This window comes from Amycolatopsis orientalis DSM 43388, assembly GCF_000411975.1.
GTDB classification, from domain to species: Bacteria; Actinomycetota; Actinomycetes; order Mycobacteriales; family Pseudonocardiaceae; genus Amycolatopsis; species Amycolatopsis orientalis_D.
The window spans coordinates 1-41,646 of record NZ_ASXG01000060.1; the positions used below are offsets into that span (position 1 = coordinate 1).

At 71.1% G+C, this 41,646-nt stretch carries 37 protein-coding genes and 1 pseudogene; 20 read left to right on the forward strand and 18 right to left on the reverse strand.

The annotated features are described in order from the left end of the window. The 3 genes and pseudogenes from L942_RS10165 to L942_RS10175 form a co-directional block, all read left to right on the forward strand. Positions 1–1,122, forward strand: a pseudogene (locus tag L942_RS10165) (hypothetical protein); the annotation flags it as partial. 7 nt (positions 1,123–1,129) lie between these two features. Next, entirely contained in the window at positions 1,130–1,552 is a 423-nt protein-coding gene (locus tag L942_RS10170) for a type VII secretion target (RefSeq protein WP_051165856.1), read from the forward strand. A 124-nt stretch (positions 1,553–1,676) separates the two neighbouring features. Then, entirely contained in the window at positions 1,677–2,249 is a 573-nt protein-coding gene (locus tag L942_RS10175; RefSeq protein ID WP_037358012.1) for a YbaB/EbfC family nucleoid-associated protein, read from the forward strand. 563 nt (positions 2,250–2,812) lie between these two features. Here L942_RS10175 and L942_RS10180 read toward each other — a convergent pair. Next, entirely contained in the window at positions 2,813–3,154 is a 342-nt protein-coding gene (locus L942_RS10180; RefSeq protein WP_037358013.1) for an MmcQ/YjbR family DNA-binding protein, read from the reverse strand. 89 nt (positions 3,155–3,243) lie between these two features. Between L942_RS10180 and ligD the strand changes: the two genes are divergently transcribed. Beyond that, a complete protein-coding gene (gene ligD, locus L942_RS10185; protein WP_037358015.1) occupies positions 3,244–4,233 on the forward strand; it encodes a non-homologous end-joining DNA ligase in 990 nt (329 codons plus the stop codon). A gap of 33 nt (positions 4,234–4,266) precedes the next feature. Here the strand turns inward: ligD and L942_RS10190 are convergent, their stop codons facing one another. Then, positions 4,267–4,842 carry a TetR/AcrR family transcriptional regulator gene (locus tag L942_RS10190; protein ID WP_037358018.1) on the reverse strand — a complete coding sequence of 192 codons (576 nt, stop codon included), beginning with the start codon at positions 4,840–4,842 and terminating at the stop codon, positions 4,267–4,269. A gap of 144 nt (positions 4,843–4,986) precedes the next feature. On the opposite strand from L942_RS10190, the gene L942_RS10195 reads away from it, so the two are divergent. Together L942_RS10195 and L942_RS10200 are read left to right on the forward strand one after the other, a co-directional pair. Beyond that, on the forward strand, positions 4,987–5,886 hold the full coding sequence (locus L942_RS10195) for an alpha/beta hydrolase family protein (protein ID WP_037358021.1): 900 nt from the start codon (positions 4,987–4,989) through the stop codon (positions 5,884–5,886). Positions 5,887–5,900: 14 nt separating this feature from the next. Further along, entirely contained in the window at positions 5,901–6,770 is an 870-nt protein-coding gene (locus L942_RS10200; protein WP_037358024.1) for an LLM class flavin-dependent oxidoreductase, read from the forward strand. Here L942_RS10200 and L942_RS10205 read toward each other — a convergent pair. Further along, complete coding sequence (locus L942_RS10205) at positions 6,682–7,302, reverse strand: DinB family protein (RefSeq protein WP_235079024.1); 621 nt, start codon at positions 7,300–7,302, stop codon at positions 6,682–6,684. The two genes, L942_RS10200 and L942_RS10205, sit on opposite strands and share 89 nt — an antisense overlap. A 154-nt stretch (positions 7,303–7,456) precedes the next feature. On the opposite strand from L942_RS10205, the gene L942_RS10210 reads away from it, so the two are divergent. Further along, complete coding sequence (locus L942_RS10210; protein ID WP_037358027.1) at positions 7,457–8,755, forward strand: MFS transporter; 1,299 nt, start codon at positions 7,457–7,459, stop codon at positions 8,753–8,755. On the opposite strand, the gene L942_RS10215 is transcribed toward L942_RS10210, so the two are convergent. Continuing rightward, positions 8,742–9,953 (reverse strand): SGNH/GDSL hydrolase family protein, encoded by a 1,212-nt coding sequence (locus tag L942_RS10215; protein WP_037358030.1) that lies wholly within the window; start codon positions 9,951–9,953, stop codon positions 8,742–8,744. The genes L942_RS10210 and L942_RS10215 overlap by 14 nt on opposite strands. 139 nt (positions 9,954–10,092) lie before the next feature. Between L942_RS10215 and L942_RS10220 the strand changes: the two genes are divergently transcribed. Further along, entirely contained in the window at positions 10,093–11,643 is a 1,551-nt protein-coding gene (locus L942_RS10220; RefSeq protein WP_037358032.1) for a S53 family peptidase, read from the forward strand. 460 nt (positions 11,644–12,103) lie between these two features. Here L942_RS10220 and L942_RS10225 read toward each other — a convergent pair whose 3' ends face one another. The 3 genes from L942_RS10225 to L942_RS10235 all read right to left on the reverse strand — a co-directional run bounded on the left by L942_RS10225 (position 12,104) and on the right by L942_RS10235 (position 13,853). Beyond that, entirely contained in the window at positions 12,104–12,517 is a 414-nt protein-coding gene (locus L942_RS10225) for a VOC family protein (protein ID WP_037358034.1), read from the reverse strand. A 101-nt stretch (positions 12,518–12,618) separates the two neighbouring features. Beyond that, the gene (locus L942_RS10230; protein ID WP_037358037.1) at positions 12,619–13,404 is read right to left on the reverse strand and encodes a SigB/SigF/SigG family RNA polymerase sigma factor; all 786 of its coding nucleotides are present in this window, start codon (positions 13,402–13,404) and stop codon (positions 12,619–12,621) included. Next, positions 13,401–13,853 (reverse strand): ATP-binding protein, encoded by a 453-nt coding sequence (locus tag L942_RS10235; protein ID WP_051165857.1) that lies wholly within the window; start codon positions 13,851–13,853, stop codon positions 13,401–13,403. Before L942_RS10235 ends, L942_RS10230 begins: the two co-directional genes overlap by 4 nt. 209 nt (positions 13,854–14,062) lie before the next feature. On the opposite strand from L942_RS10235, the gene L942_RS10240 reads away from it, so the two are divergent. Then, a complete protein-coding gene (locus L942_RS10240) occupies positions 14,063–14,608 on the forward strand; it encodes a bifunctional nuclease family protein (RefSeq protein ID WP_037358040.1) in 546 nt (181 codons plus the stop codon). A 67-nt stretch (positions 14,609–14,675) separates the two neighbouring features. Here the strand turns inward: L942_RS10240 and L942_RS10245 are convergent, their stop codons facing one another. Continuing rightward, positions 14,676–15,092, reverse strand: a complete 417-nt coding sequence (locus L942_RS10245) for an STAS domain-containing protein (protein ID WP_063695750.1) — start codon at positions 15,090–15,092, stop codon at positions 14,676–14,678. 1,320 nt (positions 15,093–16,412) lie between these two features. Next, positions 16,413–17,240, reverse strand: a complete 828-nt coding sequence (locus L942_RS10250) for an LLM class flavin-dependent oxidoreductase (protein ID WP_037358043.1) — start codon at positions 17,238–17,240, stop codon at positions 16,413–16,415. Between the two features lie 123 nt (positions 17,241–17,363). On the opposite strand from L942_RS10250, the gene L942_RS10255 reads away from it, so the two are divergent. Then, positions 17,364–17,873 carry a PadR family transcriptional regulator gene (locus tag L942_RS10255; protein WP_106964852.1) on the forward strand — a complete coding sequence of 170 codons (510 nt, stop codon included), beginning with the start codon at positions 17,364–17,366 and terminating at the stop codon, positions 17,871–17,873. A gap of 18 nt (positions 17,874–17,891) precedes the next feature. Continuing rightward, positions 17,892–19,082 (forward strand): cytochrome P450, encoded by a 1,191-nt coding sequence (locus tag L942_RS10260; protein ID WP_037358046.1) that lies wholly within the window; start codon positions 17,892–17,894, stop codon positions 19,080–19,082. A 2-nt stretch (positions 19,083–19,084) separates the two neighbouring features. On the opposite strand, the gene L942_RS10265 is transcribed toward L942_RS10260, so the two are convergent. The 3 genes from L942_RS10265 to L942_RS10275 all read right to left on the reverse strand — a co-directional run bounded on the left by L942_RS10265 (position 19,085) and on the right by L942_RS10275 (position 23,474). Further along, the gene (locus tag L942_RS10265) at positions 19,085–21,487 is read right to left on the reverse strand and encodes a glycoside hydrolase family 2 protein (RefSeq protein WP_037358050.1); all 2,403 of its coding nucleotides are present in this window, start codon (positions 21,485–21,487) and stop codon (positions 19,085–19,087) included. Positions 21,488–21,596: 109 nt separating this feature from the next. Next, positions 21,597–22,442: an LLM class flavin-dependent oxidoreductase gene (locus tag L942_RS10270; protein WP_037358052.1), complete on the reverse strand. Its 846-nt coding sequence runs from the start codon at positions 22,440–22,442 to the stop codon at positions 21,597–21,599. 129 nt (positions 22,443–22,571) lie between these two features. Next, the gene (locus L942_RS10275) at positions 22,572–23,474 is read right to left on the reverse strand and encodes an NAD-dependent protein deacetylase (RefSeq protein WP_037358055.1); all 903 of its coding nucleotides are present in this window, start codon (positions 23,472–23,474) and stop codon (positions 22,572–22,574) included. Between the two features lie 74 nt (positions 23,475–23,548). Between L942_RS10275 and L942_RS10280 the strand changes: the two genes are divergently transcribed. After that, a complete protein-coding gene (locus L942_RS10280; RefSeq protein WP_037358058.1) occupies positions 23,549–23,737 on the forward strand; it encodes a hypothetical protein in 189 nt (62 codons plus the stop codon). 114 nt (positions 23,738–23,851) lie between these two features. Here the strand turns inward: L942_RS10280 and L942_RS10285 are convergent, their stop codons facing one another. After that, positions 23,852–25,228: a hypothetical protein gene (locus L942_RS10285; RefSeq protein ID WP_037358061.1), complete on the reverse strand. Its 1,377-nt coding sequence runs from the start codon at positions 25,226–25,228 to the stop codon at positions 23,852–23,854. Positions 25,229–25,301: 73 nt separating this feature from the next. On the opposite strand from L942_RS10285, the gene L942_RS10290 reads away from it, so the two are divergent. The 3 genes from L942_RS10290 (at position 25,302) to L942_RS10300 (ending at position 29,516) form a co-directional block, all read left to right on the forward strand. Beyond that, positions 25,302–26,060: a nucleotidyltransferase domain-containing protein gene (locus tag L942_RS10290; RefSeq protein WP_037358064.1), complete on the forward strand. Its 759-nt coding sequence runs from the start codon at positions 25,302–25,304 to the stop codon at positions 26,058–26,060. A 153-nt stretch (positions 26,061–26,213) separates the two neighbouring features. Next, the gene (locus L942_RS10295) at positions 26,214–27,455 is read left to right on the forward strand and encodes an ATP-grasp domain-containing protein (RefSeq protein ID WP_037358067.1); all 1,242 of its coding nucleotides are present in this window, start codon (positions 26,214–26,216) and stop codon (positions 27,453–27,455) included. Between the two features lie 39 nt (positions 27,456–27,494). Further along, positions 27,495–29,516, forward strand: a complete 2,022-nt coding sequence (locus tag L942_RS10300; protein WP_051165859.1) for a hypothetical protein — start codon at positions 27,495–27,497, stop codon at positions 29,514–29,516. A gap of 114 nt (positions 29,517–29,630) precedes the next feature. On the opposite strand, the gene pqqB is transcribed toward L942_RS10300, so the two are convergent. The 5 genes from pqqB to pqqA form a co-directional block, all read right to left on the reverse strand. Then, a complete protein-coding gene (pqqB, locus tag L942_RS10305; protein WP_037358070.1) occupies positions 29,631–30,500 on the reverse strand; it encodes a pyrroloquinoline quinone biosynthesis protein PqqB in 870 nt (289 codons plus the stop codon). Next, positions 30,497–31,570: a pyrroloquinoline quinone biosynthesis protein PqqE gene (pqqE, locus tag L942_RS10310; protein ID WP_037358072.1), complete on the reverse strand. Its 1,074-nt coding sequence runs from the start codon at positions 31,568–31,570 to the stop codon at positions 30,497–30,499. The genes pqqB and pqqE overlap by 4 nt, the downstream gene beginning before the upstream one ends. Beyond that, the gene (gene pqqD, locus L942_RS10315) at positions 31,561–31,833 is read right to left on the reverse strand and encodes a pyrroloquinoline quinone biosynthesis peptide chaperone PqqD (RefSeq protein WP_037358075.1); all 273 of its coding nucleotides are present in this window, start codon (positions 31,831–31,833) and stop codon (positions 31,561–31,563) included. The genes pqqE and pqqD overlap by 10 nt, the downstream gene beginning before the upstream one ends. 4 nt (positions 31,834–31,837) lie before the next feature. Then, on the reverse strand, positions 31,838–32,536 hold the full coding sequence (gene pqqC / locus L942_RS10320) for a pyrroloquinoline-quinone synthase PqqC (protein ID WP_037358078.1): 699 nt from the start codon (positions 32,534–32,536) through the stop codon (positions 31,838–31,840). An 81-nt stretch (positions 32,537–32,617) separates the two neighbouring features. Next, a complete protein-coding gene (pqqA, locus tag L942_RS10325) occupies positions 32,618–32,713 on the reverse strand; it encodes a pyrroloquinoline quinone precursor peptide PqqA (protein ID WP_037358081.1) in 96 nt (31 codons plus the stop codon). Positions 32,714–33,026: 313 nt separating this feature from the next. On the opposite strand from pqqA, the gene L942_RS10330 reads away from it, so the two are divergent. The 5 genes from L942_RS10330 to L942_RS10350 all read left to right on the forward strand — a co-directional run bounded on the left by L942_RS10330 (position 33,027) and on the right by L942_RS10350 (position 41,610). Next, complete coding sequence (locus L942_RS10330) at positions 33,027–35,804, forward strand: glycoside hydrolase family 2 protein (RefSeq protein WP_037358084.1); 2,778 nt, start codon at positions 33,027–33,029, stop codon at positions 35,802–35,804. 644 nt (positions 35,805–36,448) lie between these two features. Continuing rightward, positions 36,449–37,150, forward strand: coding sequence for an IclR family transcriptional regulator (locus tag L942_RS10335; RefSeq protein ID WP_235079026.1), 702 nt, complete (start codon positions 36,449–36,451; stop codon positions 37,148–37,150). Positions 37,151–37,244: 94 nt separating this feature from the next. Further along, positions 37,245–38,861 (forward strand): benzoylformate decarboxylase, encoded by a 1,617-nt coding sequence (gene mdlC, locus L942_RS10340; RefSeq protein WP_037358109.1) that lies wholly within the window; start codon positions 37,245–37,247, stop codon positions 38,859–38,861. Beyond that, a complete protein-coding gene (locus L942_RS10345; protein ID WP_037358087.1) occupies positions 38,858–40,318 on the forward strand; it encodes an aldehyde dehydrogenase family protein in 1,461 nt (486 codons plus the stop codon). Before mdlC ends, L942_RS10345 begins: the two co-directional genes overlap by 4 nt. Positions 40,319–40,362: 44 nt before the next feature. After that, entirely contained in the window at positions 40,363–41,610 is a 1,248-nt protein-coding gene (locus tag L942_RS10350; RefSeq protein ID WP_051165860.1) for an MFS transporter, read from the forward strand. The last annotated feature ends 36 nt before the right edge of the window (positions 41,611–41,646 follow it).

The following is a 41,646-nucleotide window of genomic DNA, read 5'->3' on the forward strand; positions in this document are numbered from 1 at the left end:
CCCGGCGGGCCGCGGGTGGGGCCGGACGGCCGCCCGCTCGGTCCCGACGGCAGGCCGATCGGCCCGCCCGGGACCACGGTCGGCCCGAACGGGCAGATCATCGGCCCGGACGGGCGTCCGCTCGGCCCCGACGGCCAGCCGATCGGCCCGGCGGGGACCACGGCCGGCCCGAACGGCCAGCCGATCGGGCCGGACGGCACCCCGTACGGTCCGGGCGGCAGCGGCGGTCCTGGCGGCGGCGGTCCGGGCAGCGGCACCGGCGGCCCCGGCGGGCAGCAGCCCGGTCACACGTTCGACCCGGCCTCGCTGAAGATCCCGCAGAGCGGCAGCGGCGGCGGTCCGGGCGGCGGCGGGTCGTTGCCGTCGATCCCGGGTTCGGACGACCCGGGTTCGACGAGGGCGCAGGGCTTCACCCCGCCGAGCATCCCGCCCATCCCGGGCGGAAACCCCGGCGGCTCGACCTTCACTCCGCCGAACATCCCGCCGATCCCCGGCGGAGGCAACCCCGGCGGCGGGAACCCGACGTTCACCCCGCCGGCCATCCCGCCGATTCCGACCGGCAAGGACGGGGATCCGTACAAGCCGACTCCGTACAAGCCGCAGCCGTTCAAACCCTCGATCCCCGAGGGCCCCGGCGGGATCAAGCCGTACGAGCCGAAGCCGTTCACCCCGGGCAAGATCGGCCCGGACGGCAAACCGCTGTTCCCGGGCGGAGGCACCGGGCCGAGCGGGGAGAAGCTCGGCGGCATCGGCAAGGTCGGCGGCGTCAACGGCGAGAGCATCAGCAGCAGGCTCGGCGGCGGTGCGGGCGGCCTGGGCGGCGGCAAGGGCGGCGCGGGCTCCGGCGGCGGAGGAGCGTTCAGCGGCGCGGGCGGCTCCGGTCCGGCCGAGGAAGGCGTCGCCGGGCGCGGCGGCTCGGGTGCGGGCGGCGCCGGCGCGAAGGGCGCGGCCGGTGCTCCCGGCATGGGGGCCATGGGCGGCGGCAAGGGCGGCAAAGGCCCGGAGGACAAGGAACACAAGGTGGCGAGCTTCGTCGAGTCGGACGATCCGTCGTTCTTCGCGCCGGACGAGGTCGTCGCCCCGCCGGTGATCGGCGACTGGAAGAACAAGGACTGGAAGTGAGGCGGCGATGAGCGGGAACGCGCAGGGGTTCCGCGTAGAGCCCGACGACCTCGTGGCGCACGCGAGCCACCTGGACGGCCTGGTGGACCGGCTGAACACCGCGGTGCAGGCGGCGGACTACGCGATGTCCGACGACGCGTACGGGCTGCTGTGCGCCTTCCTGCCGCCGATCATCAACCCGACCGGCGAGAAGGCGAAGGAAGCGATCAGCGGCGCGGTCGAGGGCGTCCAGGCGACCGCGGACAACGTGCGGACCGCCGCGAAGTCCTACCAGGAGGGCGACGAGGGCCAGTCGAAGCCGTTCCAGAAGGCGGCGACCGAAGGGCCGCTCAGCACCGAGCGCAGCGCGGAGCTGAAGGAGCGGTTCCGCGTCGGCGGCGGGCAGCCGTTGCCGGCCAAGGAACGCGGCGTGTCGCCGGACGCGACGTAGCGAGGCGCCGCGCTCGCGGCGCGGCGGCGGGCGGTACCGTCGGGGAATTGACAGTGCCGGTCCCGGCGTGGACAGGACCCGTCCGCAGCGGCGCGGGCGACGGGATTCGAGGAGAACGAAAAGCATGACCAGCGCGGGTGGGCTGGGCGACCTGATCAGGGACCCCGACGACGCAATCCGGCGAATGGACGAATGGGCGGCCGGGTTCGCCCGCAAGGCGGAGCGCTACGCGGCGGCCCAGCAGGAAACCGAGCGGCTGCGGCTGACCGCGACGAGCCCGGACGGGACAGTTCAGGTCACCGTCGGGGCCGACGGGGTCGTGTCGGACCTCGTGTTCAGCTCCCGCACGCGCACCATCCCTCCGGAGGAGCTCTCCCGGATGGTGCTCGAGACCATGCGGAAGGCGCAGTCGGGCATCACCGACCGCGTGGCCGAGGTGATGGGCCGCAGCCTCGGCGACGAGGACCCGGACACCCGCGCCGCCATGCTCGATTCGCTCCGCAGCCGCTTCCCGGACCCCGACCCGGACCCGGCCGAGCCGCAGGACAGCACGGAAGAACAGCCGGAGCCGCCGCAGACGCCGCCCCCGGCGGGCGGCGCGCCGCGCCCGCCCGCGCCCGGCGGTCCCGCTTCGCCGCCGCCGGGCCGCCGTCCAGGTGGCATCGACCCGGACGAGCAGGACAACAACCCCTGGTGACCCGATAGTGTGCCCCGGCCCCGCAGCCGGGGCGCACTGTCGTTCGTGGACAGTCCGATGTGGATGCCGGAGCCTGCTTGCGGTCGGCCAGGTAGCGCAGGTAGACCAGCGCCCTCCGACGAGAACTCTGCCCCACTTCGACGGATGGGCCGCACGAAGCGGGCACTTGCTGGGCTGAGACATCGGCGGGGCCGGGCTCGGCGGTGAAAAGCGGGTGGTACACCAAGATCGCCCCGGCGACCAGTCCCTGCACCGACACCGCAAACCCCTCCGCCAGAACACGAAGAAGATCGCCGCGACCCGGTGCGGTGTTGCCCGGGGTGTCGTCCGATGTGGACGCCGAGGTCGGCGGGCCTGCTTGCGGGCGGCGAGACCGGGTGGGGATAGCGGTGCCCTGCCGACCAGAACTCTGCCGCATTAGGACGAGGCGGGGCAGAGACAGAGGCGCGGCCGGGCCTAGCGGGGAGAAGCGGCAGTCGCCCCAAGGACCGCCTCGCCGACCAGCACCCCGAACGCGCCAGCGCCGACCGCCGCGAAGCAGTGCCTGCCTGGGCACCGGTCCGTCAGAGCTGCGGCAGCGGAACCTCGGCCGCCAGGTCCTCGGGGGCCGACAGCCGCCACGCCTCGTACACGAGTTCGGCCAGTTCGTCGGCCTCGATGCCGCTCAGCCGCACCACCACCCAGCCGAACCCGCCGGACGTGAACTGTTCCTCGAAAACGTCCGGCCGTTCCGCGACGAGCGCCTGCTGTTCCGCGATGGTCTGCTTGAGCCCGACCGTGTCGGTGCGCGGCCAGTGGTAGCCGAAGCGCTTGCCGCGCACGCTGAACGACGTGTAGTCGCGGCCGCTGCCGCGTTCGACGTCGCGCAGCTTGCGGATGATCCGTTCGAAATCCTTGCTCGGCACCGGTCCCGGCCCCCTCCGTCGTGGACCCGGCCATCTTACGGCGGCGGATCCGGCGGGTTCGGCTTACCGTGGTGCGCGGAGGTGCCCGAATGTCCGAAGTGGCCGGCGGCATGCCGCCCGCGATCGAGCCGATGCTGGCGTCGCCCGACGGCGGCAGGCTGCGCGACGACCCGGCGTACGCCTACGAATTCAAATGGGACGGTTACCGGGCGACCATGCGCGTCGCTCCGGACGGGCGCACGCTGCTGACCAGCCGCAACGACAACGACTTCACCGCCAGGTTCCCGCAGCTGGCCGGCGCGCTCGGCGATGCGCTGGGCGGCCGTCCGGCGGTGCTCGACGGCGAGATCGTCGCCCTCGACGAGCACGGCCGGCCCGACTTCGGGCTCCTGCAGAACCGCACCTGGAAAGCGGTCGCGTACTTCGCCTTCGACCTGCTCAGCCTGGATGGGCGAAGCCTGCTCGACGCGCCGTACGAGGAACGCCGCGGGCTGCTGGCGGAGATCGAGCCGCCGGACCGGCAGCTGGTCGCGATCACGCCCTGGTACCTGCACGGCGACCTCGCCGAGGACGGCATGACTCCGGCCGGGCTGCTGGACGTCGCGCGGAAAATGATGCTCGAAGGCCTGATGGTGAAGGCCCGCCGGTCGCGGTACCACCCGGGACGGCGCAGCCCGGACTGGCTCAAGCACCCGCTGGTGCAGACGACCGAGGTGGTCCTTGGCGGCTGGCGCCCGGGCCAGGGCCGCCGCGAGGGCACGATCGGCGCGCTGCTGCTGGGCGCGCACGACCCGGAGTCGGGGGAGCTGCGGTACCTGGGCGACGTCGGCACCGGCTTCACCGACGCGATGCTCAAGGACCTGCAGGCGCAGCTGGTTCCGTTGGAGCGCAAGACGAGCCCGTTCGCCGAGCAGGTCCCGCGGGACCGGGCACGCGGCGCGCACTGGCTGGAACCCGAGGTGGTCGGCGAGGTCGTGTACCGCCGCCTGACCCCGGGCGACGGGCGGCTGCGGCACACGGCTTGGCGCGGGTTGCGTCCGGAACGGCGTCCGGACGAGGTCACCGTGCCGGCCCGCTGAGCGTTCCCGCCGCCGCGTGCCACCTGCCTTCTCTCAGTCAGCCTGCCGCAACCCGGTGATCAACAGCCCGGCCAGGCGGCGCGCGTCGTAGCTGTCGTCGGCTTCCGCGCCGATGCACAGGTTGCCGACGCCGCGCATCAAGTGGATGGCCTCGAGGTCGGTGTGGATTTCCCCGGCCTCGGCCGCGGCGGCGAGCAGCTGAGAGCACACCGGAACGAGGCGTTCGAGGAAGTACGCGTGCAGCGCCTCGAAGCCGCTGTGGTCGGACTGCATGATCCCGGCCAGCCCGTGTTTCGTGACGAGGAAGTCGACGAACAGGTCGATCCACTGTGCGAGCGCGGCGTGCGGGGAGTCGTTGTCCGCCAGCAGTTTCGGGCCCGCGTCGGCGCACGCTTCGACCTGGTGCCGGTACACCGCGATGATCAGGTCCGCGCGGGTGGGGAAGTGCCGGTAGATCGTGCCCACGCCGACGCCCGCCCGCGTCGCGATGTCGCGCACCGGCGCATCTACGCCGGACGCGACGAACACCGCCGCCGCCGCGTCGAGCAGGGTTTTCTCGTTGCGCCGGGCGTCCGCCCGCTTCGTGCGAGCCCCCGCGTTCTCCGCCACGTGCCGCTCCTCCTCGTGCCGCCGCTAGACAAGCGGAACAGTGTTCCGTATAGTTACCGGAGCAATGTTCCGTTTGCTCATGATGCCAGACCGGGCCGCCGGCCACCACATCCTCGCGCCCGGACGGCGAAAGAAGGTATTCCCATGTCCGCAGTACAGCCCGCCCCGGTCGTCTCGGTGAAGCCGGTGCGGCTCGACGCGCCGGGCCGCGGCGAGGACCTGCTGGTCCGCGTGTCCGCCCCGGCGACCGGCCAGGACTTGCCGGTGATCGTGTTCTCGCACGGGTTCAGCTCGTCCCTCGACGGGTACCGTCCGCTCGCCGATTACTGGGCCGCGCACGGATTCGTGGTCGTGCAGCCGACGCATCTCGATTCGCGGACCCGCGCGTTGCCCGCGGAAGACCCGCGCACGCCGAACATCTGGCGGTTCCGGGTCGAAGATCTCCGGCACGCCATCGACCGTCTCGACACTCTCGAAGCGGCTCTGCCCGGCCTGAACGGGCGAGTCGACCACAGCCGGATCGCCGTCGCCGGGCACTCCTGGGGCGCGCAGTCGGCGAGCATGCTGCTGGGCGCGCGCGTCGTCGAGGCGGACGGGAGCCTCGGCGAGGACCTGACCGACGCGCGGGTGTCCGCCGGGGTGCTGTTCGCGCTCACCGGGCTCGGCGGCGCGGACCTGTCGCCGTTCGCGGCCGAGAATTTCCCGTTCATGAGCCCGAATTTCGACGGCCTGAAGGCGCCGGCGCTGTTCGTCGCGGGAGACCAGGACAATTCGATGCTTTCCGTGCGCGGCCCGGACTGGTTCACCGACGCGTACCGGCTCAGCCCGGGGGAGAAGAGCCTGCTGACGCTCTTCGGCGCGGAGCATTCGCTCGGCGGCATCACCGACTACGACGCCAAGGAGACCACCGACGAAAGCCCCGAACGCGTCGCCCTGCAACAGCGCCTGACCACGGCGTATCTCCGCAGCGCGCTCATTCCCGGCGACGACAGCTGGACCGGGACGTCCGACAGCCCGCTCGGCCGCGTCGACTCCCACGAGTGAAAGGACTTCCCGCGATGACCACGAAACCGCGGTTCGGCATCATGACCGCGCCGATGCAGACCGACTACGCCTCGCTGCGGCAGGTGTGGCGCGAGGCGGACGCGCTGCCGGCCATCGAGCACGCCTGGCTGTTCGACCACCTCCTGCCGATCGCGGGAGAACTGGACGGGCCGGTTTTCGAGGGCTGGACGCTGCTTTCCGCGCTGGCGGCGCACACCGAGCGCCTCCGGCTCGGCCTTTTGGTGACCAGCAACCGGTTCCGTCCGCCGGCGATGCTGGCGAAGATCGCCGCGACCGTCGACGTCGTCTCCGGGGGACGGCTCGACTTCGGCCTCGGCGTCGGTTCCCGGCCGAGCCACCCGCTGGCCCGCCGGGAGTACGAAGCACACGGCCTGCCGTACCTGGAAACCGCCGACGCGGTAGGCCGGTTCGCCGAAGCGTGCACAGTGATCCGGAAGCTGTGGACCGAGGACAAGCCGTTCGATTTCGCGGGCAGGCACCTTCAGCTCACCGGCGCGTTCGGCAACCCGAAACCGGTGCAGCGTCCGCATCCGCCGTTCATGATCGGCGGCCGCGCCCGAGCGACGCTGCGTGTGGTCGCCGAGCACGCCGACCTCTGGAACATCCCCGGCGGGGACATCGCGGACGCCGTCGAGCGCAGCGCGATGCTGGACGGGTACTGCGCGGAAATCGGCCGCGACCCGGCGGAGATCACGCGCTCGATCCATCTGCCGGTGTCCTACGACCAGCCCGGTCTCACCCGGACGGCGATCGGGCAGGCGCTGGAAGCCGGGTTCAGCCACGTCGTGCTCGGGCTGCCCGCGCCGTATCCGGCCGGGGCCGCGCGGTGGGTCGCCGACGAGCTGATCGCCAAGGCGGGCTAAGGGTTTCTCTCAGCGGGCGGCGCGCTGAAGACGGAGCTGGCCGATCTCCGCGACGTTCTTCATCAGCTCCGCGTTCGCCCATGCGAGCAGGTGCCCGACGGTGCGCCGGGGGGTCTCCTTCGGGCCGGAACGGGACGGCGGAGGCCAGGTCGGCGCCGGTGAGCCGGTCCAGCGCCGCGAGCCAGTCCGCACGCAGGCCGCGGAGCCATTCGACGGCCGGTTCGCCCGGGCCCGGCCAGCCGGCATCGGCTCGCTCCCGAGGCTCCCGGCCGCGGAGCTGGTCGAGGGCGACGCTCCACCACCAGCCGAGATGCCAGGTCAGCCAGCCGATCGTCGGCGCCGGAACCGGATCGGGCTCGCGGTCGGCCCAGTCCGGGGTCCACGTTCCGTCCTCGGCCCGCCGCATCGTCCAGCAGAGCGCGGCGGGCGACCAGCCGAAGTCGTCGGGCTCGAGCCGCTCCAGGTGGTACTCGAACAGCGACCAGGCGAGGTCGAACTGCCAGCGCAGCAAAGCGAGGGAGGAATCGGGCACCGGCCGACCTTCGCACCGGCGGAGACGCGGGGAAACCAAGTTTCCGCGGCGGCACTGCTTGCTGCCAGGCGAAGCCCCCGCCTTCCGGTGGTCGACCGGAGGGGATCCGCCGTGCCAAGATGACCCGCCTGGACGAGAAGGGGGGGGCTCGGCAGTGGTGCTTGAGCAGGAAGCGAACCCGGCGGGGCGGATCCGGCGGGTGGCTCTCGCCAGCGCGGTCGGGACGACGATCGAGTGGTACGACTACTTCGCCTACAGCACGGCGACCGCATTGGTCTTCAACAAGCTGTTCTTCCCGTCGCTGTCCCCGGCGTCCGGCACGCTCGCCGCGTTCGCGACGCTCGGCGTCGGGTTCGTCGCGCGGCCGCTGGGCGGGATCGTCTGGGGCCACTTCGGCGACCGGGTGGGGCGCAAGGCGATGCTGGTCGCTTCGCTGGTGCTGATGGGGCTCGCGACCGCGGGCGTCGGCGTGCTGCCGACCTACCCGCAGGCCGGCGTGCTCGCCCCGGTGCTGCTCGTCGTTCTCCGGGTGCTGCAAGGGATTTCGGCCGGGGGCGAATGGGGCGGTGCGGCGCTGATGGCGGTCGAGCACGCGCCGGAAGGCAAACGCGGCCGGTACGGGTCCTTCTCGCAGATCGGCGTCCCGGCCGGGCTGATTCTGGCGCAGCTGGTGTTCTTCCTGGTGAACAGCTCGCTGTCGGCGGAGGACTTCCGGTCGTGGGGCTGGCGGATCCCGTTCCTGGTCAGCCTCGTGCTGGTGGTGGTCGGGCTGGTGATCCGGCTGCGCGTGGAAGAGAGCCCGGTGTTCGCGAAGCTGCGCAGCACCGGCGCGCGCAGCCGGCTGCCGATCGCGGAGGTGCTGCGCGCGCGGCCGAAGCAGGTGCTCGCGGCCGCGGTCAGCTTCATCGCGAACACCGCGCTGGGCTACATCTTCTTCGCGTACCTGCTGTCGTATGGCACTTCGGTGCTCAAGCTGTCCAGCACGACGATGCTGGTCGTGGTGATCGTCGGCAGCGTGGTGTGGCTGGCGAGCATTGTCGCGTCGGCGATCTGGTCGGACTCGGCCGGGCGGAAGCCGGTCTATCTGGCGGGTTCCGTGCTGCTGGTCGTCTGGTCGATCCCGTTCTTCCTGCTCGTGGACACCGCGCGGCCGTGGCTGCTGATCGTCGCGGTGGTGGTGCTGAACATCGGCCTCGGCGCTACGTACGGGCCGCAGTCGGCGCTGTTCTCGGAATTGTTCGAATCCCGGTTCCGCTACAGCGGATCGTCGTTCGCCTACGCCGTGGGCGCGGTGCTGGGCGGCGGGTTCGCCCCGCTGATCGCGGCCGCGCTGCAGAGTTCGACCGGGACGTCGTTGTCGGTGTCGCTCTACATGGTGGGCGTCGGCGTGCTCAGTCTCCTTGCCGTGCTGGCGTTCCCGCACAAGCCGCTCGTGCCGGTCACAGCAGAGTGAGCGGCACCGCGTCGGCCATCCGCTGGTACCCGGCGTCGTTCGGGTGCAGGTGGTCGCCGGAGTCGTAAGCCGGCAGCATCGCGAGCGGGTCGGCGGGATCGCGGAGAGCCGCGTCGAAGTCGACGACGCCGTCGTAGCTGCCGCTGGTCCGGATGAAAGCGTTCACCGCCTGGCGGGTTTTCTCCAGCGTCGGGTCGTAGACCTTCCAGCCCTTGAACGGCGTGAGCGTGCCGCCGATGACCCGGATGCCCCGCGCCTTGGCCTGCGCGACGATCTGGCGCAGCGCGGAAACGATCATCGCCGGGTCGGTCTGGTGCGGGTTCTGCTGGACATCGTTGATGCCTTCGAGCACGATCAGCGTGCGGACGTCCCCGCTGGCCAGCACGTCGTCGGCGAGCCGGGCGAGCGCGTTGCGCCCCGCGGCGCCGCCGTCGAGCAGGAGCCGGTTTCCGCTGATTCCGGCGTTGAGCACGCCTAGGCGTCCGTGCAGCCGGTCGCTCAGCCGGTCCGGCCAGCGCCGGTTCGCGCCGGGCGTGGAGTGCGCGCCGTCGGTGATCGAATCGCCGAGCGTCACGACGGTGCCGCGTGCGGGTCCGCGTACGTCGACTTCGCTGACGTAGTGCCACACCGCGGTTTGCTCGGTGAACGACGCGCCGGATTCCTCGCTCGCGAAGTCGCCGGCGCGGGTGAAGAACGACGTCTGCTGGGCGAGCGGATGGTAGGTGACCGGGCCGGACGGCGTGGGCACGTAAGTGGTCACGAGGAGGTCCGCGTCGGCCGGAACGCGCAGCCACGCCGGGTCGCTGAGCACCTCGGCCCCGGGCGGAACGACCACAGTGGACTGTCCGCCGAACGTCAGCGTGCGCATCGTGCCGCTCGCCGCGCGCGGACCGTCGGCGGCGACCGCGAGCGTCACGTGGCCGAAGGTGAGCGGTGCGGTGCCGAAGGTGAGCGGTGCGGTGCCGAAGGTGTTGGAAAGCCGCACCCGGGCCTGGTTGCCGCCGGCGCTGGTGTGCACGACGTTGCGGATCGAGTAGTTCGGATATCCCTGCGGCGTGTTCGCTACCGCGGCCGCGGGCGAGGCCGCCCACGTGCCGACCCAGCCATGCGCGGCCAGATCGCCCTCGGCACTGCCGGACGCGGTGACCGCGCCGAGCGTGAGCACGGCGGCCGTGCCCAGAGTAAGGATCCGTTTCATGGAGACACTGTGCGCGCGTCCGTGCGGCGCCGGCATCCGCGGTCCCAGCCATCGGGTCGACAGAAGACCGGACAGGTTTTGCCGCCGGACGGGGGATACGGCGGTGGTGCTCCGGTCGCCAGCGGGCGACCATGTAGCAATGACTGACTCACAGTGGGTACCGTTGTCCGGAAGTCTGCGTCCCGCGCTCGCTGAGGCCGAGGTGCTCGGCCCGCTCGACGCGGACGCCACCGTCACCGCGACCGTCGTGCTCCGGCGGCGCGCCGAACTGGATGTGGCCGCGCTGAGCGAACCGCTCGCGCCCGAGGAATTCGCCGACCGGTACGGTGCCGCCGCCGACGATCTCGATCTGGTGCGCACCGTCCTCACCGACGCCGGGCTCACTGTCACCGACGTGCACGCCGGATCGCGGCGCGTCTCGGTGCGAGGCCCGGCGCGGGCGATGACGGCCGCGTTCAAGACGGAACTGAACCGGGTCCGCCACGGCGACAGCGGCGAATTCGCCGCGCGCAGCGGGGAACTGCAAGTGCCCGCCGCGCTCGGGGACGTCGTGGTCGCCGTGCTCGGCCTCGACGAACGGCCGCAGGCGCGGGCGATGTTCCGGCTGCACAAGAAAGCCGCGGGGAAGGGCTACACGCCGGATCAGGTCGGGCAGCTGTACGGGTTCCCGGCCGGCACCGACGGCTCCGGGCAGACCGTCGCGGTGATCGAACTCGGCGGCGGGTACAAGCCGGAGGACCTCACGAAGTACTTCTCCGGCTTGAAGATCACCGAACCGAAGGTGACCGCGGCCGGGGTCGACGGCGGCAAGAACGCGCCGACCGGCGACCCGAATTCGGCGGACGGGGAAGTGCTGCTGGACATCGAGGTGATCGGCGCGGTCGCGCCCGGAGCCGCGCAGGTCGTGTACTTCGCGCCGAACACCGACCAGGGTTTCCTGGACGCGGTGAGCACCGCGGTGCACGCGACGCCGACCCCGGTCGCGGTCAGCATCAGCTGGGGCCAGTCCGAGGACCAGTGGACGGCGCAGGCCCGCACCGCGATGGACCAGGCGTTCGCCGACGCCGCGGCACTCGGCGTGACGGTGTGCTGCGCGTCCGGCGACAACGGCAGCGCCGACGGCCAGACCGACGGGGCGCAGCACGTCGATTTCCCCGCGTCGAGCCCGCACGCGCTCGCCTGCGGCGGCACCAAGCTCGACGGCACCCCACCGTCCACAGTGAACTCCGAGACGGTCTGGAACACCGCAGGCGGCGGCTCGACCGGCGGCGGCGTGAGCGACGTCTTCCCGGTGCCGGACTACCAGCAGGCCGCCGGAGTGCCCGCGCGGGCCGGGGGCGGGAAACCCGGGCGCGGGGTCCCGGACGTGGCGGGCAACGCGGATCCGGCGACCGGATACCAGGTGCTGGTCGACGGACAGCAGATCGTCGTCGGCGGCACGAGCGCGGTTTCGCCGCTGTGGTCGGCACTGCTGGCGAGGCTGGCGCAGACGGCCGGACGGGGGTTCGGGCTGGTCCACAGCAAGCTGTACGCCGGGGTCGGCGCGGGCAAGGTCCAGCCGGGGTTCCGCGACATCACCGAAGGCAGCAACGGCGCGTATTCCGCGGCGGCGGGATGGGACGCGTGCACCGGCCTCGGCGTGCCCGACGGCGCGGCGCTGCAGAAGCTTCTCGGCGGTAAATCGTCCTGAATGGACAGTGCGGACGGGGCAGCCCGCGGTCCAGGAGTTCGATGACGCGGCCGGGCGAGGCGTTCGCCGATGCGAAGCCGTGCCGCGTCTCCTCTCGGAGGCCGAGGCCGCCGGGCGTCCGCTGGTGCCGTCGCCGGAATCGCCGACCCCGCAAGTACGGCACACTCCGCCGAGCCCGTCGTGCGCACCGGCGCGTGCGAGAGCCGCTCGCTGCGGCGGGCACGGCGGATGGGCAGCGGCAGGGCGGTGCGGTCGGTCCCGATGGAGCCGGGCGACGTGGCTCCATCGGGACCTTCCGGGTCGTGTGAAATGACCGCGACCACTGCGGCGAAGTGATGCCGCCCTCGGTGTTCTTCGCCGCGGGCGGCATCGCGGTCCACGCCGGTCCCCTCGACCGGCCTTCATCTTTCGACTGGCCGCCGATGGGGGCCGAGATCGAAGCGGACGGCTGAACGCCGGTTCAGCCCTGCTGGCCGATGTTGACCATCCAGGAAATGCCGAACCGGTCGGTGCAGGCGCCGAATTCGTCGCCCCACATCTGCTTCTCCAGCGGAACCGACACGGTTCCGCCCTCGGACAGCTTGTCCCAGCAGCGGCGCAGCAGGTCGCCGTCGTCGCCGCTGAGGCTGATCGAGATGTTCGTTCCCGGCTGGTGCTCCATGCCGGGCGGCACGTCGGACGCCATGAGCGTGAACCCGTTGTCGCCCTCCAGCATCGCGTGCATGATCTGGTCGGCGTTGCCGGCTTCCGCGGGTGCGCCGGCCTCCCCGTAGGTGTTCAGCGCGAGGTTCCCGCCGAACAGGTCGTGGTAGTACTCCATCGCCTCGCGCGCGTTGCCCGCGAAGCTGATGTACGGGTTGAGTCTCGAGGCCATCGGGCCCTCCTCAGCTGATGGACGGGCCCGAATCGTCGCAGATCCGCGGGGGAGCGACAACGGGATCAGGCCCGGTCGGGCGACCCCCGTCGCGGGTGTTCTCAGGGTTCGCCGGTGAGCTTGTCGCGCAGCTGCTCGAGGGTCTGCGACAGCAGCCGGGACACGTGCATCTGGGAAATCCCGACCTGCTCGGCGATCTGGGTCTGGGTGAGACCGCCGAAGAACCGCATCACCAGGATCGCACGCTCCCGTTTGGGCAGCTCCCGCAGCAGCGGCTGCAGCGCCTCGTGGTTCTCGATGTGCTCGATTTCCGGGTCGTCGCCGCCGAGCGTGTCGGCGAGCAGCAGCGGCTCGGCGTCGTCGTGCACCGGCTTGTCCACCGACAGCGTCTGGTACGCGTGGCCCGCGACCAGTCCCTCGTGCACCTCGGAAAGCTCGAGGCCGAGGTGCTCGGCGAGTTCGGTCGGCGTCGGCGCGCGGCCGAGCGTCTGCGACAGGGTGGCCGAACCGCGGCTGAGCGACAGGTGCAGTTCCTTGAGCCGCCGCGGCACGCGGACCGACCAGCCGGTGTCGCGGAAGTACCGGCGGATTTCGCCCATGATCGTCGGCACGGCGAAGGACAGGAAGTCCGGGCCGCGGTCCGGGGTGAACCGGTCGATGGCGTTGATCAGGCCGATCCGGGCGACCTGGACGAGGTCCTCGCGGGGTTCGCCGCGCCCGGTGAACCGGGTGGCGATGTGCTCGGCGACCGGGAGGAATTCCGTGACGAGCTGTTCGCGCAGCCGCGGCCGCCGCTCGTCGTCGGCGGGCAGCGCGGCGAGCTCTTGGAACAGCGGCGCGGTGTGCGCGTATTCGTCCCGGTGGCGGGTGACGGGCTGCTGGTTCACCCGCTCGCCTCCCGGTGCAGGTCGAGGTCGAGATTCAGCGTGTAGCCGTTGTCGGCCGGGTCCGGGACGCAGCGCGCCGACACGTTCGAGGCCAGCGTGGTCAGCACGTGCCAGCCGAAACTTCGCTCGCTCGGCGGTTCCGGCTGCTGGGTGCGGGTCTGGACGCCGAACCGGATCCCCTCGGGCGAAACGGTGAACTGGCAGGTCATCGCGGCCCCGGGGGCGGCCGTCGAAACGACCTGGGCGCACGCCTCGTCGACCGCCATCTTGGCGTCGGCGATCGCGTCCAGCCCGTAATCGGCCCGCGCGGCGACTGCCTGCGCGAGCATGCGGACAAGCGGGATCTGGTAGGTCTCCGCCGGAAGCCGCAGCTCGATCACCTCGTCGAGCAGACGGTCCACGGCTGGCATGCCGCCGCTGGCGCGGCTGCCGGGTCCCTCGTCGTTCATGGCTCCCGCATACCCAAACGCGGCTCGATCGACACGTGCGGCGAGGGATTCCCGACTGTGCGCAGCGGCACGTTTACGCCCGGCGCCAGCTGGTCCGCGCCGCCTTCCCAGGCGAATCCGGCGCGCGGCCGACGGCGATTTCGCGTGACAAACCGCTGGAGGTTGGGTAGTCAGCAGGGAGAACCTTTCGGGAAGCGGGGTGACCCCCAATGGTGCAGGTGCGGGTGCAGGGGCTGGCCGTGGTGGCGCAGGAGTCGGCGCCGGTCGTGCTGCTGCGCGAGGAATCCGGCTCGCGCCGGTGGCTCGCCATCACCATCGGCGCGCCGGAAGCGCAGGAACTGGCCGCCGCGCAGGAACAGGTCGTGTCCGCGCGGCCCGGGACGGTCGAGCTGATCATCGAGGTGCTGGCGGCGCTGGGCCAGCGCGTGGAACGGGTCGAGATCACCCAGCTGCTGGACAGCATTTTCCACGCGGACCTCGTCCTGTCCGGCGGCGTGCGCGTGTCGGCCCGCCCGAGCGACGCGATCGCGATCGGCCTGCGGACCCATGCTCCGCTGGAGGTTGCGGAAGCCGTGCTCGACGAGGCGGCGGTCGACGTGACAGTGGCGGCGGGCGACGAGACCGCCCTCGGGTCGGCGCTCGACGCGGCCGGCGACCTGGACGAACCGGCGGTAGCGGCCGAGGACGAGATCCGCCGGTTCCGGGACTTGCTGGACGACGTGAGCCCGGAGGACTTCCGCGACCCGGACGCGTGATGGCGGGTTGAACGATTCGGCTTCCGGCCGCGGGCTGCGGCGTCCGCAGTGGACGGTCAGGCCTCGGTCAGGCCTTCTCGGCGGGCCGGGGGAGCGGGACCTCGGCGAGCCCCTCGGCGGCCCCGGCGCGGACGCAGTCGAGCGGGAACAGCGCGAACAGCCGCCGGACCGTGGGCGCGGCGCCCGGGTCGACGTAGAAATCCTTGTCCGCCCCGGCGGCCAGCAGCTTGAGCCGGATCAGGACGCGCAGGCCCGCGACGCCGAGGAAGGTCGTCCGGCGCAGGTCCACGATCACCAGGCCGATGGTGCTGCGCAACCGCGCTTCGACGACCTCGGCAAGCCGCGGCGCGGTCGCCAGGTCGACCTCCCCGGACACTTCGACGAGGGCGGTTCCCGGGGCGGGATGGCGGACCCGCAGCCGGAGCATCCCCGTCGGGTCCGGCGACGGCAGTGCGGGCAGTCGGGCAATGTGCGCGGCGGTCATCACGGCACTTTCTCTGAGCCGCGCACAGGGCTGCGGCGGAATGCCGGACCGGCCGGGCACCGGGCATCCCGGCGCGCGGGACGGATCGCGGTGGCTGGAGGCTCAACCACCCTCCACCGTAGCTCTCCCGCGCCGCCCAGGGAAGCCGCCGAAGGGGGACGACCGGCATCCGGCCGCCTCCGCCGGGCGGCGCGAAAGTGGTTGAACGATCAGGCAACTGTGGGGAGAGCGCCGCGCCGCGGGGGTCGGAAACGTTGGGGAGAAAGAACAATCCGGCCGCGGGGGACGTTCCTGCCAGCGAGCGGGGAGATTTGCTGCGCGGCGACGTTCGTGAAGGCCGCGTGAGGTGCGGGGCTGGTTTTGTTGCCGCGAACGGGAACTTGCCCGACGGCTCGGCTGCGCCTCGGTTCGGCACTGGGGCAGGCGCGCGGCAGCGTGGTCTCCGGTGCACGCCCTCCGGCTATCTCGCGACCGGACTCATCCGGTGGGTTGCCCGCGGCTGGGTGGAGGCGTGTTGCTGCTCGCAGCGGAGTGGCTGTGCTGTGGGCGTGGTTCTGCGGCCCGTTCCGCGAACCTCGTCTAATTCTCACTTGGACGTGCCTTGTGCGGTTGCGTGCGGCACGTTGCTGTGGGTTGCTGTGCCTGGGGCGGGGGCATTGGACGTGTTTCTGCTGTTGGGCTGCCTTTCCTCGGATCTCGTCAATCTCTCGACGGGACGTGCCTTGTGCGGTTGCGTGCGGCACGTTGCTGTGTGCGGCTGTGTCTGGGGTGGGGGCATTGGACGTGTTTCGGCTGTTGGGCTGCCTTTCCTCGGATCTCGTCAATCTCGCGGCGCGACGTGCCTGGTGCGGTTACGTGCGGCCCGGTGGAGGCGTGTTGCTGCTTGCAGGCGAGGCGGCTGTGCCTTGGGCCGGGCGCTAGACGTGGTTCTGCGGCTGCGCCGCCCTTCCTCGAACCCGTCTATGTCTCGAGCGGGCGGGCCTTTGTGCTGGTGCCTGCGGCGGGGTGGGCCGTGCCTCGGGCAGGTCGGAATTGGGCGTGGTTGTGCTCTGCGCTGCCTTTCCGCGAGTCCTGGCTGGCCGTGTCCGGTGCGGTTGTCCGTGGCGGGAGGCGCGCTGCCGCACACCTCGCCCAGCCGCCCGACCCGATGCGCCTTGGGCAGCAGGGCGGGGTTCTGCTTCCGCCTGTCCACTTGCCTGACGATCCGACGCGCCTAAGCGTTCCCCGGCCAGCGCGCAGGCATCGCCGATCTGGCTCGGCTGCGTCGCTCCGACGTGTCCCGTGGGAACGCCACGGCGAACCCAGCCCTGCCCGCTCCGGCTAACCCCCGATCCGGGGCGGCCCGGCGTCCACCACCGTCAGGGAAAGATCCAGGGGATCGAAGTGGATCAGCGACTCCATCCACCACGTCATCCCCGCCTCGGCGAGCGCCGCGAGGTCTGCCGGGCCCGGGTCGTCCCACGCTGGGCTCGCGTTGCCCGACACCGCGACTTCGTACGGGCGATCCGGCGGCCGGACGAGAGCGGCCAGGCGAGCCAGCTCTTCGGGCGGCAACGGCACCGGCCCGGGATTCGGGAAAATGCCGTCGCTTCCCGCGGCCCGGCGCAGCACCCGTTCGTGCTGGGTCGAACAGGCCGTCCACACCGGGATGGGATACGGCTCCGGCTCGGCAGCGTCCAGGTTCACCCGATAGTGCGACCCTTCGTGTCGCACCGCCTCCCCAGCCCACATCGCGCGGGCGATGTCCAGTGCTTCGTCGGTCCGCGATGACCGCGCGGCGGGCGAGGACGGATCGCCGAACCGGCTGAAGTCGCCCGTTTCGTCGGAGCCGATGCCTGCGCCCAGGATCAGCCTGCCTCGGGACAGGCGGGAGAGAGTCGAGGCCTGCCGGGCCAGCACCCACGGCCGGCGGCGGCTCGGCGGCGTGACCATGGGGCCGAGCCGCACCGTGCTGGTCGCCTGGGCGATCGCGGCGAGCGTGGTCCAGGTGTCGGCGATCGGCGGCATCGCGGGCACCACGTGGTCCCACAGGAACACGCCGTCCCAACCGGCGGCTTCGGCCCGGACCGCCAGGTCGACCAGGACGGCCGGATCGCCGAACGGGCCGAACGGCGGCAGGTAGAGGCCGTAGCGAACGTGGTCGGTCATCGAGGATCCCCCTCCGGATCGGTCGGACAAGACGCTATCGGGAGGCACCGACAAAAACGGGCGGAGATCTTCTTCCGGCATAGGCCGTTCGGACGTTGCCGGCCAACCGGACCCTAGGTTACTGTGACCTATGTGTGGACCGACGTGCTCCTGCTCGCGAAGCTCGCCAACGGACCGCGGCACGGCTACGAACTGCGCAAGCAGATCGAGGAATCCACCGGCCGCACACTGTCGAACAACTCGCTCTACCCGGCGCTGCGGCGGTTCGCCGAAGCGGGCGCGGTGACCCGGACCGCGCAGCCGCAGGAAGGCCGTCCGCCGCGGCACGTCTACACGATCACCGACGTCGGACGGGAACTGCTGCACGATCTGCTCGCCGACCTGCCGCCGGAGCTGGCGGGGGACCCGGCCGAGTTCCTGGCGCGGCTGGCGGGCTTCGGCAGGCTCACCCCGGAAGAACGGCTGCGCGTGCTGGACGCCCGCCAGGCCGCCGTCGCCGCGCAGCGGGACCGGCTGGCCAAGCTCGCCGAGGGGCAGACCGATCCGTGGAGCCGGCTCGTGCTGGCCGAGGTGCGCCGCCGCGCCGAAAACGAACAGGACTGGCTCGCGTCGTTGCGCACGCGGGCGGTTTGACCCGAGGGAGGACCCCGAATGCCCACCACCGCCCAGCTGCCGTTCGCGAGGCCGAACGTCCTGGACATCGCGCCGCTGTACGAAGTGCTGCGGCGCGAAGGCCCGATCGTCCCGGTGACCACCCCGGCGGGCGACCCGGCCTGGCTCGTCACCGCGTACGAACAAGCGCGGGAAGTGTTCGCGGACAACCGGTTCGGCCGGTCCCACCCGCGTCCCGAGGAAGCCTCGGCGGTCTCCGACGCCGCGGTGCTGAACGGCCCGCAGGGCGATTTCGAGACCGAAGAGGCCGAGCACGCCCGGTTGCGCCGCCTGCTGGTCCCGGCGTTCTCGGCGAACCGGATGCGCCGCCTCGGCGGCCGAATCCAGGAACTCGCCGACCAGTGCCTCGACGGGATGGAAGCCGCGGGCTCGCCGGCGAATCTGCACGAGCACCTGTCGTTTCCCTTGCCGGTGCTGGTGATCTGCGAGCTGCTCGGCGTCCCGTACTCCGACCGCGAGAAGTTCCGGGCCCTGTCCGACCGCATCGGCGTGCTCGACAGCGGCGGCGACGCCGAAGCGGCGATGACCGAGTTCACCGCCTACATGTCCGGTCTCGCCGACGCGAAGCGCGCGAACCCCGGCCAGGACGTGGTGTCCGACCTGGTCGCCGCGCAGGCCGACGACCCGACGTTCACCGACGACGATCTCGGCAGGCTCGCCGCCGGGCTGCTGTTCGCCGGCCACGAGACCACCTCGAACCGGATCGACCTCGGCGTGCTCTTCCTGCTCACCGACCTCTCGCGGCGCGACGCGCTGGCCGCCGACCCCGAAGGCCGCGTGCACGGCGCGGTCGAGGAGATCCTGCGGATGTCCGCGCCGGGCGGGCTCGGACTGCTCCGGTACGCGCACGAGGACGTGGAGATCGGCGGCGTCCGCATCTCGCGCGGCGACTCGGTGATGATCTCGACCGCGTCGGCCAACCGCGACCCGTCGGTGTTCGCCGACGCGCACGAGTTCGACGCGGACCGCAAACCCAACTCCCACATCGCTTTCGGCCACGGCGGGTACTTCTGCATCGGCGCGAGCCTCGCCCGGACGGAACTGCGCGTGGTGTTCACGACGTTGTTCCGCCGCTTCCCGAACCTCCGGCTGGCGGTGTCCGCCGACGAACTGGAAGTACGGGCCAACCGGCTCACCGGCGGCGTTGCGCAGGTGCCGGTCGTCTGGTGACGTCAGACTGACTCGACCGTGGCAGTTCCGGTGTTGACGAACGGATGCGTGGCACTCACGGTGATCGTGCCGGGAGTGCCGCGCATCGACCGGATCCACACCGCCGCCGCTCCGCCGAGCGCGCCGAAATCCAGATAGGGGTCGCCGATCAGCACGCCCGGCCCCGTCGCCGAGACGGCCAGCACCCCGCGCGCGTGCGGTCGCGGGGCGCCGTACCGGTCCAGCAAGCGCAGCGCGACCCGGGTGGTGTCCGCGCCGTCGGCGACGATCTGGTCGTCGTCCGCGGTCACCGCGATCGTGTCGTAGGCCGGATCCGCGCTGAACCGCCTGCGCAGCACGGTTTGCCCGCCGACCTGTCCTTCGATGGCCAGTTCGGGCCGCGCCCGGCCGTCCACCCGCAGATCCACCGAGAACGGCGGATGCGCCAGGTGCGGGAACCGCTTGCGGTCCGGCCGCACGGTGACCGGGCGCTTGCCCTCGACAGTCACCACCAGCACCTCGCAGTTCGACCAGATGATCGCGTCGCGCCCGGGCCCGCCCGGCGGCGAGCCGGGGCCGAAATCCCAGTAGAAGGCCGGTTCGATCACCGCGCCGCGGGACGGGTCGCGTTGCGCCCGGTAGAACGCCGCGCCGAGCTTGGGGATGCGGAAGAAATCCATCACGCCGGGGTATTTCACCCCGCGATAGTGGTGGTACCAGCCGGAGGGATAGTCGAAACCGCACCAGCCGAGCAGGCCGCTGTAGTGCGGGTCGGACGCGGCGTGGTCGTGCACCCAGGCGTGCAGCATGCTCTGCTCCCGTTGCACGGCAAGGGAATCCGTCCGCCGGAAGTACGCGGGGCCGACGAGCGTGCCGATCGCCTCGCTGACCAGGTACGGAACTCCGCGCCGCGGCGGGCGCAGCGGAGGCGGCGAACCCGGCGGACGCGGACGGCTGTAGTCGTTGAACGAGAACACCCCGCCGCCCGCTTTCACCGGGTACAGCGGCGAAAGGTAGCCGCGCTCGCCGGCGACGGCGCCGGTGCACGGCCGCATCGGGTCGAGTTCCGCGGCGAGCTGATCGGTCCTCCCGTACAGCGCGTATTGGCCGAGTGTCTCGTTCACCCGGGTGCCCCACACGATGATCGACGGATGGTTGCGGTCGCGCACGATCATGTCGTGCACGTCGCGCACCGCCAGCTCCTGCCACGCGGTGTCGCCGACGTGGTCCCAGCCCGGCAGTTCCTCCCACACCAGGATGCCGAGTTCGTCGCAGGCGTCGAGAAACGCCGTCGCCTGCGGATAGTGCGAGCAGCGCACCATCGTGCAGTTCAGTTCTTCCTTGAGCAGCTGGGCGTCCCGGCGCTGCACGCGGTCCGGCATCGCGCCGCCGACGAACGGGTACCACTGGTGCCTGTTGAGCCCGAACAGCTTGCGCGGCTTCCCGTTCAGCCGGAAACCGTCCACAGTGAACTGCGCGTCGCGGAGCCCGGTGCGCACCGGATAGGTGTGGACTTTCCGGCCGCCGACGGTGAGCGTGACGAGGATGTCGCACAGCGCCGGGTCGTCCAGGTCCCACAGCTGGACCGCTTCGAGCCCCTGCAGCGACACGTTGACCTGGGTGTTTCCCTTCGGTAGCCCGGTGAGGTCGGTGTAGGAGGAGGCGATCTCGGCACCGTGCTGGCTGAGCGCGGCGGTGAGCCGGACCGGGCCCTTCACCGCTTTCGCCGAGTCCACGGTGCAGTGCACCAGCACCTCGCGGTTCGGCGTCAGCACGGCGATCTGCTGCGCGTACACATCGGACAGATAGGTCTGCGGCACGCCGGTCAGCCGGACTTCGCGGTACAGCCCGGCCGGCTGGTAGAAGTCGATGGCCGTCGGTTTCGGGTACTCCGGCAGATCCGGCGGCGTGTTCTGCTGCCAGCGGCCGTCGACGACCACGGCGAGCACGTTGTCCTTGTCCGTCAGCAGACCGGTGACCTCGCAGCGCAGCGGCAGGTAACCGCCGCTGCGCGCGGCGACGCGGCGGCCGTTGAGATACACCGTCGCGGCGCTGAGCACCCCGTCGAACTGCAGGAACGCGCGGTTGCGGCGCAGTTGCGCGGGCGCGAGGAAACGCTGCCGGTACACCCAGACCTGCTGCCAGTCCGACGGGTCCCAGTCCTGCCAGGACAGCGGAACCACGCAGTGCGGCACCGAGACGAGCGCCATCCCGCTGTCGTCGAAGTCCGGATCCGTGCTGCCCGGGACGAACGGGCCGAAAAGCCAGTCCGCGCCGAACCCGTCCCGCGCCTCCGGGGGCGCGGGACGGGAAAGCGCGGCGGCGAGCGCGCCCGAACCGGCGAGCGCCGCGCCGGCCCCGAGCAGGAAACTTCGCCGGGGATGCGCGGCGAGCCACGAGGGCCGCCGGGAAGGTTCGCCCGTCATCCCCGCCGGCGGGCGGTTCCGGGACGGGGCGCGGAAGATCCGCCGGAGAGCGTCGACGCCTGCATGGGCGCGAGCTTACTTCCCGGGTTGTTCAGCAGAGGTCAGCTGGTCAGCAGAGGTCGGCGAGCCGGTCGAGCTGGCCGGGATCGGCGGCCCAGCAGTACAGCATCACCTCGTCCGCGCCGAGGTCGCGATACGCGCGGATCGCCGCCCGGAGGTCTTCCGCCGTGGTGAGCATTCCGCTGGCCATCTGCTCGGCCATTCCGGTGAACGCGTAGTACGCGAGCATCGCCTTTTTCGCTTCGTCCACGAGGGAATCCGGGCCGAGCGCGACGTTCACCTGCGCGACGAGCCGCGGCTCGCCCTTGCGGCCGTGCTCGTGCCAGTCGCGGCGCACGGTGTCGAACAGCCCGCCCGCCCACGACGGGGGAGCGGCGGCGAGCAGCCCGTCGCCCCAGCGGGCGACGCGAGCCAGCGCCTTGGGTTTGAACGCGCCGATCAGCACTTCGGGGCCGCCTTCGCGAGCCGGAGCCGGGCCGATCGGACCGGCGTCGGCGCTGTGCGGTTCTCCGGACCAGAGCGCGCGCAGGTCGGCGAGTTGCCGGTCGAAGCGGCGGCCGCGGTCGCGCAGCGGGGTGCCGGCGGCGTGGTGGTCGTCCTCGCGGCCGCCGATGCCGAGGCCGAGCACGAACCGGCCGCCGGACATCCGGTCCAGTGTGGCGGCCTGTTTGGCGAGCAGGGCGGTTTCGCGCAGCGGGGCGAGCAGGACCTCGGTCTGCAGCCGGACGCGGGTGGTCGCGCCGGCCAGCACGGCGAGCGCGGTCAGCGGTTCGGGATTGGAGTAGACGAGCCGGTCGAGCAGCCCGAGGGTGCGGAACGGGCCGGCGTCCGCGCGCCGCGCCCACTCGAGCAGGGCGGCGGGGTCGCTGACGGGCAGGCCGATGCCGATGGACATGGGGAAACCTCCGGAAAAACGGGTCGGCAGTCACCGGGTTGCCGCCCGCTCCTGGACCTGGGGTTTTCAGGCTGGCCGGTCCGCTCTGCGGCGTGTTTCCGGGGACCGGTCCGTCGGAGTGCCCGCAGCCTATCCGGCGGCCGTCGGACGGGGCAACGAGGTTTCCAGCAGTGCCAGCAGTTCGGTGAGCGCGGGGCCGAGCGGCAGGTCGGCGCGGACGGTCGCGTGCTCGTCGCCGCGGGTCTCGCCCCGGTTGACGATCACGACAGGTTTGCCGGATTTCGCCGCGCGCCGGACAAAGCGCAAGCCGGACATGACCGTGAGCGAAGATCCCAGCACCAGGACCGCGGATGCCTCGTCGACCATCCGGTAGCACCGTTCCACGCGGGCGCGCGGCACGTTCTCGCCGAAGAACACCACGTCCGGTTTCAGGACGCCGGAGCAGCGCGTGCAGGGCACGGTGCGGAAGGTGCGGACGACGTCCTCGGCCAGTTCGACGTCCCCGTCCGGGTTGATTCGCGTTGCCGTGCCGCCGAAATCCGGATTGGCCGCGCGCAGCCGGGCGTCGAGTTCCTCGCGCGCGGTGACGCGGCGGCAGCCGAGGCAGACGACGCGGTCGAGGTTGCCGTGCAGTTCGACCGCGCCGGCAGTGCCGGCCGCGCGGTGCAGTCCGTCGACATTCTGCGTGATGACGCCGGAAACCCAGCCGCCCGCGCGCAATGCGGCGACGGCGCGGTGCCCGTCGTTCGGCGCGGCCCGCGCGATGGTGCGCCAGCCGAGGTGGCTGCGCGCCCAATAACGCTGGCGGCCCGCCTCGCTGGCGACGAATTCGCCGTACGTCATCGGCGTGTGTTTGCGGAGGCTGCCGGTTTCGCCGCGGTAGTCAGGTATGCCGGATTCAGTGGAGAGCCCGGCCCCGCTGAGCACGAGCACCCGCCGCCCGGCGACGATCTCTGCGACGTCGGCGACCGTGCCCGTGCGCGGCAGTGGTTCGCCAGGTCCGGCCCAGGTCAGCGTCGGTCGCGTGCGCACGCCGCCAGTCTACTGGCCACCCTTTTCCGAAAGCGGGCGATTGGTTTTTCGCGCGGCTGGGTACCAAAGGCAACATGTGGTTCGCGCTGGCTACCCCCGTCGTCGTGATGGTCGCCGCCGTGCTGATGGAGTCCGTGGAGCGATATTGCGTGCGGACTCCCGGCGGGGCGGTCCGCCGTCCGGTGGAACGGGCGGCGCTGCGGGAAGCGTCGATGCCGGTCGTAGCCGTCGGGGCGGCTCGGCTCAGGCAGCGGACCGCCTGAGGCGCCCACGGGCCGGAGGGGCCGGTGTTCTTGGGAGGAACACCGACCCTCCAGCCGGTAGGCGAGGCCCGCGTTCTCCCCGTCGGGGTGGGAGAGCGCGGGCCGCTTTCTCTTTCAGCGGGCGGCGTCCTCGGTGAGCTGCCGGTACCAGTCGTCGTACGGGTGGTTGGTGGCCGGGTAGTTGACCAGCGGATCGGTGGCCAGGCCCGCGCTGTCGAAATCCCAGCCGCGGACCACGTGCCCGCTCTTGCGCGCGGCGACCAGGAACGCGGATTCCTTCGCCGGGGCCCCGTAGAACAGGCCGTCCTGCAGTTCGGCCGGATCGCCCTGCTGGTATTCGTCGAAGGCGACCTGCTGGTACTGCACCCGGCCGCCGGCGACCTGTGCGGTGGAGTAGCGCAGGGTCTGCGCCGGAGTGGAACCGTCGGCGCCGGTGGCGACGGAGATTCGCCCGGCGTTTGCCTTGTCGTAACGCGGATCGGACGTTTTCGCGTTGCCGGTCCAGGTCACCGTCCCGCCGGACGCGTCGAGCGTGCCGCGCCACTGCCAGTTCTGGTCGCTCGCCTGGCTGCGGTGGATCTCGCGAAGCCCGGAGCTGGTGAACGCGACCGTCGGGAGCACCCCGTTGTCGTACTGATGGCTTGCCGACCAGCGGATTTCGCCGTCCGCGCCGAGCTGTCCGGTGTGGTACCAGAGCGTCGTGGCGCTCTGCGACTGGTGCACTTCGACGATCCGGCCGTAGTCGTCGAGCGCGACCGCCGGGGTCTGCCCGCTGTCGTACCGGCCGTGCCGCTGCCAGGAGACTCGTCCGTCGGCGCCGAGCTGCCCGGTCCAGTACCAGAGCGCGCCGCCGCCGGAATCGTGCACCTCCACGACCTGGCCGCGGCCGTTGATCGCGACCGCCGGGTGGTATCCGACGTCCCGCCGATACGCGGCGCGCGTGCCGCCGTCGCCGGAGAGCAGCGGGAGCACCTTGCCGCGCAAGGAATCCGTGGTGGCCCCGGTGCGGTAGGCGGCAGGCGAGAGCAGGCGCGGCCCGAAGGCGGCGCTCAGCTCGGCGTTGACCGCGGCCAGGTTCCCGGCGGCGAACGAGTCGTTGTCGGTGAGGTCGTCTTTCAGGTCCAGCATGACGACGATCGGCGCGGCGTCCGGATGCGCGGCGGACCAGGCGTTCACCACCGCGAGCCAGTCGCGGAGGTTGTCGGACGCCGGGTTGCCCGCGTGGTCGACCAGGTCGCCGGGCGAGCTGTGGCCGATGCCGTAGTCGTGCCGGGTGGCGTAACCGTTGTCGTGGATGTCGAATTCGATGAACCGGACACCGTGGTCGAGCTGGGAGGAGATGGACCCCTTCGCGCCGTCCACGTTGCCGGAGTAGCTGTTGTGCGTGGCGGCGAAGACGGTGTCGGAGAAGGGCTGCGCGGCGTTCGCTGGTGCGACGCCGAGCGCGGTGCTCACGGTGGCAGCGAGCGCGATCGTGCGGAATCGGTGCATTCAGACCCCCAGGTCGTCGGGCTGTCGGCGAAATACGAGCGATCTTGGCAGAGATTCATGGCATGTTCTCCTGATGCGGGAAAACGACGAGGAAACGTTCGCTGAGCACGTGGCCGATCTGCTGTCCGGCCTGCCCGGCGCGGAAGCGGTCGCACTCGGCGGTTCGCGGGGGCGCGGCACCCACCGGCCGGACAGCGACTGGGACTACGCGGTGTACTACCGCGGCGCGTTCGACCCGGACGACCTGCGCGCCCTCGGCCTGCCCGGGACGGTGTCGGAACTGGGCGAATGGGGCGGCGGGGTCTTCAACGGAGGCGCGTGGCTGACCGTCCAGGGGAGGCCGGTGGACGTGCACTACCGGGACCTGGACGTGGTCGAGCACGAGCTGGCGGAGGCGCGGAAGGGCCGGTTCCGCTGGGAGCCGCTGGCGTTCCACCTGGCCGGGATCCCGAGTTACCTGGTGGTGGCGGAGCTGGCGCTGAACCGGGTGCTGCGCGGGGAGCTGCCGCGGCCGGAGTATCCGGAACTGTTGCGGGAGAACGCTCCCAAGTTCTGGCGTGCTTCCGCGGAGCGGACGTTGGAGTACGCGAAGTCGGCGCATGTCCGGCATGGGCGGGTCGTCGAGACCGCGGCTTCGGTCGGGGTGGCGGCGATGCAGGCCGGGCACGCGGTGCTGGCGGCGCGCGGGGAGTGGGTGACGAACGAGAAAACCCTGCTGGAGCGCGCCGGGCTGCGCGGGATGGACGACGTGGTGGCCGGGATGGGACACGATCTGGTCGGCGCGTTCGCCACGGCGTGCGCGCTGATCGGTCAGGCGGTCGGTGCCGAGTAGCCGGAAACCGTTGCGGTGCAACAGATTCTTCGTGCGCGGCCGAGTCGGACGGGAAGGATCCGTTTAATTCAGCGGAAATCGGGTACCCCTGTTCAGTACGGCTGCGGCCGCCGCGCCGTGGCGAGCCGCACGTGCTGAACGGAGGAACGGTCTATGCCACAGTCCGAGACGGTCGCGAAGGATCCGGACAAGGGATACGTAGCGCTGCTCGGCTGGTCGCTCAACGCGGTCGAGGCACTCGACCGGTTCGACCGGCGCTACGTCGTGGTCGCCCCGGATTGGGCGGAGAAGTACTGCGTCGAGCACGACATCCCGTACATGTCGTGGAATTTCGAGCGGCTCAACGACCGTTCGATGGAGATCGCCGAGATGCTGCACGAGGAAGGCGTCGACGTCGCCATCCCGCTGTTCGAGGAGACCGTCGAATGGGCCGGCGCGATCAACTCCGTGCTGATGGACAACCCGCGGCTGTTCGGCCAGGCGATGCTGCTGCGGGACAAGGCGCTGATGAAGCGCCGGGCGCAGCTCGGCGGCATCCGGGTGGGGATCTTCGAGGAAGCGCACGACCGCGAAGACGTCGTGCGGTTTCTCAAGCGGGTCAACCAGACCCTGCTCAAGCTCGACGGCGACCCGAACGATCCGATCCACCTCAAGGCGTTCGACAAGGCCGGCTGCCTCGGGCACCGCGTCATCCGGACCCCCGACGAGATCGACACGATCCCGGAGGAGGAGTTCCCGGTCCTGATGGAGTCGCATCTGGACGGCTGGGAATTCGCCGTCGAGGCGTGGATCCACCGCGGCAAGGTCAAATTCCTCAACATCTCGGAGTACGTCACGCTCGGGTACTCGGTGTTCGTCCCGGCGACACCGGAGCTGGAGCGGTACCGTCCGCAGATCACCGCCCAGATCGAGAAGCTCGTCAAGACCTTCGACATCGAATTCGGTTTCGTGCATCCGGAGTACTTCGTCACCAGCGACGGCGAGATGTACTTCGGCGAGGTCGCGTACCGCCCGCCGGGCTTCAAGGTCTTCGAACTGCTCGAACGCGCCTACGGCTTCAACGCCTACCAGGCGCTGGTCCTGTCCTTCGACCCGAAGACGACCGAGGAGGAGATCGACGCCTTCTTCCCGCGGGAGGTCGTCGACGCGACCGGGGTCGCCGGCTGCTTCGGGGTTTACCCGCGCCGCCGGGTGGTAAGCGAGTTGCGGATCCCGCAGGAGACCGAGGACGACGACTACTATGAGTCACACGACCTGACCGCGCCCCTGGAGGAGACCGTCACGAAGAGGACCGCGTTCGGCACGCACTGGGGTCTGCTGTACTTCTTCGGGGACGATCCCTACCGGATGCGCGACCTGCTGAAGGAGCAGGAGGAACTGGACTTCTACGTCTGAGACCCCGGACGAGTCCGCCACCCCGACCGAAGGACGCACTTGGAGCCGAACGCCGACGTCACCGGCACGACCGCGACGCTGGCCAAACGCGTGGCGGCGCTCGACGACGCGGTCGCGGCCATGGCCGCGACCCGCGACTTCGGCAAGCACACGAAGCTGCGGCGGGTGCTGGAAGCGCTGCGGCGGGTGCTGCTGCAGCCCGACGGCGCCGCCGCGGTCCGGGCCAGGGCACGGGCGCTGGAGGAAGCCGGGGTCTTCCAGGGCACCGACTGGGACACCCCGGAGATCCTCATTCCCGCGCTGGTCGGCCCCGGCCTGCACAGCGAGAACACCGACACCGTGGTGATCGAGGCGACCAGCGAACTGCGGATGCTCGCGGTCGCGTGCGGCGACTACGAGCATCCGACGCTGCCCGCCGAGGACGCCCGCGTCTTCCTGTCGCAGGTGCTCGGGATGAACCTGGAGCTGCTGTTCACCCCGCCCAGCGAGGCCGAGCGGACCAGGCAGGGCCGGACCGCGCAGCTCATCCGGGACCTGCTGCGGTATCTCGCCGACCAGATCGGCTACGACAGCATCCTGGACAAGGTGGTCGAGGAGATCTGGCGGATCCTGCGCCAGCGCCCGATCCAGGTCGACCAGGTCAAATCGCTGATCACGCGGATCTCGATCTACCGCGGCGATCCGGACGTCGACCTGGGCGGGTCTTCGGTGCAGGGGCTCGACCGGCTGATCACCAGCCTGTTCGGGACCACCGAGGCGTGCCGGGAGGACCCGGGCGTCGACGTCTTCCGGGCCCGGCTGGAGGCGATGGACGCGGCGAGCCTGCAGTACGAGGCGGCCGGATTCGCCCGCGCGATGCACGACACCGGCCTGGTCTCGCCGTACCACGCCGAACTGCTGCGGTACCTCGCGCACGAGAGCGACTACCTCCTGGGCGAGGCGCTCGGCCTGTCCGACGTGGGCCGGAACTGCCTCATGCGCTACCACGACCTGGTCCACCGGCTGATCGAAGAAGCCGTGCACCCGCAGACCGCGCAGTGCGTCTACGGGCTGGCGCTGCTGCTCGACCGCGGCATCCTCTACGAGCCGCCGGTCGTGCCGGCGCTGTGGCGGCAGCTCGCGCTGGAGCTGTCCGCTGCCGCGCGGGAACGGCTGACGCTCGTGTTCGGCGACCAGCCGAGGCCGGAGGCGCGGCTGCTCGCGGGCGTGCTGTCGATGCTGGGCCAGCCCCTGGGCGTCGGGCAGGGCGACAACCCGACCTGCCAGTCGGCGCGGGCGCTGTCGATGTGGGCCTACAACGACCCGGACTACCTGCTGCAGGTCGTGGTGTGGGCGGCGCGCGACGACGAGATCGTCATGCACTTCGAAGGGCAGCCGGTGTCGTCGAAGGAAAGCGGCGCGGGCCTGTCCGCCGGGCTGCCCGCCGACCTGGACCCGGTGTCGTCGCTCGTCGTGCCCCACCTCGACCGGATCTACGCCGAGATGGGCCGCCGCTGCGCCGACCGGCCGGGCGATCCGCACCGCTGGGTCAACCCCGAGTTCCACGGCTGGTGGGCCTCCCGCGGATTCCGGATCAACGTGGACGTCGCCACCGGCAAACTGGTCGACCTCGACGATTTCCTGCGGCAGTTCCACGCGAGCTACCACCCGTCCTACAACGGCGAGCAGCCGCTGATCCACCCGCAGCCGGCCGGGATCGCGGTCACCGACAGCGCGGCCCGCTACGTCGGCTGGCACGCGATCACGATCCTGCGCACCGCCCCGGATCCCGAGGACGTCATGCGGGTGTACTTCTACAACCCGAACAACGACAGCGGCCAGGACTGGGGTGACGGCGTGGTGGTCTCCACCGCGGGCAACGGCGAGCGGTTCGGCGAGGCCTCGCTGCCGTTCGACCAGTTCGCGTCCCGGCTGTACATCTTCCACGTCGACCCGCGAGAGCACGGAGAGCCGGAGAAGGTGCCCGCCGAGGACATCGCGCGGATCATCGGCTACCTCGAACGGAGCTGGGGCGCGGACCGGCTCCCCGCCGGGACGTTGCAGGCGGCGCCTCAGCGCTGACCTCCGTCAGCCGAGAGCGACCGCGGCGTCGACGGGCGGTGCGGGTCGGGGACGGGTTCCGGTGCGGAGCGTCCCGGAGGTTCGCGGAGCCGTTCCAGAACGCCCACGCCGTGCTCAGAGGTCGAATTCTGTTCCGTCCGGCGGCAGTTCCGCTCCAGCACGCAGCACTGCGGCGTGTTCCGCGCCCTCCGGGGCTACGACGGGATTCGTGTTGTTCAGATGCGTGTAGGCCCACCGGGTGGTGCCCGGGCGGTTCGCGAGCATCGGCAAGGTCTCGGAGATCGGTAGGTGGCCCATCGCTTGTTGAGCGGCTGGGTTAGCGGTGGAGGTGGCGATCGTGAATTCGGTGCCGCCGTAGAAGGTGCCGTCCAGCAGCACGAGGGTTGCGTCGCTGGTGAATTCGTCGAAGCCGGGCGGCCAGCTGCGCAGGCAGGGCGCGTAGACGAGGGTGCCGCCGGTTGCCGGGTCGTGGATGCGGTAGGCGACGACCCACGGGCCGGAGTGGGCGGAGGCGCGAGCGTATTTCGGTTGCTTGTCGCTGACCGGCAGGGAGGTGATCCGCAGGCCGTCGAGCGTGGTTTCGGTGGTGGGGTGCCAGGTCCACTCGTGGTACTCGCTGATGATCCCGCGGGCCGGGAAGTGTTCGGTCACTGCATGCAGGGCGGCGGCCGGGGCGTGGACGGTGAGGGTCTCCGCCTCGCGGAGCATGAGCAGGCCCAGGGTGTGGTCTAGTTCGGCGTCGGTGAGCAGGACGGTGCGCAGCGGTGTCTCGCGCGGGCCGGGTCCGGCGCGCAAGGCTGGGGTCGCCAGGATCTGGCTGCGGATGTCCGGCGAGGCGTTGAGGAGATGCCAGGTGCGGCCGTCCGCGCTGAAGGCGACGCTGTCTTGGGTGCGCGGCGGAGCGTCCGAGGTGCACTGTGCGCAGGCGCAGTTCCACTGTGGAAAGCCGCCGCCGGCCGCGGTGCCCAGCAGGATGACCTTCATCGGGCCGGGCCGCGCGGGACTAAGTCCGAAGTGGACGGTTCGGCGAGGATCAGGTCGACGGTGCCGCGGTGCGGGGAGCGGGAGCAGACGGGGTCGGCGTTGGCCGCGTCGCCGGTGAGCTGGAACGCCTGGCAGCGGCAGCCGCCGAAGTCGGCAGTGCGGCGGTCGCAGGTGCGGCACGGGTCGCGCATCCATTTCTCGCCGCGGTAGGCGGTGAAGGACTCCGAGCGGTACCAGATGTCGGCCAAGGAGGTGTCGCGGACGTTGTCGAGCTTGAGGGTGGTGATCACGCTCGCGGCGGGGCACGGCAGGACGGTGCCGTCCGGGGCGATGGTGAGTTGCCGTGCGCCCCAGCCGTGCATGCACGGTTTAGGGAACGGCTCGTAGTAGTCGGCGACGACGTAGATGATCTCCATTGTGCCGCGGAGGCGTTCGACAGCCGCACGGACTACGGGTTCGGCTGCGGCGAGTTGCGCGCGCGTGGGCATGAGAGCGGCGCGGTTGCGCAGGGCCCAGCCGTAGTACTGGGTGTTGGCCAGTTCGAGGCGGTCCGCGCCCATCTGCTCGGCCAGCGCGATGATTTCGGCCAGCTGGTCGTGATTTTGCCGGTGCAGCACCACATTGACGGTCAACGGGAGGCCCGCGGCCTTCACGAGTTCGGCGGCGGCCAGTTTTCGGTCGAAGGCCTTCGCGCCGGCGAGCAGGTTCGCGCGGTCCGGGGTGGCGGCTTGCGCGGAGAGTTGGACGTGGGCCAGGCCCCGTTCGACGAGATCGTGCAGCCGGGGCTCGGTCAAGCCGAGGCCGGAGGTGACAAGGTTGACGTAGCAGCCGAGGCCGCTCGCGTGCGTCACCAGCTGCGGAAGGTCCGGGCGGGCCAGCGGTTCTCCGCCGGAGAGGTGCACCTGGAGCACGCCCAGTTCCCGGGCCTGGGACAGCGCGTCAGTCCAGTCCGCAGTGGACAGTTCCGCGGCTCGGCCGACGAGTTCCACCGGATTGGAGCAGTACGCGCAATGCAGCGGGCAGCGGTGGGTCAGTTCGGCGAGCAGCCCGAGCGGCGCGGTCACGTCCATTCGAGCACCCGCCGTTGTCCGAACCTGGCCAGCACGGCTAAAACGTCGCTCTCTTGGACGCCTTGATAGCGGCCGCGCAAGCTGGTGACGATGCCGGAGACCGGGGTAGCGCCGTCGCAGAGCTCCAGGACTGCGGCGGCGGTGGAATTCGGCACCAGCACGCCTTCCGGGAACAAAAGCACATGCGTGTCGCGGACGTGATCGAACGTCAGGCGCACGCCGGCCCGCAGTTTCGGCACTGACGCGGCAGTGAGGGTCTCCATCGGTTCACTCCTCGGCCGCGGCGCGTTCGATGGAGTCGAGCATCGACCACAGGACATCGCATTTGAACGACAGCGCGGACACCGCTTTCTCTTGCTGCTCGCGGGTGACACAGTGCTGCACGACAATGTCCAAAGTGTCCTTGCCCTCGCCGGAGACCTTGTCGATCCGGTCGGTGAAGTACGCCAGGTCGGCGCGGGAGATCCAGGAATAGTTCGCGAGGACGTCGGCCACGCGCTGCTGCATCAGATGCCCGGCGAACATCTCGGTCAGCCCGGAGGCGACGGCTTCCACCCAGGGTTTGGTCCGGGCGAAGGCGACGTAGGCGTCGACGGCGAACCGGACCCCGGGGGCGACGTGTCGTTCGTCGAGGACCTCGGCGCGGTCCAAGCCGACGGCAGCGCACAGCCGCAGCCAGCGTTCGGTTCCGCCTTCGCCCTCGATGGCGCCGTCGTGGTAAACGATGCGGTCGAGCCAGATCCGGCGGATTTCCGGGAGGGGGCAATTGCTGATGATCGCCGCGTCTTTTTGCGGCAGCAGGCGCTGGTAGTACCAGCGGTTGGCTGCCCAGAGTCTCAGTTCGCGCCCGGTCAGTTCGCCGGCGTGCATCCGCTGGTGGAACGGATGGCTGCCCCAGTACCGGCCGGCGAGCCCGCGCAGGGCGCCGGTGAACTCCGCCGGACTCATCGGGTGCACAGTGGACATTCGCGTACTCCGGGATTCTCGCTGAGCGGTACGGTTTCCGGGAGGGGACGGGACCGCGGCGGACCGGCCCCGTCCGGCGGGTCACTCCTCCCGGCGGGCCGCGTAGGCGGTGACCTCCATCGGGGTTTCGTACTCGACGAAATCGGGCGCGGTCCACATCTCGACGGGTTCGGGCACGGCAAACTCGCTTTCCTTCGGTGGTGCACCGGTGAGCGGGGCATCCGCCCCGCCTCGAACGCGGCCACCCTAAAAGCGCGAAGCGGCCGGTCGCCAGAGGCGCGAGGCGATTTCCCGCCCAGTTTGTAAAGATTCCTTCCGATGGCGCAGCGGGCGCTCGCTCTCGGGTGCCGCCGCCGGATGTCCGCCCGACAGAAATCCGGCGCCGGCGCGGAAACCTCCTGATGCCGCTTGACATCCGGACCGCGAGCGGCCGAATAATAGGGTTCAGGCGCGGTTGACAACGATGTCAGTAGAGGCTTTCGGGAGCGACGTGACCCAGGTGAATCGCAGGCGGTTTCTGTCCGGCGGGATTGCTGTCGCGGGCGGCGGTGTGCTCGGCGCGTTCGGCGTGCCCGGTACCGCCGGGGCCGCGCCCGAGGCCCGTCCGCTCGCGGTCGGCGGCGAGATCGCCGGCGGCTGGACCTTCGTCGCGGCGGACGGCACGTCGGCGGACGGGAAAGTGCTGGCCAGCGCGGAGAATGTCGCCGGGTTGAAGCCGGCCGTCGTCCCGGGGACGCCGCTGACGAGCATGATCGCCAACGGCGAGTATCCCGATCCGTTGTACGGCCACATCGTGACCGACACCGTCCCGGACACGCTCAAGGACACCGGCTACTGGTACCGGGTCGCGTTCCGGGTGCCGCGGCTGGTTCCGGGCCAGCGGTTCTGGCTGCAGTTCGACGGGATCAACTACCTCGGCACGGTGTGGCTGAACGGGACCAGGGTCGGCACCGTCGAAGGCGCGTTCAAGCGTGCGGTCTTCGAGGTCACCGACATCGTGGCCAAGGCGGACGGCGTGGCCTGGCTGGCAGTGCTGGTCGGGAAGCTCGACTACACCGATCCGCCCGCGTTGCCGAGCTACGCCAGCGGGGTGACGCGAGGCGGGCGCAACGGCGGCCCGACCGGGATCACGCTGAAGAACGGGCCGACGTTCTTCTGCACCGCTGGGTGGGACTGGCTGCCGACGATTCCGGACCGGGACCTGGGCATCTGGCAGCCGGTCGCCTGGCGCACCACCGGGCCGGTGCGGGTGGCCGACGTGCACGTCACTTCGACGCTGTCGCCGGACTTGCGAACGGCGGAGGTCGAGGTCGAGCTCGCACTGGACAGCGCGGCCGGGAAATCCGTGGTGGTGACCGGGTCGCTCGACGGGCGAGGGTTCCGCCGGACGGTCGGCGTTCCGGCGGGCGCGTCGTCGGTGGTGCTGACGTCGAAGGAGGTCGCTTGCCTGCGGGTGGAGCGGCCGAAGTTGTGGTGGCCCAACGGGTACGGCGAGCCGTACCGCTACCGGCTGACGGTCGGCGTCGAGTCCGGCGGCCAGGTGCACGACGAACGGACGGTGGACTTCGGGATCCGGCGGATCGAGTACACGACGCCGATGCGCTCGCCGTCCGGCGCGACGAGCAACTGCCTGGCGATCACCGTCAACAACCTGCCGATCCTGGTGATGGGCGGCAACTGGGGGCTCGACGAGGCGCTCAAGCGGATTCCGCGGGAGCGGCTGCGGGCGCAGGTCCGGTTGCACCGCGACGCCAACCTCAACCTGATCCGGAACTGGAACGGGCAGAGCAGCACCGAGGACTTCTACGCCGCCTGCGACGAGTACGGGATCCTGGTCTGGCAGGATTTCTTCTGCTCGACCGAAGGGCCGCCGGCGGAGAACATCGCGCGGGACCTGGCGAACATCCGCGATTGCATCGTGCGGTTCCGCAACCATCCGTCGATCCTGCTCTGGTGCGGCGGGAACGAGGGGCCGCCGCCGCAGCCGCTGATCGACGGGCTCGACGCGCTGGTCGCGGAGCTGGATCCGCAGCGGGCCGTGCTGACCAGTTCGGCCGGGGACACCGGGAAGAACCCGATCGACGGGTACCGGTCCGGCGGGCCGTACCACTGGGTTCCGCCCGCCCAGCACTTCGCGCTCAACGACGGGACGCAGTGGCCGCCGTTCCACAACGAGGTCGGGTCTTATTCGATCCCGACGCTGGAGTTCATCCGGAAGATGCTCCCGGAGGCGTCCTGGGAGCGGCCGGACGATTTCTGGGCGGATCGGGACGTGAACGGCAACGGCGGGAACGGGGGCGGGGCCGGGTATCTTCGGCTGACCGCCGAGAGGTACGGGGAGGTGCGGAACCTTCCGGATTTCGCGCGCAAGTCGCAGATGATGAATTACGAGTGCATCCGGGCTATCTACGAGGCTCCGGTGGCTCATATGCGCAGTGCCGGGCCTTATCCGCGGACTGGGGTCATCATGTGGATGACCAATCCCGCACAGCCCAGTTTTGTCTGGCAGATGTACAGTCATGATCTTGAAGCGCATTCGTCGTTCTACGCGGTTCAGCATGCTTGCCGGCGGGTGAATGTCGTGTTGGACGCGCGGAGTTTCGACGTGGTGGTGGCTAATCATTCCCCTGCGGTCGTCCGGGGCGGGGTCGAAGCTCGGTTTTACGGGGTGGACGGGGTGGAGTTCGGCCGGGTCTCGTTGCCGGTCGGCGGGGTGGGAGCGGCTGATCGTGCGGTAGCCGGGAATGTGGCGGCGCTCGTGCGGGGTGGGCCGGATGAGATTGCGTTTGTCCGGCTGGCGCTTCGGGATGTTCGGGGTGCCGAGGTTATCCGGAATTTTTATTGGGTGGAGTCTCCCGGGCGGGAGGCTGGGTTCGCCGGTTTGGACGACATGCCCGCGGCCGCGGTTTCGGTGATCGCTGGGGTTTCTCCGGGGCCGGAGGGGGTTTCGGTGGCGGTGGATGTGCGGAACATCGGCGAGTCCGTCGCGTTGATGGTGCATTTGCAGGTGTATGACGTGCGGACTGGGGAGAGGGTTCTTCCTGCTTCGTTCAGTGATAATTATCTGAATTTGGCGGGTGGGGAGGCGGCCAGTGTCCGGGTCCAGGTGGATCGGGAGCAGGTTCGGCGGCATCCGGAGATCGGGGTTCGGGTCGACGGGTGGAAGATCGATCAGGGGGCTTCCCGGTTGCGGGGGCGGGGGGTGGCGGTGACGTTCAATCAGGAGGCGTTGGCTGTTCGTCCGGGGGTGCCTACGTTTGGGCGGTGAGGGGCGGGGCTTGGGCGGGCGGCTCGTCGCCTGGCGGCGACATTGCGCCCCGGTGAGTGGCGTGGGGCACCCCGAAGCCGGATTGTGCGGACGGTTCGGGGGTGCTTGTCAAGGCGGGAAAGCGTGCCTTGACAAGCACCCCCGAACCGCAGGGAGGCTTCGTATCGGGGTGCGGGGGAGGGGCTGGGTGCTTCGATTCTTTGGGTGCGGCGGCTGCGGTTGGGTGGTGGGGTGCGCGGCTCGCGCGGCTCGCGCGGTTGGTCGCGTGGGGGTCCGCGGTTTCGGTTGCGGGTGGTCCGTGAAGGGCTCCTTGAGGGAATCTAGGTCCGTGAAGGGGCCCTTGATGTCCGGTTGCGGGTCGTGAGGGTTCCCCTCCCGGAAGGGGGCCGCGCGGCCGTGGCCTTGGCCGATTCGACCGCCCGGACCAGGCCGTCCGCGCCGGAACGGCTCAGCTCGCCGGACCCGGTGAACTGCGGGCCAGTGTCTGGTGTGGACAGTCGGGAGGGCGGCGGGTTGCCGTGTTCGCGGGACTGGCGGATGATGGGCGGCCAAGTCCCCGTCCCGTTCCACCGCAGCCCCGGAGGCACGCGATCGCCGGCAACGCCGCCGAACCCGGGCGCACTGTCCTGAGCCGCGCGTTCGCGGTGCTCGATTCCTTCCTGTCCGGCCGACCCGAGCAGACCCACGGCGAGATCACCCGGGCGACCGGGCTCGCTCCTGCCACGGTGCACCGGCTTCTCGCCGAACTGACCGGCTGGGGCGCGCTCGAGCGGACCGGCCGGGGCCGGTACCGGATCGGGCTCCGGCTGTGGCAGCTCGGGGCGCAGGCGCCCGGCGGGCGGGAGCTGCGGGACGTCGCGCTGCCGTATCTGCAGGATCTGCTGCAGGTGACGCACGAGGTCGTCCACCTGGTCGTGCTCGATGGGGACCGCGCGCTGTATCTGGAAAAGCTCGAGGCGCATCCGGACGTCGTGGTCACCTCGCGGGTGGGGCTGCGGCTTCCGCTGCACGCGGCCGGGCCGGGCAAGGTGCTGCTCGCGCACGCGCCGCCGGACTGCCTCGAGAAGATTCTGGCCGGCGGGCTCGAGCGGCGGGCCAGCGGGACGATCACCGACCCGGCGCGGCTGCGGCAGGTGCTGGCGGAGATCCGGCTGCAAGGGTTCTGCATCTCCCGCAACGAGATGACCGAGGGCGCGTCGTCGGTCGCGGCTCCGGTGCGCGGGCCCGCCGATCAGGTCGTGGCGGCGATTTCCGTGGTGGTGCCCAGTTCCACGCCGAACTTGTCGCCGCTGGTGCCGGTGGTCCGGATGGCCGCGCTGGGCGTCACGCGCGCATTGCAGGGCTGAGGAAATTTTCCGCTGAGTGGAAGAGGGGCTGGGCGGCCCGGAACCGAGCCGGGAGACTCCGGTCGCCCGCTGCCGCACTGCCGAGGAGAAGTCCGTGAGCCCTGCCCCGACCGTTCGCGACGCCGCGTTCGAAGTGCTGCGCCGGTTCGGCGCCACGACGGTGTTCGCCAATCCCGGGTCGACCGAGATCGCGCTGCTCACCGACCTGCCCGACGACCTCGAGTTCGTGCTGGCGCTGCACGAGGGTTCGGTCGTCGGCATGGCGACCGGGTGGGCGCTCGCGAACGACCGGCCCGCGGTCGCGATCCTGCACACCACGGCGGGCCTCGGGAACGCGGTCGGCGCGCTCGCGACCGCCCGCGTCAACCGCGCGCCGCTGGTCGTGCTCGTCGGGCAGCAGGACCGTCGCCACCTCGCGCTGGAGCCGTTCCTCACCGGCCACCGGCTCGACGATCTCGCCCGGCCCACGCCGGTGTGGATCGCGGAACCGCTGCGCGCGCAGGACGTTCCGGGCGCGCTCGCCCGGGCCTGGCACGAGGCGCGCGAGCACCGCGGCCCGGCGCTGGTGATCGTGCCGATGGACGACTGGTCCGAACCAGCGGACGCGGACGAGCCGCTGCCCGCGCCGGCCAGGCTGGTCCGCGCGAACGCCGCCGAACCCGCGGTGCTGGCCGAGCTGGCGGAATTCCTCGGTGCGGCAAGCAATCCCGTCCTCGTCGTGGGGGCCGGGGCCGACGACGCGGAATCGTGGCGCGGGCTGACCGCCCTGGCGGAGAAGCTCGCGTGCCCGGTGTGGCAGGAGGCGTTCGGCGCGCGCGCCGGATTCCCGCAGGATCACCCGCAGTTCGCCGGACATCTGCCGCCGGGCCGGGAAGAACTGCGGAAAGCGTTGTCCGGGCACGACGCGGTGCTCTCGGTCGGCGCGCCGGTTTTCCGGCAGTACCCGCGGGAACCGGGACAGCTGGCCGAGCCGGGCACCCGCCTCGCGGTGGTCACCGACGATCCGAACGAAGCGCACCGCAGCCCGGTCGACCTCGCCGTGCTGGCGCGGCCCTCGGCGGTCTGCGCGCCGTTGGCGGAGCTGGTTCCGGCGCGGGAAGCGCGTGCGGAGAAGGTCGGCCGGACGGTCGAGCTGCCCGGCAAGCCGCGGGACGGTGCGCCGCTGGGGCCGGAGCACGTGTTCGGCCTGCTCGCCCGCCAGCTGCCCAAGGACACGGTGCTGGTCGAGGAATCCCCGTCGAGCCGTCCGTTGCTGCACGCGCTCGTCCCGGCGCGCGAGCCGCTCGGGTTCCTCAGCGCGGCCATGGGCGGCCTGGGTTTCGGCATCCCGGCCGCGATCGGCCTGCGGATGGGCGGACTGAAACGGCCGGTGGTCGCGGTGATCGGGGACGGCTCGTCGCTGTACTCGATCCAGGCGTTGTGGAGCGCCGCGCATTACGGCGTCGGCGTCTTGGTGCTCGTCCTGTCCAACGGCGGCTACGCGATCATGGACAAACTCGCCGTGCGGCACGGCGAACGCACGGCCGGAGGCGGGAAAGCGCCGTGGCCCGGATTCGACGAGGTCAGCGTGAGCGGGCTCGCCAAGTCGCTCGGCTGCCCGGCGCGACGGGCGGAAACCTGCGAAGAACTGGAGTCGGTGTTGACCGAGGTGCTGCCGACCTTGGCCGCGCGCACGGAGCCGCTGGTGCTGGAAGTGGCGGTGACGGCATGACGTTGCTCGGAAACGGCTGGCGGGGCCGGATCTTCTCCGGCGGCTGGGTCCCCGGCGCGGGCGGCGAGTACGACGCGGTCGAGCCGGCCACCGGGAAGACTCTGGCCCGGGTCGGCGCGGCGGCTCCGGAGGATGTCGCGAAGGCCGCGGCCGCGGCGAAGGAAGCGCAGCGGGAGTGGGCCGCTCAGCCGTATGACCAGCGGGCGCGGGTGTTGCGCCGGGCGGCGCGGCTTTTCGAGGACCACGGCGACGAGATCGACGAATGGCTCGTCCGGGAATCCGGTGCCACGCGGGCGTTCGCCCAGTTCCAGACCCGCGCGGTCGCGGCCGAGGAATGCCACGAAGCCGCCGCGCTCGCCGCGCATCCGTACGGGGAACTGCTGCGGTCCAGCCAGCCTCGGCTGTCGATGGCCCGCCGGGTCCCGGCCGGGGTGGTCGGCGTGATCTCGCCGTTCAACGCGCCGGTGATCCTGTCCATCCGCGCGATCGCGCCCGCCTTGGCGCTCGGAAACGCGGTGCTGGCGAAGCCCGACCCGCGCACCGCGGTGTGCGGTGGCGTCGTGCTCGCCCGGATCTTCGAGGAAGCCGGTCTGCCGGAAGGACTGTTCCACCTGCTGCCCGGCGGCGCGGACGTCGGCGCGGCGCTGGTCGAGGACCCGCTGGTGCGCGTCATCGCGTTCACCGGCTCGACGAGCGCGGGCCGCCGGATCGCCGCGGCGGCGGGGGAGCGGCTCAAGCGCGCGCACCTCGAGCTCGGCGGCAACTCGGCGCTCGTGGTGCTCGCGGACGCGGACGTCGAGAAGGCCGCGTCGGTCGGCGCGTTCGGTTCGTTCAACCACTCCGGGCAGATCTGCATGGCGACCGGACGGCACCTCGTCGCCGCCGAGATCGCCGACGACTACGCGGCCGCGCTCGCCGAGCACGCGGCCGAGCTGACCGTCGGCGACCCGGCGAACGGCGACGTCGCGCTCGGCCCGCTGATCGACGCGGGACAGCGCGACCGCGTGCACTCGGTCGTCACGGGCAGCGCCGAAGCCGGCGCGAAGATCGCCGCCGGCGGCACCTACGAGGACCTGTTCTACCGCCCGACCGTCCTCACCGACGTCCCGCTCACCGCGCCCGCGTACGCGCAGGAGGTGTTCGGGCCGGTCGCGCCGGTCGTGCCGTTCTCCACAGTGGACGAAGCAGTGCGCCTGGCCGGCGGTACCGAATACGGGCTCTCGCTGGGCATCCTGACCCGGGACGCCGCGCGGGGGCTGGCGCTGGCCGAGCGGATCCCGTCCGGTCTGGTGCACGTCAACGACCAGACGGTCAACGACGAAGCCCTCGCGCCGTTCGGCGGCGTGGGGGATTCGGGCACCGGCTCCCGGCACGGCGGCGCGCAGGCCAACCTGGAGGCGTTCACCGAAACCCAGTGGGTCACCGTGCGCGGCGACCTTCCGCAGTACCCGTTCTGACCGCAGTACCCGACCAGGTCCCCTCCGACGACGCAGGTGATGACATGACGGTCTCGACAGATCCGCGGGCGCGACACGCCCGCTGGGTGGCCCCGCTGTGCTGGACGGCGGTGGCGCTCGAAGGCTTCGACCTGGTGGTGCTGGGCGTCGTGCTGCCCGCGCTGCTCAAGGACAAAGCGTGGGGACTCGACCCCAACACGGCGTCGCTGATCTCCGCGGTCGGGTTGCTCGGCGTGGCGGTCGGCGCGTTCGCGATCGGCCCGCTCAGCGACCTGTTCGGCCGCCGCGGGATGATGCTGCTGACCGTGACCAGCTTCTCGGTCTGCACGCTGCTGTGCGCGTTCGCGAGCGGGCCGTGGCTGTTCGGCGTGCTGCGGTTCCTGGCCGGGCTCGGGCTCGGCGGCGTGCTGCCGACCGCGCTGGCGCTGATCACCGAGTACGCGCGGATCGGCCGCGGCGGGAGCGCGACCACCGTGCTGATGACCGGCTATCACGTCGGCGCGGTGCTCACCGCGCTGCTGGGAATCCTGGTGCTGCAACGGTTCGGCTGGCAGTGGATGTTCGTCATCGGGGCCGCGCCCGCGCTGGTGCTGGTGCCGTTGATGACGAAGTTCCTGCCCGAGTCGAAGGCGCTGGAGCGGGCGAAGGAAGCCCGGCGGAACCGCAATCCGCTCGGCGTGCTGTTCCGGCACGGCTACGGCCGCGCGACGATCGCCTTCTGGGTGACGTCGTTCATGGGGCTGCTGCTGGTGTACGGCCTGAACACCTGGCTGCCGCAGATCATGCGCGCGGCGGGCTACGAACTCGGCGCCGCGCTGGCGCTGCTGCTGGTGCTGAACGTCGGCGCGGTCCTCGGTCTCCTGGTCGGCGGCCGGGTCGCGGACAAGATGGGCTACCGCCGTTCCACCATCGGGTGGTTCGTCGCGGCCGCGGTGTTCCTGGCGCTGCTGAGCATCAAGCTGCCCGGGGCGAGCGTGTACGTCGGCGTGCTGCTGGCGGGGATCTTCACCTTCAGCTCGCAGGTGCTGGTCTACGTGTACATCGCCCGCGTGTACCCCGCCGAAGCCCGCGGCACCGGCCTCGGCGCGGCGAGCGGGATCGGCCGGTTCGGCGCGATGTCCGGGCCGCTGGTGACCGGGCTGCTGCTGTCGGCGGGGCTGGCGTATCCGTGGGGCTTCTACCTTTTCGCGGCGGTAGCGCTGATCGGTGCGCTCGCGATCGCGGTGGTCAACCGGGACCCGGCGCCGGACGCCCCGGCGGACAGTCCGGCGCCGCAGGTGGAAACCACGTGAGTGGCGGCGCCGGTTAGAACCGGCGCCGCCACTCAC

Coding starts and splice junctions, on each gene's coding strand:
- L942_RS10250 (WP_037358043.1), bottom strand. CDS start 17,240: ATGACCGACCACGTTCGCTACGGCCTCTACCTGCCGCCGTTCGGCCCG.
- pqqC (WP_037358078.1), bottom strand. CDS start 32,536: ATGTCCACTGTGCACCCGATGAGTCCGGCGGAGTTCACCGGCGCCCTG.
- L942_RS10175 (WP_037358012.1), top strand. CDS start 1,677: ATGACCAGCGCGGGTGGGCTGGGCGACCTGATCAGGGACCCCGACGAC.
- pqqE (WP_037358072.1), bottom strand. CDS start 31,570: ATGGACGTGACCGCGCCGCTCGGGCTGCTCGCCGAACTGACCCACCGC.
- L942_RS10240 (WP_037358040.1), top strand. CDS start 14,063: ATGGTGCAGGTGCGGGTGCAGGGGCTGGCCGTGGTGGCGCAGGAGTCG.
- L942_RS10265 (WP_037358050.1), bottom strand. CDS start 21,487: ATGACGGGCGAACCTTCCCGGCGGCCCTCGTGGCTCGCCGCGCATCCC.
- L942_RS10290 (WP_037358064.1), top strand. CDS start 25,302: ATGCGGGAAAACGACGAGGAAACGTTCGCTGAGCACGTGGCCGATCTG.
- L942_RS10200 (WP_037358024.1), top strand. CDS start 5,901: ATGACCACGAAACCGCGGTTCGGCATCATGACCGCGCCGATGCAGACC.
- L942_RS10195 (WP_037358021.1), top strand. CDS start 4,987: ATGTCCGCAGTACAGCCCGCCCCGGTCGTCTCGGTGAAGCCGGTGCGG.
- L942_RS10285 (WP_037358061.1), bottom strand. CDS start 25,228: ATGCACCGATTCCGCACGATCGCGCTCGCTGCCACCGTGAGCACCGCG.
- pqqB (WP_037358070.1), bottom strand. CDS start 30,500: ATGAAGGTCATCCTGCTGGGCACCGCGGCCGGCGGCGGCTTTCCACAG.
- pqqD (WP_037358075.1), bottom strand. CDS start 31,833: ATGGAGACCCTCACTGCCGCGTCAGTGCCGAAACTGCGGGCCGGCGTG.
- L942_RS10170 (WP_051165856.1), top strand. CDS start 1,130: ATGAGCGGGAACGCGCAGGGGTTCCGCGTAGAGCCCGACGACCTCGTG.
- L942_RS10220 (WP_037358032.1), top strand. CDS start 10,093: ATGACTGACTCACAGTGGGTACCGTTGTCCGGAAGTCTGCGTCCCGCG.
- L942_RS10350 (WP_051165860.1), top strand. CDS start 40,363: ATGACGGTCTCGACAGATCCGCGGGCGCGACACGCCCGCTGGGTGGCC.
- L942_RS10235 (WP_051165857.1), bottom strand. CDS start 13,853: ATGAACGACGAGGGACCCGGCAGCCGCGCCAGCGGCGGCATGCCAGCC.
- L942_RS10345 (WP_037358087.1), top strand. CDS start 38,858: ATGACGTTGCTCGGAAACGGCTGGCGGGGCCGGATCTTCTCCGGCGGC.
- L942_RS10260 (WP_037358046.1), top strand. CDS start 17,892: ATGCCCACCACCGCCCAGCTGCCGTTCGCGAGGCCGAACGTCCTGGAC.
- L942_RS10245 (WP_063695750.1), bottom strand. CDS start 15,092: ATGACCGCCGCGCACATTGCCCGACTGCCCGCACTGCCGTCGCCGGAC.
- L942_RS10295 (WP_037358067.1), top strand. CDS start 26,214: ATGCCACAGTCCGAGACGGTCGCGAAGGATCCGGACAAGGGATACGTA.
- L942_RS10280 (WP_037358058.1), top strand. CDS start 23,549: ATGTGGTTCGCGCTGGCTACCCCCGTCGTCGTGATGGTCGCCGCCGTG.
- L942_RS10215 (WP_037358030.1), bottom strand. CDS start 9,953: ATGAAACGGATCCTTACTCTGGGCACGGCCGCCGTGCTCACGCTCGGC.
- L942_RS10225 (WP_037358034.1), bottom strand. CDS start 12,517: ATGGCCTCGAGACTCAACCCGTACATCAGCTTCGCGGGCAACGCGCGC.
- ligD (WP_037358015.1), top strand. CDS start 3,244: ATGTCCGAAGTGGCCGGCGGCATGCCGCCCGCGATCGAGCCGATGCTG.
- L942_RS10270 (WP_037358052.1), bottom strand. CDS start 22,442: ATGTCCATCGGCATCGGCCTGCCCGTCAGCGACCCCGCCGCCCTGCTC.